Below are 56,019 nucleotides of genomic sequence, written 5' to 3'. Positions count from 1 at the left end.
CGGGAAAGAAGTCACAGGATGGTTCGGGTCGAGCGGAGTCCAGCCCCCGCCCAGCGCTTTGAAAACATTGACGCCGTCGCTCAGCGTCGTGGCGCGCAGGGCCGAGAGCGAGGTGCGCGCATTGCGCCATGTGCGCTCGGCGGTCAGCAATGCGGTCAGATCGACCACGCCCGCACGATAGCCGGCATTCTGGCCGTCAAAGGCATGATGCGCGCGCGCCTCCGCCTCGATCAGCAGGCCAAGGCGGGCGCGGTCGGCGCCATAAGTGGCCAATTGGTTCTGGGCCTCGCCAAAGCCGGATTGGACGGCCTTTTCATAGGCGATGGCGGCCTGTTCGGCCCGCGCGCGCTGCGCCCGCCTTTCGCCCAGCAGCCGCGCGCGGTCAAACACCGGCATGGCCACCCCGGCGGCCAGAGACCACAGCGAGGTGGTATAGCCCGCAGGTCCGGCAATCGCGCTGATGCTGGTGGTGCCTTGCAGCGTGAATTTGGGCAGGAGTGCAAGCGAATCAAGCCGCAGCGTGCCCATCGCCGAACGCAGCCGCGCCTCGGCCTGCATCACATCGGGGCGGCGCATCAGCAGCGTGGCGGGCGTAGCCTCGGGCACTTCGGGCGGGGCGCCCAGCGCGCCATCGACCGCCAACGTTTCGGGAGCCGCCCCTGCACGCCCGATCAGGACGAGCAAGGTCTGACGCGAGACGGAAAGCTGCGCCTCAAGCTGAGCCACATTGGCCTGCGCGGTCGCGCGGTCGGCCAGCAGGCTGTCGGCATCAACCTGCGATCCGATACCCGCCTTGGCCTTGCGCTGGCCGATATCGGCCAGTTCGCGCGCCACACGCAGATTGTCGCGCGCCTCGGCCAGTTGCAGCGAGAGGCCCCGCGCCTGAAACAGGTTGGTGGCCACCTGCGCGGTCAGGCTTTGCAGCGCCGCGTGATAGGTAAAGGTGGCAGCGGTCAGATCGGCATCGGCGGCCTGACGCGCGGCATCGCGGCGACCGAACAGGTCCACCTCCCACGAGGGCGAAAAACTGCCCGCGCTGGTGGTGGTGGCGCCGGTAGGGGTCATCACAAAGGCCCCGCTGCTCAGTCCGCTGATCGTGGTCTGGCCGCGCGTGATCGAGCCCGAGGCATTGCCCTGAACATCATAGGCCAGCAAAGCCTTGGACCGGGTCGCCCTCGCCTCGTCCAGCACCGCCAGCGCCGAGCGCGCGTCGGGCGCATGGGCCAGCGCCTCATCCTCCAGCGCGGCAAGCTGATCGTCGGAAAACAGCAGCCACCAGCGGTCGAGCCCCTCTGCGCTCGTCGCATGAGCCTCTGGGGCGGCGGCGAATCGCTGGGGCAGCGTCAGGTTGGGCCGGGACACCGAAGTCGCGCTGCAACCGGCCAGCAGGGCCAGCACAGGCAGCGTCATCGGCAGCGTCAGGAAGGATGGAATACGTCGCATCATGGCGCCGCTTATGCCAGCGCACGCGCGCCTTGCGGGTCAGGACTTCGCAAGTGAAGTGTAAGGTTTGTGTAAATCGGGCGGGACAAGCGCGATGCAAACCGTCAAAAGCAAAGCCGCATGGAAACACCCGCCTTCAACATCCTGCTGGTCGATGATGACGCCGCCCTCACCCAGATGCTGGCCGAGTATCTGGAGGGCGAAGGCTTTGCCTGCCGCGCGGTGCATAATGTGGCGGGCGGGCGCGAGGCGGCGCTCTCGGGCCATTATGACGCGGTGATCCTGGACGTGATGCTGCCGGGCGGCAATGGCATCGACCTGTTGCGCCATATTCGGGGCACCAGCGATGTGCCCGTCATCATGCTGACCGCGAAAAGCAACGATACCGAGCGGGTGATCGGGCTGGAGCTGGGCGCGGATGATTATGTGGCCAAGCCCTATTTCCCGCCCGAACTGGTGGCGCGGCTGCGCGCGGTGCTGCGCCGCCCCGCGCGGCGGGCGGCCAATGGCGACCATCTGCGGCTGGGTGCGCTAACGCTGGATGCAGCGCGGCGCTGGGCCGGGTGGGAAGGCATGGCGCTGGAATTGACGGCGACCGAGTTCAACCTGCTCGAAATCCTGATCCGCGCGGGCGAGCGGGTTTCGACCAAGGACGAACTCTCGCTGCGCCTGCTCGGGCGGCGGCGGGAAAGTTATGACCGCTCGATCGACGTGCATATTTCCAACCTGCGGCAAAAGCTGGAGCGGGCCAGCGGCGATGTCTTACGCATCGCCACCTTGCGCGGGATCGGCTGGCGGCTGGAGCAGGCGGCATGAAGGGGCGGCTGTTCTGGAAGATCTTCACCGCCTTTTGCCTCGTCTTCTTTGCGCAACTGGCAGGTTTGTGGACGCTGCTGCTCGTTCTGGAGCGCAACCATCCCTATTGGGCGGATAATCTGGAACGCTATGCCGCGCCCCGGCTGGAGCAAATGGCCGCCGCGATCATCGCACATCAGGGACCGCAGGCGATCCCGGCGGGCCTGCTGAGCGGACCGGCGACCTCGCTGGTGATTACGCCGGTTGGGGCGCCCTCTCCGCCCGGCGTGCGCGCCATCACCAGCCAGGCGACCGCGCCCGATGGCCAACGCTGGCGTATTTTCTATCGCCTGCCGCAAAGGTTCGACAAGGATCACTTTGTCCCGCCTTTGATTTTTTACATCAGCGGGATTGTCTCGGGCCTGATTTTTGCCGCCACTTTGGGGCTCTATCTCTCGCTGCCGATCCGAGCGCTGCGTGAGGGGCTCGACCGGTTTTCCCGTGGCGATCTGGGGGTGCGTCTGGCCTCGCGGATGGGGCGACGGCGTGATGAGATCGCCGATCTGGCACGCGATTTCGACGGCATGGCCGAAAAGGTCGAGCAACTGGTGCTCTCGCGCAGCCAGTTGATCGACGACATGTCGCATGAATTGCGCTCGCCGCTGGCCCGGCTGCAACTGGCCATCGCGCTGGCGCGGCAAAAGCCGGAAGGGGCAGTGACGGCGCTGGACCGGATCGAGCAGGAAGCGCGGCGGCTCGACGCCATGGCCGGCAGCCTGCTCACCCTCTCGCGGCTGGAAAGCGCGAGCGCCAGCCCGGAGCATTTCGTCCATCTGCGCGCGTTGATCGAGGATATTCTGGCCGATGTCCGCTTTGAAAGCGAGGCCAAGAATGTACGCATCGACCTGTCGCGCCATGCCAGCATGCCCGAAGGTTTCCATGCCGATGTGACGGGGGATGCCGAATTGCTGCGGCGGGCGTTTGAAAATGTCCTGCGCAATGCGCTGCGCTTTTCGCCGGGCGGGTCCGTGATCGGCGTTACCCTGTCGGAGGAACCCGAGCGGATTGTCGTCACCATCGAGGACGAAGGCCCCGGCGTGGCCCCCGACCAGATCGCCCGCCTGTTCGAACCCTTTCACCGGGGCGAGGGCGAGACGGGCGGATTTGGCCTCGGCCTTGCCATCGCGCAGCGGGCGGTGATCGTGCATGAGGGCACGATTGAGGCAGAAAACCGCGCGCAAGGGGGCCTGCGGGTGCGCATCACCCTGCCCGCGCGATGGGAGGAAGCCGCAGCGCTCAGTTAATAGAGGCATGGCGCAATCCCTTATTTGTGCTGTCATGCACCAATGTTACTCTGGCACCACAAGAGGATGGATTGAACGGCGAATCGAATTACCTGCAACCTTGATCCTTTTTTCAGGAGGTCATCATGCGCATGGGTCGAACAGCCTTCTCCATTCTGCTTTCACTTGCATCCGCTCCGGCGGTCGCGGCGGATAAACTGCCAGCCTTGCATGCCGATGCGGCGCGCGTCTCCGTCTCGGGCCTGTCCTCGGGCGCATTTATGGCGGTGCAATATGACGTCGCCTTTTCCTCCAGCGTGATCGGCGTCGGCGTGGTTGCAGGGGGCCCGTATAATTGCGCCTGGGTCAACCTTGGCGGCATCATCACTTGTATGCAGGGATCGCCCAGCGGCATTGCCTCCTATGGCGCGGCCAGCAGTTTTGCCGCGCTGGGCACGGTCGATCCGGTATCCAATATCGCCAAGCAGAAAGTCTATCTGTTCAGCGGCACCAGGGACATCGTGGTCAAGCAAAGCGCAATGAACGCGGTGCGCGACTTTTATGTGGCCGCGCGCGTGCCCGCAGCCAACCTGCGCTATGTCCATGATACGCCTGCGGGCCATGCGTTCCTGTCGGGCAATTTCGGCAGCCTATGCGGGGCCAATGCCGCACCCTATGTCAATGAATGCAAGGTGGGCGCGAAAATTTATGACCAGCCCGGCGCGATCCTCTCGCATATCTATGGCGCCTTGCGCCCCAAATCGGCCACGCTTTCGGCCCAACCTATCCCCTTTGACCAGAGCGAGTTCACCGGCGCCGTCGGCAGCGGCATGGCGTCCACCGGCTATGTCTATGTGCCCGCCCCCTGCCGCGATGGTGGAGCCCCCTGCGCGGTGCATGTCGTGTTTCACGGCTGTCTGCAAAGCGCCGATCTGGTGGGCGATGCGGTCTATAACCGGCTGGGCTATAACGCCTGGGCCGACGCCAATCGCATCATCACGCTCTATCCCCAGGTCAACAAGAGCACTTTTCCATCCAATCCGCAGGGCTGCTGGGACTGGTGGGGCTATAGCGGGTTGAATTTTCAGACGCAGAGCGGGGCGCAATTGTCGGTCATCCGCGCCATGGTTCAGCGCTTGACCAGTTAAACATAACCCTTTGAAATTGGCGCGCCCGACAGGGTTCGAACCTGTGACCCCAAGCTTAGAAGGCTCGTGCTCTATCCAGCTGAGCTACGGGCGCGCATGTCATCAACGGGTGGATCGCCGCCCGACGCCCCCCCCATAGCGACAATGGTCGCATTGCGCAAAGGTGGATCGCAGCCTTATGCTCCACCTTGTACCTTTACTATAAAAAACATATAAAATCAAAGGTGTATAAAGATCATAAAATCACCTTATGTGACAATCCCTGTCACGGGATCGGAACAGAATTGTCAAAATCCGTCCCTAGCCCCCCGCTCGAGTTCTGACCAAACAACGGGGCATATCCATGACGTCTGTATTCACCGCGCGCCGCGCCATGCGGAGCGCGCGCTTTGCCTTGCTCTGCTCGGCCTTCTTCATCCCGATGGCCACGCAGGCCGCCGAAGCCAATCCCGCACCCGATGCCGCCGCCGATGATGGCCAGTCCATCGTGGTGCAGGGCGCGCGCCCGATTGCCGAATCCGAAGCCGCCGCGCTCAAGGTTCAGCAATTGTCCGATTCGCTGGTGACCGTGGCGGCCTCGGACGCGGTGGGCCGTCTGCCCGATCAGAACATCGCGCAGGCCGCAGGCCGCCTGCCGGGCGTGGCGGTGGAGCGCGATCAGGGGCAGGCGCGCTACATCAGCTTGCGCGGCGGGCCCAAGAACTGGACCACGCTTTCCTTCGACGGCATCAATGTGGTCAGCCCCGAAGGGCGCGACAGCCGGTTTGACTCGGTGCCCTCGGCGATTGCGGGCAAAATCATCATCAATAAGGCCGTGACCCCCGAAATGCCGGGCGAAACCGTGTCGGGCAACGTCAATGTCGTCACGCGCTCGGCCTTCGATTTCGACGGCCTGCACGCCAATGGCAAACTGGGCTATGGCCAGCAGGAATATGGCGGCCGGCCGGAATATGAAGGCTCGCTGGTCCTGTCCGACCGGTTCAAGGTGGGCGAAGGCGAATTGGGCGTGCTGCTTTCGGGCAGCTATTACCAGCGCGACATGGTGACCGACAATTTCGAAAATGACTGGGAAAACGTCACGCAGGACGCCCGCCCCGGCAATGCCAACCGCATCTGGGTGGCCGAAAGCGAAAACAAGCTCTATCGCCTGACGCGCAAGAACTGGTCGGTTTCGGGGCGGTTTGATTACAAACCCAACGAGCGCAATACGATCTCTTTCCGCAGCATCTACACCATTTTCAGCGATGACGAAGCGCGCGACAATTACCGCTTCGACATGGATGACAAGCAGTCCTCGCTGAGCAACGCCACGGCGGCCTGCGACACGTCGGTCAAGACCTCCTACGCCACCTCGGCCTATGCCGACATCTGCTCGGGCAACACGCCCACGCGCGGCACGATCTATGGCATCGACATCCGCCAGCGTTCGACCCTGCGCGCCTATCGCCAGTCGATCTTCACCAACACGCTGGAAGGCAGCCACGAATTCGACGGTGGCTGGAAACTGAACTGGGCGGGCAATTATACGGAGAGCAAGGACGACCGCTCGGTCGTGGGCGAAGCGACATGGGACAGCCCCAGCACGCTGACCGCGCGCCCGACGGTGACCTATGACTACACCAATCCCAATATCTCGACGCTGAACCTTTACACCACCAACAGCTCGGGCGGCCTGCTCTCGGCGGGCACGCGCGTGACCGATATCGACACGTTCACCAAGCCCGCCTCATCCTTCACCCTGCTCGACGCCGTCGACATGACGCGCGCCTATACCGGCCGCGCGGTGCTGTCCAAACAGACCGAGTTTCTGGGCGGCAACCTGACGCTGAAAGCCGGGTTCCAGTATGACCAGCGCACCAAGACCGCCAATGAAATGCAGATCTCGGTTTCCGGCACCTCGAATCTCGCCGCGCTGGGCCTTGCCAATTACAGCAGCTTCCTGAGCGACCAGCCTTTCATGGGCAAGATCGCGATGGGCTATACGTTCCATTATTTCGACACGGCCAAGATGCGCGAAGCATCAAACAAGGCGCGCCAGCTTTATGCCCGCACACCCGTGACCGACAACAATTACCGCGTGCGCGAGCAGGTCTACGCCGGGTTCCTGATGGGTACCCTGCGCTACGACTGGGGCAGCATCCTTGCCGGTGTCCGCCTTGAAAACATCGTCAACAGCGGCCACGCGGTGGGCACGATCACCAGCGGCACAGGTGTGACCAGCACCCGCGATCTCGACGCCAAATCCAGCCACCTGCTGGCCTTCCCCAGCCTGCATGTGAATTACAACGTCGATCAGACCAAAAAACTGCGCCTTTCCTTCACCACCGGGGCCGCGCGCGCCGATTATGACCAGATGCGCCCCAACGTGGTCATCAACGACAGCGACCGCCGCATCTCGGGCGGCAATCCCGCCATCAAGCCCGAGCGGGCCTATGGCGTGGACGCCTATTTCGAATGGTATATGCGCCCCAGCGGCTTCCTGATGGCGGGCCTGTATTACAAGAAGGTCGAGAACGTCCTCTACACCTCGGTGCGCACCTATGGTTCGGATTCGCTCAACAGCGGCGGGGTGGACCGTTCGGACTACACCTTCTCGGGCATCAACAATGCGGGCACGGGCCATCTGATGGGTCTGGAAGTCGCGTTTCAGCAGAGCCTTGAGCCATGGACGCAAAAGGCGGGCCTGCCCGACTGGATGGGCGGCTTTGGCATCAACGCCAATATGATGCTGAACGACAGTTCGGTGACCAAGGCGGCCTATGGCGCCTATGCCGCGCGCAAGGTGCGCCTGCCCAACACCTCGGACATGGTCTATAACCTTGGCGGCTATTACGAAAAATATGGCCTGACGCTGCGCCTGCAATATCAGTATCGCTCGAAATGGCTCGACGCCATCGGCGATGATCTCTCGGCGGGCGGCGACAGCTACTGGGCGGCGGACGATGAAATGGACTTCTCGGCGCGCTATCAGATCAACAAGCGTCTCTCGATCTATTTCGACGCCTCGAACCTGCTCAACCAGCCGGGTCGCCGTTTTGTCGATCCCAGCGGCCTGATCAACGCCAGCGGCGGTTCGGCCACCTTCAGCCAGAATTACACCACCGAATGGGAACGTTTCGGCCGCCGGTTCACCGGGGGCGTGCGCTTCAACTTCTGATGACGGGTCAGGGTTGATGAACCAAAGGGCGCTCCATGCGGGGCGCCCTTTTTCTTGCGCAAATGCAATATTGCAGGTTAGCTTGGCGCCATGAGCCAATCCCCCCTCTTCCGCATCGAAGGCAGCGCAGGCGCGCGCCGCCATTTCCGCTATTTCGACTATGTGATGGCGGCCTTCGTCACCATCCTGCTGCTCTCGAACCTGATCGGGGCGGGCAAGCGCGCGGTGGTGGACCTGCCCTTCATCGGCCCATGGCCGTTCGGCGCGGGCGTGATGTTCTTTCCCATCAGCTATATCATCGGCGACGTGCTGACCGAGGTCTACGGCTATGCCAACGCACGCCGCTGCATCTGGGTCGGCTTCTGGGCGCTGCTGTTCATGGTGTTCATGAGCCTGGTCGTCGTCGCCCTGCCGCCGGACGCAGGATGGACCGGACAGGCCGCCTATGAAAGCGTCTTCGGACAAACCCCGCGCATCGTCTTTGCTTCGGTCGCGGCCTTCTGGGCGGGGGAGTTCGTCAATTCCTTCGTGCTGGCCAAGATGAAAATCATGACCAACGGCTCGAAATTGTGGACCCGCACCATCGGCTCCACCATCTTTGGTCAGGCGGTGGACAGCGCCCTGTTCTACCCCCTCGCCTTCTACGCCGCCGATGGCTGGACCGGGGCGCAGGTCATGCAGGTGGCATGGACCCAATGGGCCATCAAGGTCGGCTGGGAAGTGATCCTGACGCCGGCTACCTACTGGGTGGTGGGCTTTTTGAAAAAGCGCGAAGGCGTGGAGGTGTTCGATACCGATACGTCATTCTCGCCTTTTGCAAAGGCGGCGGAGGTTTAAGGGTTCGGCCTCCGGCGGGCAAAGGGACTTGTCCCTTTGCAATCCCATTACTGGAGTGCGCCAGATTTGCGATCAAGCGCTATTCCGCGAAGCGGTTTAAAAGCCTGCGGCGCTGCGAAGTTGCGCCGGGGGTGAAATAACGCACAACGCAGACAGTATCGGGATTGCAAAGGGCCCCCGCCCTTTGCCCGCCGGAGGCAAACCTTCCCCCCTCATCAATCCGCAATCAACGCAATCGCCAGATAGACAAGGAACAGCGACCCGAACCCAAGGATCGCCCCCAACGCGAAGGCAACACGCACCAGCGTCACATCCAGGCCGAAATAGGCCGAAATCCCCGAACAGACGCCGAAGATCTTCTTGTTGCGGCGGTCGAGCATGAAACCGTTGGTGGGGCGGATGGGATCGTAATTGGTCATGGGTTTTCTCCTTGCGGGCGAGGCTGGTCGGTTGCCCCCGCCTATGCCGGATGAGTTGCATGGCCCGTGCCAATTGCCGAAAACGCCGGAAATCAGCCCTTCGCCCAAAACCTCGCATGGTGCAAAATCCCAAGCTTTCGCATTTTTCGCCAAGGCTGGCATGGGTCGCGCAATCCGGCTACAGCGCGGCCCATGGCGCTTGATCGCATCCGTCTGGGCTGGTTCCGCAACCACCGCGCCACCGCGCTGGAGGGGACGGGCAAGTTCAACCTTTTGGTGGGCGAGAATGGCGCGGGCAAAACCAATATACTTGAGGCCATCTCGCTTTTCGCGCCCGGTCGCGGCCTGCGCCGGGCCGCCCTGCCCGATATGGCGGGGCAGGCGGGCGATGGCGCCTTTGCGGTGTCTGCGGACCTGCTGCGCGATGGCGCAGGCGTGCGATTGGGCACCGGCACCGCGCCCGACAAGCCGGGCCGCCGCATTGTCCGCGTCAATGGCGCGGATGCCAGCGCGCTTTCGCTGTCCGAATGGCTGGGCCTGTTCTGGCTGACCCCGGCGATGGACCGGTTGTTTATGGATTCGCCGGGCGGGCGGCGGCGGTTTATCGATCGTCTGGCGCTGGCGCTGGACCCGGCCCATGCCGCCCACGCCGCCCGCACCGAGGCCGCGATCCGCGAGCGCAACCGTCTGCTTTCAGCCCCGCAGGAGCCTGATGCCCGCTGGCTCGACGCCATCGAAGTACAGATTGCCGAGGCGGGCGGAGCGCTGGCGTTCGGGCGGGCGCGACTGATCGAGGCGTTGAACGCCAAGCTCGAAACGCTGCCCCCCTCTCCCTTTGCGCGCCCCGCGCTGACCTATCAGGCGGGCGGGCCGATTGACGCGAGCGGGTTGGCGCAGGCACTGCGCGACCAACGCCGTCGCGACCGCGCGGCCCAGCGCACGCTGACCGGGCCGCATCGCGATGACCTTGGCGTGACCATGGCAGCCAAGAATCAGGCCGCCGCCGAATGTTCAACCGGCGAGCAAAAGGCGATGCTGATCGCCATCACGCTGGCCCATGCCGAGATGGGGGGCACGGATCGCCCGCGCCTGCTTCTGCTCGATGAGGTCGCGGCCCATCTCGACCCGATCCGGCGGGGCGCGCTGTTCGAAAGGCTGGAGGCGGGCGCGGCCCAGGTTTGGATGACCGGCACGGAACTCGCGCCCTTTGAAGCGCTGAACGGCAAGGCGGCCTGCTGGTGGGTGGCCGAGGGCAGTGTTTCAAAAGAATAGGGCGGGAAGCGCAATCGCCCCCGCCCCAAAACCTTAGGCAAACATCGGCCCTTAGGCGAACATTGCCATACCGCCATTCACATGCAGCGTCTGGCCCGTCACATAGCCCGCTTCCTTGGACGCGAGGAAGGCGACCGCCGCACCAATGTCCTCGCCCTCGCCCATGCGCCCCATCGGGATGCGGCTGTTGAGCGCGTCCTTCTGCGCATCGGGCAGCACGTCGGTCATCGCTGTGCGGATGAAGCCAGGGGCCACGCAATTGACCGTCACATTGCGGCTCGCCAGTTCCTGCGCCAGCGATTTGGACGCGCCGACAAGGCCTGCCTTGGCGGCGGCATAGTTGATCTGACCCGGATTGCCCGTCGCGCCCACCACCGAGGTGATGTTGATGATGCGGCCAAAGCGGGCCTTCATCATCGGCTTGGTGGCAGCGCGCATGAGGCGGAACGCGCCTTCAAGGTTGATGCGGATGACCGCATCCCATTCATCATCCTTCATCCGCATGGCCAGATTGTCGCGCGTGATCCCGGCGTTGTTGACCAGAATGTCGAGCTTGCCCAGACCGGCGACAGCGGCGGGGATCAGCCCTTCCACGCTGTCCTTGTCCGACAGATCGGCCACCACACAGATGTGATCGCCGCCAAGCTCGGCCGCAAAGGCTTCCAGCTTGGCCTGATTGCTGCCCGACAACGCCAGACGCGCGCCCTGCCCGGCCAAAGCCTTCGCCACCGAAGAACCGATGCCCCCGCTCGCGCCCGTCACCAGCGCGGTCATACCCGTCAGATCAAACATGGCTCAAATCTCCTTCAGCAGCGCTTCGATGTCGCCCATCGTCACCACGCTGGTAATCTTCACATCCTTGATAGTGCGCCCGATCATCGGGCCAAGCACCTTGCCGCCCAGTTCGACGAATTCACTCACGCCCGCCGCCTGCATGGCGATCACGCTTTCGCGCCAGCGCACCCGGCCGCAGACCTGCTCGACCAGCAGCTTTTGCACCAAGGTCGGATCGGTCACTACATCGGCGGTTACATTGGCGAAGAGCGCAACCGAGAGCGCGCCCGGCGCGGTCTTGGCCAGCGCCTCGGCCATGGCATCGGCAGCAGGCTGCATCAACGGGCAGTGGAAAGGCGCCGACACCGGCAGCGCCACGCCGCGCTTGATGCCATGCTCTTTCACCAGCGCAATGGCGCGCTCAATCGCGCCCTTGTGGCCCGACAGCACGACCTGACCCGGATCATTGTCATTGGCCACGGTGCAGACTTCGCCCTCGGCAGCAGCAGCAGCCAGAGCCGAGGCCTTTTCAATATCCGCGCCCAGCAAAGCCGCCATCGCGCCGACGCCCACCGGCACGGCGGCCTGCATCGATTGCCCGCGCAGCTTCAGCAAGCGCGCAGTATCGGCCAGCGAAAAGGCCCCGGCGGCGCAAAGCGCCGTATATTCGCCAAGCGAATGGCCCGCCACGAAATCGGCTTTGTCAGCCAGACGGATGCCGCCCTCGGCCTCAAGCACGCGCAAGGTGGCAATCGCATTGGCCATGATTGCAGGCTGCGCGTTCTCGGTCAGCGTCAGCGCATCCTCAGGCCCTTCGGCCATGATCGCGGACAGCTTCTGGCCCAGCGCGTCATCGACCTCTTCGAACACTTCGCGGGCAACGGGGCTGGCCGCTGCCAGTTCGACGCCCATACCAACCTTCTGGCTGCCCTGACCCGGAAAAACGAAAGCCCGCATTGCGCGATAATCCCTGATAAATGCAAAGTGGGCGCGGGTTATTGCGGATGGGCGCCAGAAGCAAGACCAAACGGAACGATGCAATTATCGACATCATGGCCGATATCCGCTGCGCCCAGAAAAGGAATGGCATGGCGCGCGCACCAGTCGGCCACGATGTCCTGCGCCTCGGCGCCAAAGGGCCGGTCATTGTCGGGCACATCCGACACCCGCCCCAGCCGGACGCCCGCCACCCCGCCCAGATGGGCCGTCACATGAAACATCAGCCGGTCAATGGCATAGAGATATTCGCTGACCTCCTCGATCATCACCACATGGCCCGCCAACCCCGGCATGATCGGCGTTCCCGCCAGCATCGCCAGCGTGGTCAAGTTGAACGCCACTACAGGATGCTTCTCCCCGGCCAGCGAGGGCTCAAGCCCCTGCTTCTCCCCGGCGAAAAAGCTCAGCGCGCGGCGCAGCGCGGCCTCTCCGCCCATGCGGCGACCATCGGCCACCATCGGCCCATGGCACGCCACTCCCACGCGAGCGCGATAGAGCGCGCCCAGCAGATAGCCCATGTCCGAATAGCCCATATAGCGCTTATGCGCCGCAGGGGCGCTCAATTGCGCCACCGCGCTTTGGGCAATGCGGTTGCTGCCATAGCCGCCGCGCGCGAACCAGACCGCATCAAACCCCGGATCATTCGCGCAATCGAGGAAAGCGGCAAGGCGCGTCGCATCGTCCCCTGCGAAATGGCCCGCCGAGGCGAAACATTGCGGGTGGACATGCACGCTCACACCATAATCGCCCGCGATGGCTTTGACGAGGGCGGCATCCTCGGGCGTGATCGGGCAAGCGGGGGCGCAAATGGCAATTCGGGTCATAGGTCGAGGGCATATACGGTTGCTTCTGTTCGCGCCACATCCTAACCCGCGCGGATGGACAAAGACGCGCTCAATTCGACCCCGTGGTTTTTCTGTGGCATTGGCGGATCGGGCATGTTGCCGCTGGCGCTGATCCTGCGCGGCATGGGGGCACAAGTGGCCGGATCGGACCGCAGCCGCGATTCCGGCCGCACGCCGGAAAAATTCGCATGGCTGGAAAGTCTTGGGTTTGAACTCTTTCCGCAGGATGGCAGCGGAATGCGCGATGGGGCGCAGATCCTTGTGGCCAGCGCGGCGGTGGAAGACAGCGTGCCCGAGGTCTTGCGCGCGCGCGAATTGGGCTGCGCGCGGATGAGCCGGGCCGAGCTGCTGTCCACCCTGTTCAACGCGGCGCCCGCGCGCATCGCCGTCGGCGGCACCAGCGGCAAATCGACCGTGACGGGCATGGCGGGCTGGATCATGACGCAGGCGGGGCGCGACCCCACGATCATGAACGGCGCGGTGATGAAGAATTTCGTCGCCCCCGATGCGCCCTTTGCCAGCGCGCGGGTGGGCGCGGGCGGCGTCTTCGTGTCCGAGGTGGATGAGAGCGATGGTTCGATTGCGCTCTACAATCCCACCGTGGCGGTGCTCAACAATGTCAGCCTCGATCACAAAAGTCTGGAAGAATTGCGCGAGTTGTTTGGCGATTTTCTCCGCCGCGCCGATGTGGCCGCCGTCAATATCGACGATGCGGAGAGCGCCGCGCTGGTCGGGCGGGCGCGGCGAGTGGTGACATTCGGGCTGAACAGCGAGCAGGCTGATATTGGCGTTGTCGCAGGCTCGATTGTGGAAACGCCCACGACGATTGGCGCCACGCTGATCGACCGGCGCGATGGGGCGACCTATGCCTTGGCGCTGTGCGTGCCGGGGCGGCATAATTTGGCCAATGCGCTGGCGGCGCTGGCGGCGACCGATGCGGCAGGCGTGGCGCTGACGCAGGGTGTGGCGGCCATCGAGAGTTTCACCGGCCTTGCACGTCGCTTTGACATTGTCGGCACCAGCGGCAGCGGGATCACCGTGATCGACGATTTCGGCCATAATCCGGACAAGGTGAGCGCCACGCTGCACACGCTCAAAGCCCATCCGGGGCGCATTCTGGCGTTTTTCCAGCCGCATGGCTATGGCCCGCTGCGCCAGATGGGGCATGAACTGGCGCAGACCTTCGCGCGCCTGCTGACGAGTGAGGATCAGGTGATCCTGTGTGATCCGGTCTATTTCGGCGGGACGGTGGACCGCACGCAAGGATCACAGCGGATCGTCGATCTGATCGGGGATCGGGCGCGCTATATTCCCGCGCGCGATGATGTGGCGGCCTATCTGGCGCAGGAGGCCCGCCCCGGCGACCGCATCGTGGTGATGGGTGCGCGCGACGATACGCTGACGCTCTTTGCCAAAAACCTGCTGGAACAGATTGGATAAGACGCAAAAAAGGGGCGCGGGGGGAGAAAACCCGCGCCCCTTCTCGCATCAGACAGGCTTCAGATGACGCGCACCTGCACCAGCGTCTGATTGACCAGTTGATAGGCGATTTCACCAAAGGTGACAGGACCGGCGACACCGCCCACAGTCTTGCCTTCCAGACCGCCGAACAGATAGTTCAGAATGCAATTGCACGACCACATCGCACCGTCATGTTCATGGGCGGCAAATTGTTCGGCAAAGGCCGTCGGGTAATCGGCCACCGGGGCGGCAAAGGCATAGTCGATGCCGGGGAACACCGGGGCATAGAGATCCACCGAGGTTTCGCCCACCGCGCGCAGCGAAGCGTTGATCCGCGCGCCCGAATAATCGCCCACCAGCGGCAATTGCCCGCCTTCGACCCCGCGTTCGCGGATATAATCAGCAAACAGGCGCTTTTGCCCGTTTACGATCACATCGCGTGGCGAGAAGCTGGCTTCTTCAAAGCGCAGCGTGTCCACGCCATCGGCAGAAAAAATGTTCACGATCTCGACGATCGGCATCATGCCTTCAGGCAGATGGATTTGCAGCACGGCCGCGCCATCGCTCTGAGCGCCGCTGCCCGAACCGTCATAGACATAGGCCCCGGCCCCTTCCTCGCCCAGATCAAAGCCCGCGATCCAGCCCACCGTGGGCTTGAGGAAAGCCAGCGGATATTGACCGGCTTCCTTGGCAAAGTGCTGATGGGCCTGCGACTGAAACGGCAGGATGGCCAGCGCAAAGCCATGCTCGGGCGCTTCCTCGGTAATGTCCTGAAGGGCATCGGCGCCGTAATGATGCGAAGTGACCGCGCCCAGACCCGAAAAATCGCTTACGAAAACACGAGTGGCGTCAATCATTTCGCCGCCCTCGGCGGTCAGGAAATAGGGTGTGGTGCCCCCGATCCAGTTGCCTGCGGGCAATTGATCGAGCGCTTCCTTGCGCCCGGCGATGGCCAGCGGCGCCCCGGCGCGGATGAGAGCAATGGCATCGTCCAGCGCGACCAGCGCATTGATGCGCCCGGCCATCGCGCCAGCGAAGTCAGATGGAGCTAAGCTGTGCGATTTCATTGGCCAGTCCTCTTTCCCATTTTACAAAGAAATCATAAACTTCATCAGCCTTCTGCGCAGGCGTGAGCTTGCTCATCTCCAGTCGCTGGCTAAGCATTTGGGCACCCAGATTGGTGGTGCGCAGTTTCTTTAATCCGCCATTGGCCAATTTTTGCCAGCATGGCGCCGATTTGGATGGCAGGGCCATTAGGTTCCCCTTCGCAAGTCTGCACTCTTTGTCGCTGTGCTTGATTAACCCCTGGCTTTTTACATTCGGCTGAAAACGAACTCGGTATTCCATCGTATCTCGACGAGGACGAAAATTCGCCGTTCTGGGCAATAACCCGTAAAACACGCCCCAAAGATATTAAACGCCCTTATTGTAAAGGATTTCCGACCCCGAACACCTTCTCGTTTAAAACGCTCTCCGCTTGGAAAACCATTCGTTTAAAACGATTGACTGCAAGGAAAAGACATGAACGCTTCCCGGTCAAACAATCAGAAGAGCGGAACGGAAACACTCGAATTACGGGTACAGTTTTTTGAAGTTCAGCACGAAGATTATGGTGCCTTTTCGCGTATCGCCAAATCGCTGCGGAAATTCGCTCCTGCGGCTCTGGACCGCTTCTATGGCCGCGTGGCCCGAACCCCCGCCATCGCCAGCTTCTTTCCCACCAGCGCCTCGGCGCGGGGCGCGCGCGACAAGCAATTTGCTCATTGGGTCGATCTGTTCGAAAAGAACAGCGACGGGCTGTCCCAGTCCTATTTCCAGCGCGCCAGCCATATTGGCGATGTCCACGCCCGCATCGGGCTGGAGCCGACATGGTACACCGGCGCCTATGCCACCATCCTTCAGGATGTGATCAAAGGCATGGTTGGCCAATCGCTGGCCGGGCGACTGGGCGGACGGGCGATGGCGCAGGATATTGCCACGCTGGTGAAACTGGCGATCATGGACATGGACATCGCGCTGGGCGCCTATTTCCGCGCCGAGGAAGCCAAGCGCCAGAGCGTGGTCGACAGCCTGTCCCACGCGCTGGAAGCCATGGCCAATGGCGATATGACTCATTCGCTGACCGAGCTGCCGCCCGGATATGCCAAATTACAGGCCGATTTCGAGGCCATGCGCCGCGCGGTCAATTCCGCGCTCAATGGCGTCACGGCGGCGGTCGAAACAATCAGCGCCGGTTCGGCCGAAATCCGCAGCGCATCCGACAATCTTTCCACCCGCACCGAACATCAGGCCGCCACGCTGGAGGAAACCACCGCCGCGATGAACAGCCTGACCCATGGCATCAGCGATGCCGCGCAGGGCGCAAGCCGGGTCGAGGCCAGCGTGTCCGAAGCGCAGGACGAGGCGCAAAAGGGCAGCGAAGTGGTGCGCGAGGCGGTGGAAGCGATGGCCAGCATCGAAAGTTCGGCCCGAGAGATCACCCAGATCATTAACGTCATCGACGGCATCGCGTTTCAAACCAACCTGCTTGCCCTGAACGCAGGCGTCGAGGCCGCGCGCGCAGGCGATGCCGGCAAGGGCTTTGCCGTGGTCGCCAACGAAGTGCGCGCACTGGCCCAGCGCAGCGCCGAAGCGGCCAAGGACATTCGCGGCCTGATCGGCACCAGCGTCGACCAGGTGACGCGCGGCGTCTCGCTGGTCGATCAATCAGGACAGGCCTTTACGCGCATCACCGGCAAAGTGGCCGACATCGCCAGCCTTGCCATCACCATCGCCAGCCTGAGCCGCGAACAGGCGGGCAATCTGGTGCAGATCAACGAATCGGTGGGCGACATCGACCGCAACACCCAGGCCAACGCCGCCATTGCCGAAGAGGCCACTGCCGCCGCGCGCAGCCTCGCCTCGCAGGCGCAGGAACTGGCGCAACTGGTCGCACGTTTCCGCATCGAACGGACGACGGGCGGCAGCCTCACTTCGATGGCCGACCTGTCCCCCGCCCCGATGCCCCTGCCCCGCGCCAAATCGCCACCCAAACTGGTCCCGGTGCCGCGCAGCGAAGGCGCCCTTGCCGTCAAACCCACGCCCGAACCCGCCGCCGAGGCCGACGACTGGGCCGAGTTTTAAGCTCCGCCCCAAACGGGCAAAAAATCATTTCGCGGATCTTAATTTCCCTCTCCAAATCCCGTTTCTATCTGTGCCGAGAGGAAATGCCGGAGCCACGCCATGCTGCTCAATACGATCGACGATACCGTAGTTTACGTCCCCCGCGCCGAACGTATCAGCTTTGACCTGATGGTCCGCTATCGCAGCATCGAGGATCGCGGGCCGACCCTGCTCAGGAACCTGACCTGCGGCGGGGCGCGGGTCGAGGGCATCGCGGGGCTGCGCTGCGGCGACAAGGTGACGCTGTGCCTGCCCTCGCTGGCGCCCAAGGAGGCGACCGTGGTATGGCTGATGGAGCTGAGCGCGGGGCTGGAATTCGACCGGCCGCTCCATCCCGATATTTTCGAGGAACTGGTGCTGCGTCACGCCAGCCAGCGCGAAAGGTCGGAGACCGACCGCCTGACGCAGATCAACAATCGCTATGACCGCGAGGAAGGCGAAGAACTGCCGAATTGATCGAAGGGGGCGCCAGGCCCCCTTTTTCATGTCCGGCGAAACAATGCGGGCAGGCCATGCAGCGCCCCCGCCACGATCATCCCGACCACCAGCCCGGCAATCCCGGCAACCCCCGCCCCGGCAATCCAGCCCGGCGCCGCGCCCGCAGCCGCCTCGACGAAATGCGCAGCGCCATGCTGCCAATGGGCGGGCGCGGCAAGGCCCAGTTGCTCGGCCCCATGCAGCAGAATGCCCCCGCCCACCCAGAGCATCGCCGCCGTGCCGACATTGGCCAGCAGCGTCAGCAAGGGCGGCGTGCCCTGCACCAGAGCGCGCCCGATGGCCCGGCGCAGGCCCGACCCGCCCCGCGCCAGATGAAGGCCGATATCATCCGCCTTCACGATCAGCCCGACGACGCCGTAAACCAGCACCGTGATGCCCACGCCCACGATGCCCAGAATGACCGCCCGTTCAACCAGCGGCTTATCCGCCACCTCGGCCAGAGCGATGGCCATGATTTCGGCCGAGAGGATCAGATCGGTGCGCACCGCGCCCTTGACGCGTGCCGCCTCAAAGGCCGCGCCATCCGTCACCGGCCCCTCCGGCGTCTCGCCATGCGCCTCGCCGCCCAGCTTCTCCAGCAGCTTTTCCGCGCCCTCATAGCACAGGAACAACCCGCCCAGCATCAGCAGCGGCGTGATCGCCCAGGGCAGCAGTGCCGAAAGCGCCAGCGCCAGCGGCAAAAGGATCACCAGTTTGTTGAACAGGCTGCCCCGCGCGATGCGGGCGATGACGGGCAATTCGCGGTCGGGAGTGAAGGATGAAACATAGGCGGGCGTCACCGCCGCATCGTCGATCACCACGCCTGCCGCCTTGCTGCCCGCCTGCGCCACGCCTGCGGCCATATCGTCCAGCGAGGCCGCCGCCGCCTTCGCAATCATCGCCACATCATCGAGCAGCGCGATCAATCCCACCGACATGTCTTAGCAGCCCCCTGCGGACAGGCGGCCCGACCATGCCGCCAGAATCAGAAAAACCCGGTCAGATTGAACGACACATAGCGCGTATCGCCGCGCCGTCCATTGGGCGCGTTTTCCATAAACGACCCACGCGCCAGATAGACGCCATCAAATTCAAAACGAAGCCTTTTCGGCTTTATCCAATAGCGCAGCCGCGTATCGAACTGATGGCCCGCAAAATTGCCCGAACGGCCCGTGACGTCGCGCACGCTGGTGGTCGAGAAACTGTCGTGGCTGTCGGCCAGCCACAGGCCGCGCCAGCCGACAAAGGCGTCCACGCGCGCGCTCGGTGTGACCTCGATACGCAGGCCCGGCGAGGCAATATTGGCCCGGCCAATGGCATTATACAGACCGCTGGGCGCCAGATCGCCGCGGCGGAACCCGAACAGAGTGTCGAAATGGCCATAGGTGCCTGAGGTGCCGTCCCCGCTGGCCCGGTCGAATTCGAACAGCACATGCGGCTTCCATTTGCCCGCCCAGCTATAGCCCAGATGGGCGCGCAGGAAAGTCGCGCTGGCGGTCAGCGTGGCGGCATTGGCGGCGGTGCTGGCGCTGACATGGCCCCATTGATAGATGCCTTCCACGCCACCATCGACATGGCCGGGGCGCGGATCGAAACTGGCGCGCAGGCCCAGATTGTTGAGCAAGCGGTCGCGCGTGGGGTGGCCGGGCGCATCGCGCTCGCCAAAATGGATAAAGCTGATTTCAGACAGGAACGGGCTGCCCTTGGCCTGATGCGCCAGCAAGCCGCCCGACAGCGCGATGTTCACATTTTCCGAATCCAGCGCAAAGCGATTGTCGCGCAAGGAAACGCCATCATCGGGCAGGCGCAGATGCGGCATCAGATAGATCAGCGTGGACGTATAGCCGCCCGGCATTGCCGTGATGGCAATCGCGCCCGTATAGGAATTGGTGGAATTGCGATAATCGTCCGAGGCGATCAGGCGGCCCGAACCGATGCGCGCCATCATGCGCCCGGCCTGAATCGTGGTCTTGGTCCCCTTGCCCAATGTCGAGCCCAGATTGGCCATGATATAGGCCTGCGCGGGCTCCATCACATTGACATCATTGGTGGATAAAGGCGTGCCGGGATTGGCGTTCCATTCGCGGCTGTCATAGATTTCACCGACGAGCTGGATCGGCCCATGTTTCCATTCAGCGCGCAAGGTGGTGCGCAGGCCCGGCAACTGGTCGCTGGCATTGACGCCCGCGCGGGCCTGGCCCTCGATGGCTTCATAACGCGCGCGGATGCTGCCGGAAATCTGCACGCCATCCTCAGCCCGCGCCTCCGCCGACCAGCACAACAGGCCCAATGCGGCCAGAACCGTGTATTTCATTCCCCGAAATCCCCCCAATGGGCGCGTTCTCTAGGGAGGTGATGCTACAATCCAAAGCCCTAAAATGCCGGAGGCAGGCTTCTGCGTAGTTTTATCGGGAGCACTGTTTCAGAATTCGACATCCAGATCCTCGAACTCCTCGGCCTCTGCCAAGGCGGCCTCGCGCCATACGATCATCGGGCCCCATGCTGCGATGGTCTGGCAATAGGCGGCGCTCGGCGCGCTCAGGCCCACCGCATAGGAAAGGAAGCGCGTGGTGACGGGGGCATACATCGCGTCTGCAATCGTGGGCGCGGCGCCGAACAGGAACGGGCCGCCATATTTGCTCAAACATTCCTGCCAGATCACCTCGATCCGCTCGATATCGGGGCGCGCGCCGGAAAAGACCGGGAATTTATTATGGCGCACCTTCAGGTTCATCGGCAGGGCCGAGCGCAGATTGGTAAAGCCGGAATGGATCTCGCCGCTGATGGACCGGCAATGCGCGCGCGCGATCCGGTCGGCGGGCAGCATCTGGGCATCGGGGTAAAGCTCGTTGAGATATTCGGCAATCGCCAGCGTATCCCACACGCTGGCCCCTTCATGCGTCAGGCGCGGCACCAGCACCGATGGGCTGAGCAGCAGCAATTCGGCGCGGTCGGCCGCATCATTCTCCACCCGCTGTTCATCGACCTCCAGCCCCGCCAGTTGGGTCAGCAGCCAGCCGCGCAGCGACCATGCCGAATAGGTTTTGCTGGAAATGGTGAGCGTTGCCTTGGCCATGACTTGCGTCCTCTTCTACACCTGTTTCGCTTTTGCAGCATAAACTCTTGCCAAGCGCAATGACGCAGCGCAGCATCACCCTATTATTTCACTCCGGCATGCAGACGAATCATGCACCGGGCGGAAAGATTGGCGGACCGAATCCATGCTTTATCAGGCCTATCAGACCTATTGCGACATGATGGAGCCATCGCGGCGGATGGCGGCGCTGGCGCTGGAGGCGCGCGACCGGCTCTGGCCATGGGCCGATGTCTGGGGCTGGCCGCGCCGGATGCATGCGCTTTGCGCGACTCACAAGCTTTCGGCCATAACCCACAGCCGCCCTGCCTTTGGCATTACACAGGTGCGCGTGGGCAATGCCAATGTGGCCGTGCGCGAAGAGGTGGCCCTCGAGCGCCCCTTTGGCAATCTGATCCATTTCGCCAAGGACGAGGTGATGACGCCCCAGCCCAAGATGCTGGTGGTGGCGCCCCTATCCGGCCATTACGCCACGCTGCTCGCCCATACGGTCGAGGTCTTGCTGCGCGATCACGATGTCTATCTGACCGACTGGAAGAATGCGCGCGATGTGCCTCTGGCCGAGGGGCGTTTCGGGCTGGAGGATTACACCGATTATCTGATCCATTTCCTGCGCGAACTGGGCCCGCGCAGCCATATGCTGGCCGTGTGCCAGCCCTGCGTTTCGGCGCTGGCCACGGTGGCGGTGATGAGCGCCGAGCGCGATCCGTGCACCCCGCGCAGCCTGACGCTGATGAGCGGACCGGTCGATGTGCGCGAGGCGCCAACGGTGGTCAATGAACTGGCCAATGCCAATACGCTGGACTGGTTCGAGGCCAATCTGATCTCGCGCGTGCCTTCGCGGCATAAGGGCGCGGGGCGGAGGGTCTATCCCGGCTTCCTCCAACTGACCGCCTTTATGTCGATGAACCTTGGCCGCCATTTCGGACAATTTCGCAAGCTCTATCAGGCTCTTGTCGACGAGCGCGAGGCCGAAGCCAAGAAGATCGCCCACTTTTACGAAGAATATATGGCGGTGCTGGACCTGTCGGCGGAATTCTATCTCGAAACCATCGATCAGGTGTTTCAGCAGGCCACGCTGGCGCGGGGAGAAATGATGCACCGGGGCCGCCGCATTGACTGCGCGGCGATCCGACAGACCGCGCTGCTGACCGTCGAGGGCGAGCGCGACGATATTTGCGGCGTGGGCCAGACAGCGGCGGCGCATCAGATGTGCTCTTCGCTGCGCCCCCATCTGCGGCGACATCATTTGCAGCCGGGCGTGGGCCATTACGGCGTGTTTGCCGGTTCGAAATGGGAAAAGCAGGTCTATCCGCAAGTGCGCAATCTAGTGCTGGCGATGAGTTAACCTATCCGCGCTGCGACCATCGGCGCGCTGTTGCCGTGGCGTGGGATCGGGTAAGAGGCACCCATGCTGAAACTGGACAAGGATGGCGCCATCGCGCGCCTGCTGATCGACCGCCCCGAACGCCATAATGCAATGAACCTTGCCATGTGGCAGGCGCTGCCGGATTTGCTGGCGCAGGCGGTGGGCGATGATGATGTGCGCGCGATTGTCCTGACCTCGGCCACGCCGGGCCTGTTCTGCGCGGGGGCCGATATTGGCGAGATGCTGGCTGCGCGCGAGGATCTGGCGCTGCGCGCCGCCACGCAGGGCGCGATAAACGCGGCGCAATCGGCGCTGGCGCAATGCCCCAAGCCGTTGGTCGCGATGATCGATGGCGATGCGATCGGCGGGGGATGCGGGCTGATTTTGGCCTGCCACATACGGGTGGCGACGGCGCGCGCGCGTTTCGGCATTACGCCCGCGCGGCTGGGGCTGGCCTATCCGCTGCATGATACGGGGCTGCTGGTTGATCTGGTCGGGCCGGGTCAGGCGCGGCGCCTGATGCTGACCGGCCAGTTGATCGGGGCCGACGAAGCGCTGCGCATCGGATTGATCGAGGAGATGGCCGAAAGCGCGCATGGGCCATTGCGCGCCATTACCGCCAATTCCGCCTTCACCCATAGCGCAACATTGCATACCATCGCGCGGGTGATCGCCGGGCAAAGGCAGGAGGACGAAGCCTCGCTGGCCCTGTTCGCATCAGCCTTCGACGGGGCGGATTTCGCCGCCCGCGCCGAGGGATTTTTCAAGCGCAAGGGTTAAGGGGCCGAGGGCGCGGATTTTTCATAGCGCGGCCAATGCGTGGTGATTTCCCCCACCACCTTTGACCCGGCCGCATAAAGCGCCTCCAGCGCGGCGGTCATGCCGGAATAGCCGCCATTCTCGCGCGCCATATTTTCCGCAGCGCCCATGCCCGACGGCGGCATGGTGAAATTCGACCCCGCGCGCAGCACCATCATCCGATTGCGATCTGCCCGGCCCACCTTGGTCAGATATTCAAGGCTCTGGATAATCCCCGTCTCCTCCATCGCCGAGGTGACGAAAGTGCCCTTGCCATTGGTCCAGTATTTGACCCAGTCGCGGCCCCACTGGGTCATCTTCTCGCCATGCCAATAGGTCATCGCGGCCAGTTGATCGCCCATCATCACATGGGGCGGCATTTGGGCGGCCGGGAACTCCTTATACAGCTCGCGCTGGGCGGTAATCGAGGCATCGTCGGGCAGTTTGATGTCCTTGGTCAGCCCGTAAGCCCACTGGGCAAGCCCGGCGTTGAGCGCAAACATCTCGCCATTGGACGCCACCGGCGCAGGCCCCGCCAGCGGGTCGCCCTCCACTTTCGTCGAGCCATGGATCGGGAAATAACCATATTTCCAGCCCTTGGGGATTTCACGCGCGTCAATTTCATGCGCCATATCGCCATCGACCAGATAGCGCGCCCAGGCCGCGCTGCCCGCCGAGCCGGCAGCCGGATCAATCCCCGCAATCCCCGCCACCAACCAATAGGCATGGGACAGATCGAGCCGCTGATCCAGCCCCAGCGCCAGCGCGGCGGTGGCCGACTTGATATTGCCCATGCCGGTCACTATGCCCAGAACCTGCGTTTCCGGGTTGTAGTAAAGGTCGTGATAGCCCTGCGGGAAAGGGATCCGCTGCGTCAGCTTGGCCCGTTCTTTCCAGAGCTGGAACTCACCGGGCCGGTCGCCCTCATCCTTGCCGATTTCAAACAGCGTGACCACCACCACCCGTACCGGCAGATGCGCGGCGCAAGGCGCGGCAGGCGCGCATTTGGCAATTCCCGCCAAAGCAGCGCGCGGAGACACGGGAGCCGCCGCCACCGGCCCCGCCAGAGCAGCCGTCAGCGCCAAAAACAAAGCCTTGTAACGGGCCATTACCATATAATCACTTTCCCAAACGGACGGGGCGCCTGAACGCCCCGCCCCATTCATCAGAACTTGTAAACGACCGAACCCTGCACGCTGCGGGGCTTTTCCGGCAGGACGATGGTCGAGCCGAACAATTCGGTGAAATTGGCGCGGAAATAGGTGGCATCCGTCGCATTTTTCACCACCACGCGGAACAGCCATGGCCCGGTCTTGTAGCTGGCCGAGAGGTCGACCAGCGTATAGGCGGGCAGGCGCACCGCCTGCGACTGGCCCGAATAAACCGAATCCACCGCCGTCGCGCTGGCGGCAAAGGCAAGGCCATTGTCAAAGGCATAGGTGGCCGTGGCCGAGAAGGTGTTGGTGGGAATGCCCGCGCGGCGCGACTTTTCCATCGTGTTGGTCAAAACCAGACCGCCCGGCTGACCGCCAAGGAACAGATAGGGATTGGTCACGCCCTTCAGATCCTCGATGCCAAGGAAGCTGAACGTGCTGCCCGCGTTATAGAAGGACAGGTTATACACTTTGGTCTTGGTGTAATTGGCCGAGAGCAGCAGGTGCCGGTCCACCGACCAGCGCACTTCGGCCTCGATGCCACGCGTTTCGACCGATTGATTGACGGTCGAGGACTGGATCGAGAAATCGGTGCGCTTTTGATTATAGGTATCGACCGCGGCATAGAGGCGCCCGCCCAGCCACGAACCCTTGATGCCCAGTTCCCACATCTTGGACGCGGTGGTCCATGCATTGCCGCTGACATTGGCGGCATAGACCTCGGCCCCCTGCCCCGCGATCACCGTCGATTGCTTGGCGATCGTGCCATAGGGCACCAGACCAAGGGGCGCGCGATAATTGGCGCTGGCCGACCAGCTCCACACCCCGTTGGTGGCCTTGGCGCTCAGCGCTGCGGGGTTGGTGATCTTGGTTTGCAGCTTGGAATTGTCGCTGCCGGTCTGGACATGGATGCTGTCATACCGCGCGCCCAAGGTAATATCGAGACCGAACTTGAAATCCAGATCGGTCAGCGCGGCAAAGGCGGCGTCGGTATAATAGCCGCGGAGATAATTGGTGTAATCGCAATTGCACTGGGTCGAAAGAAGGCGGGTGGAATAGGCGTTATAGCCCTGCGTCAGATCGACCCGATGAAAATATTCATAAGTGAAATCATCACCATGCAGAAAGTCGGTATAGCGGATCGAGGGGCTGAGCTGAAGCTGGAACTTGCCCAGATCGTTCTCGACCTTCTTGGTCGCGACGATCTTGTCCTCGATCACATAGGAATTATGGAATTGCGAGAAGCCATAGGCATTCTCGTTGAGATTGTCGTAACCATCATAGAAAAGCTGGTTCTTGATCTCCAGCGTGTCCGAAGCGTCCCAGATCAGATCGGCATAGAGCGTGGTGGCCTTGTTCCACAGCTTGTCATTCGGGCCGGTCAGCACATCCTTGCGCGACAATTTGGCCGTGCCGGTGTTGGTGACGGCCATATAGGGGTTGGTATAGCAGCCATTGGTGATCGAGGAGGCAAACACATTGCCGCCACAGGCAAAGCCGCCAAATTGCGACAGGCCGCCGGGCGAAAGCGCCTCGATCTCACGGGCCGAAATCTTGCCGTCGCCATTGGTGTCCATCGAAAGCGTGGGCTGGCCGGTCAGATAGGTGCCGGTGTTGACCAGATCCTGCGTAAGGCGGTTCCAGCCGCCATTCTGCTGGCCTTTGTAATTGTGATACATGCCGCCAAATTCGAGCCGCAGGTTTGAGGTCAGATCGACATCGAAGCTGGCCTGAAGGATGGTCTGCTTGGTGCCCATGTTGCGGTAATAGGAGCCGCTGTCCTCGACCTCGCCATAGAGGCTGTAGCCGAATTCTTTCGAACCGATCTTGCCCGGCCCGCGGATCGAGGCGGACAGGACATTCTTGCTCCAACTGCCGCCGGTATAGTTCACCTCACCCTCGGCATGGTCAAGAAACTTGCCCTTGCCCGCACGCGCCGATTTGGGCACGAAGTTCATATAGCCGCCGGTCTTGGACGGGCCATAGATGGGCGATGAAGGCCCGCGCACGATGTCGATCCGGTCCGAGGCGCCCAGCGGGGTAGGATAATTGCCCGGATTGTCCAGACGGCGCACGCCGCGAAAATAGACTTCGCCCGGCGTGCCGCGAATATCGAGCGCGCCGCCTACGCCAAAGAACGAATTGGTGAACACGCCCGGCGATTGCGCCATCAGGTCATAGATCTCGGTCGCGCCGAAACGCTCCATCTGCTCCTTGGAAATGGTCGAGGCCGAGCGGGGCGTTTCCACCAGATTCTTGTTGAAGCCAAAGATCGTGCCGACATCCTTCAAAGGCAACGCGCCCAGCGAGCCCTGCACGACAATTTCCTTCTTTTCCGCTGCCGGTTCATCATCGGCCAGAGCAGGCGTTGAAAGCACCGATCCCGTCAACAGCACCGCCGCCAGAGCCACGCGCCGCAGCCGTAATTTCTCCTGATATTTCATTATACATGCCCCCATGTTTGATGGCCGGCCGCGCCCCTGCGCTGCCCGCCCCGTGATTGTTCCCTGTCCTCTTGCCCATGCCTGTGCGGCTTATTTTTTGCTGATAGGCTTCATGGCGCCCCGGCCATCCGATCCTGCTCGAACGCGTCCCATTCCCGGTCCAACGCGGCCAGCGCGGCCGCCTTTTCATCGGGCGGCATGAAGGAATAGGTCAGGCTGGCGCGCGAAGCCTGTTTGAGGTCGCGATAGGTCAGCCCCTGTTCGCGCACGGCGCGGACATATTCACCCGTCATGTCGCCGCGCAAAACGCCCGCATCATCGGTGCTCAGCACGAAAGGCACACCATGGCGGCGATAAAGCCCCAGCGGATGCGCTTCGCCTTTTACACCAAGGATCACATCATTGCTGGTCAGATTGATTTCCACTGCAATGCCTTCGCGGGCCATGCGCGCCATGGTGGCGGCGGCATTTTCCTCTCCGGCAATATCGACGCCGTGGCCGATGCGCTGGGCGCCCGCCGCAATGGCCTGCGCGATATGGTCGGTGCGATTGAGGGGCGGCACCTGCGTCGCGCCCAACTCGCCCGCGTGCAGCGTGCGATGAACGCGCGGATAGCGCGCCGCCAGAAAGCGGATCATCGCCATATGCAGCGGGTAATCACGCAGCGCCAGCGGATGATCCTCGGGCATGACGATGTTGATGCCGACATAGCGCGGATCATGGTCGGCCATCATGAAGGCGGCCACCAGCGAACGAAACACCATGCGCGGCGGCAGCGCCCGCAAGGCCTGAAACAGATAATGCACCCGCACCCGGCACCCGGCCTCGGCCTGCGGAGTCGCACATTGCAGGGCCTTGGCGGCGGCGGCCTCGTCGGCGCTCAATTCCGTGCTGGCCTGCGCCAGCAAAGGCTCGATCAAGGCGCGGTCGGCCTCAAAGGTGGCGGCAATATCGCCCTCGCCCATCGGCGCATCGCCCGCCGCCATGATCGCTTGCGAAAAGGCATTGGTATTGTGGTCCAGTTCCAGATAGCCCACCCGGTCGAGCGCGGCATGGCGGCGCACCGAGGCCAGCATCGGCGCGGTCGAGATAGCGGCAATCGGGGCGAAACGGGCAAAGGTCTGAAAGAATTGCGCATGGCCCGAACGCTCATTGCGCCCCACGCCCGCCTGCCAGCCGCGCGTCGAAAAACTGTCGACCAGCCGCGCATAGGCAGGCGATTCCTGCCCGTCGCGGCGCTCGATCCGGCGTTCGCTCGCGCAACCGCCCGGTGGCGGCGGCTCGACGCTCAAGCCATCGGCAGTGGCGCAAAAGCCCGCCTGCGCCGCCCAGAGCAGATAATCCTCCGCCCAGATCGCCCCCGACAGATGGTTATGTAGATCGCCGCCCTTGGGCATGGCGCGCAAAAACAGGCGTAATTCGGTCGGGCTTTGCGCCGCGCGCGCCATGATCCGCGCCACCGCCGCCTCGCGCCCCGGAGAGGAATTAGCGCGGGCGGCGGTGGTTCCGGCCAGAACCGCGTGAGGGAGGAGCGCAGCCCCGGCCAGCATGCAAAGACCCAAAGACCGGCGCATACGCAAGGTCGAGGCGCCCAACCGCCGCCTGCCACCGGAAATGTTCAAGATTGGTCCCCGTCAAAGGGTCCCCTGACCCCTTCGGCGGTGAATTTAGGGCTTGACCTGCAACAATCAAACGCAATGATCTAGACACAGCGTTGCAAAAATGAGCGCACCCCTCTGGAGCCAGCCTATGCCCGCCTTCTCTCGTTTCCTGCGCTATTTCATGGTGGTGGGCCGGACCGGCTCGATCCGCAAGGCGGCCGATGAATTGCACGTATCGGCCTCGGCCATCGACCGGCAAATCCTGAACGCCGAGGCTGAGATCGGCATGCCCCTGTTCGAACGCCTGCCATCGGGCCTGCGTCTGACGGCGGCGGGCGAGATCATGATGGCGGCGGGCGGCAACTGGCAGAAATCGCTGGCCGATGCGCGAGCGCGGATCGAGGATCTGCGCGGATTGAAACGCGGCCATGTCGAGATCGCCGTCATCCATGCGCTGACCAAGGGCTATATTCCACAGGTGCTTTGCGCGCTGCATCGGCGCTATCCGGGCATCACGGTGGCGCTGCGCATCCTGGATAGTGCGGCGATGCGCGATGCAGTGGCCGATGGCGATGTCGATTTCGGCATCGGTTTCGAACCGCAATCGATCCGCGATCTGACCGTGCGCGCCTTTGCCGAAGTGCCGCTGGGCTTTATCACCCTGCCGGGACACCCCGTTTCGCAATTGCCCCGCGCGCGTTTTTCGATGGCCGCCGATCTGCCCGTCATCCTGCCCGCGCGGCCTCTGGCGGTCCACGATCAGGTGGCCGTGCTGCAAGGCGCGGCGCAGGTGCCGCTTACCCGCATCTTCACCTCGGACAATATCCAGATGATCGCCAGCCTGGTGCAGGAAGGCGTCGGCGTTGGCGTGCTGTCATGGGTCGATGTGGCCAGCGAGGTGCGCGCCGGATCGCTGTGCTTCACCCCTCTGGCCGATCCTATCCTGAAGCCGCTGGTGCTGGCCATGACCACGGCCACCTCGCGCACGCTGTCCTATGCCGCCGATCTCGTGCTGGGCGAAATCCAGCAGGGATTTTCCGCGCTGGCCTATCAGCCATAGCGCATAGATCTAACCGGCACAGGCCGCGGCCAGCAGTTTCATCCGCATCTGGCCCAGATTGGGCAGATTGGCCTGCGCCAGCAGCGCGCTGTCGGCCGCGCCCACGATCCGGTCCTTGCCATAGCAATTGCTCAGATCGACCGTTTCCTGCGCCACCGCCCGGCCCAGTTTGAGCGAATGGAAACAGCGCACTGTGGGGCTGGCCGGATCGTCGGGATTCTGGTCCACCACCATGGCCAGCCGGTGCGAGGCCAGCAGCACGATCGAGCCCACCGGATAGACCCCCACCGCGACAATGAATTCGCGCAAGATGTCGGGATCAAAGGCCCCCGCATCACCCTGCATCTTTTCAATCACATAGGCCGGGTCCGATACGCTCTCGCCGTCAAACGGATTGGCCAGATCATCATAGGCATCGCAAATCGCCGCCATCCGGCCCAGCAGGCTGATCCCCTCGCCCGGCGCGCCTTCTGGATAGCCCGCGCCGTCCATCCGCTCGTGATGCTCATAGCAGGCGCGCACCACCGCCTCGTCGAACCCGCCCGTCGCCACGAAATCGCGTCCGAACAGCACATGCTCGCGCACCGCCCGCTCGGGCAAATCCCGCCAATCGCCCTGCCATCCATCAGGCACGGGCAGCAGCGCAATGCCGCTGTCCATCAGCAGGCCGACAAGGCCCGCATCATGCATTTGTTCGTGCGACAGCTTCATCTGCCGCCCCAGCGAGATCATCAGCGCCGTCGTCGCCAGCGCATGGCGAAACAGATATTCCATATCACGCTTGCACCGCATCAGCCCGTTAAAGGCATAGGGGTAACGCTGGACCGAGGCGAACACCGCTTCGACCACCGGAGCCACCACCTCGGGCTGGATCGCCTTGCCCAGCCGCGCCTCGATAAAGGCGCGCGAGATGACCTTGGCGCCCATGTCGGCCACCTGTTCGGCGCGGCCAAATTCGCGGGCCATGCTGCGCGAGGTCAGCGCGTTGGGCTGGCGCTGGGCGGCCTTCTGTTCCTCCAGCAGCATCTGACGCCGCCGCCGGGGCGTGAGGGGCGCCATAAACGCCACCGGTTCGCCATCCTCCACATCGCATCCGCGCTCCGTATCGATGATCACCGCGGCCACATCGCTGGCGCGCAGCCGGGCGAGTCGGTCCTCATCGGTCAGCAAAAAGCGCCCGCGCCAGAAGGGATGGCTGAACCAGTTGCCCTCCAGCTTGTGAATGAACATACCAAGTTGCGCTTTATGGGGATCGATCCGTTTGAGCATAGGGCCTGCATGGACTTTTTGTCTGAGTTTCGACGCGAGACCCTGCAACTGGCGGCAAATTTCTAAAATCCAAAGGGTCGGGATCTAGGCAAAATCCCTTGGGCGGCCCCGCAGAAAAAGAGCGTAAATCGGGCGGAATCGTTGCGGTTTTCGCCCAGAGCGCGGGCGGCGCTGGTTATCGCCGGTTTAAATTTCGCGCGGGCCTGATCGAGGGAAAAGGCAATGAATTTTTATTCATTTTTCCTATTGCAACGCATTCGCATTTGCTCAATAGGCTCTTGCAACTTAATCGCAATAAGGAAAACCCATGACCTCCGGCAGCAAACCTCTTCTGCTCGGCGCCGCATCGCTGATCGCACCGGCCATCGCCAATCCCGCGCTGGCCGCCGAAAAGACCCCCCAGCAGGCCGATCTGGGCAGCTTTGCCGTCACCGACACCGCCGTCACGGGCGGCACCTATAAGACCGAGCGCCAGTCCTCGCCCAAAGCAACCGCCGATCTGGTCGACACCCCCCGCTCGATCACGGTGGTGACGCGTCAGGTGCTGGAAGACACCTCCTCGACCACGCTGGCCGAGGCGCTGCGCACGGTGCCGGGCATCACGCTGGGCGCGGGCGAAGGCGGCAATCCGCTGGGCGACCGTCCTTTCCTGCGCGGCTCGGACAGCCAGAACTCAATCTATCTGGACGGCGTGCGCGATATTGCCGCCACCAGCCGCGAAACATTCGCGGTCGAAGCCATCGAAATCACCAAGGGTTCCGATGGCATCACCAATGGTTCGGGCAATGCCGGCGGTTCGATCAACATCGTGTCCAAGCGCCCGGAAAAGCGTCGCTTCATCAATGCCGACGCCTCCTATGGCACCAAGGATTACAAGCGCTTCACGCTGGACATCAACCAGCCGATCAGCGATTTCGTCGGCGCGCGCGTGGCCGCCATGTATCACGATCAGGGCGTGGCGGGCCGCGACTATGTGTGGCAGCGCCGCTGGGGCATCGCGCCCTCGCTGAAAATCGGCATGACCGGCCCCACCAGCCTGACGCTCGACTTCTATCACATGCAGTCGAGCGAGCTGCCCGATCAGGGCATTCCCTATACGCGCATCGCCTCCTCGCTGCCCGCCGGCTACACCGAAATCGCCCCGCTGGGCACCTCGGCCTTCACCACCGCCGGCGGCGGCACGGTCCAGCGCAGCCGCGGCACGTTCTACGGCCTGACCGACCGCGATTTCCGCACGACCAACACCGACGGCTTTGGCGCGCGGTTTGAAACGCAACTGGCCAAGGATCTGAAGCTGCGCAACACGCTGCGCTATACCAACACCGAGCAGAACTACCTCTGGACCCAGCCCGACGATTCGCGCGGCAACCTCTACACCTACGGCACGATCTCGCGCCGTTCCAACGCGCGCTACAGCACGCAGGACGGCCTGGTCGAACAGCTTGATCTGTCCGGCAAGTTCAACACCGGCGGCATCCAGCACTCGTTTGCCGCAGGCCTTGAATATAACTGGCAAAAGTCGGCCATCGGCAATTACTATGCCGACACCAGCGGCACCGCCATCGCCGCAGCCCAAGCCTGCGCCACCGCCAGCACCGGCAGCAACTATATCTGCACCAGCGCATCCAATCCCAACCCGCTCGATCCCTGGACCGGCAGTGTCGTCAAGGCGGGCACCGCCTCGATGACCTTTGCCGACTGGACGACGCTTTCGGCCTATGCGTTTGACACGATCACGCTGACCGACAAGCTGCTGCTCAACCTTGGCGGGCGCTATGACCGCTATCTGACCCATGCCAGCGCGGCCGTGGCCGCCCCCTTTACCGCCGCCCGCACGTGGCAGCGCCGGGTAGACAACCTGTTCACCTATCAGGCCGGTCTGGTTTACAAGCCCCGCCCGAACGGCAGCTTCTATATCAGCACCTCGACCTCGGCTGTCGCTCCGGGCACATTCCTGGCTCAGGGCACCGAAGACAATACGCTGACCACGGCGAACCTGGACCCCAACAGCCTCAAGGTGCAAAAGACCACCACCTATGAAGCGGGCACCAAGTGGAACCTGTTTGACGAGAACCTCTCGGTCTCGCTGGCGGTGTTCCAGACGCGCACCACCAATCTGCGCGTGACGAGCGACACGGGCGCGGCCACCTTCATCGGCGACAAGCGCGTGCGCGGCATCGAATTGGGCGTCAGCGGCAATGTCACCGACAAGTGGAGCCTGTTCGGCGGCTGGGCGCATATGCCCTCGGTGATGCTCAACAGCGGCTCGACGTTGGTCGGCGGGGTCTATGTCGCATCGGCCACCACCGGCAAGCGCGCGCCCAACACGCCGCTCGACAGCTTCACGCTCAACACCACCTATAAGGTCACGCCCAAGTTCACGATCGGCGGCGGCGCGATCTATATGTCCAAGGTCTATGGCGGCTACAGCTATGGCAGCACGGCCGCCACGGTGCGCGCGGTCTATGTGCCTTCCTACTGGCGCTTTGACGCCAATGCCTCGTATCAGTTGACCGATCATGTCGGCGTCAAGCTCTCGGCGCTCAACCTGACCAACAAACTGTATTACGATCAGGCCTATACCAGTCACTATGCCCATCAGGCGGCTGGCCGCACCCTGCTGGCCAGCCTGAGCCTGAAGTATTGAGCATGAGCCATTCCCCGCTATCGGTGGAAGAGTGGCGGGCGGTGCTGGCGGGGGAACCCGCCGGCGCCGCCGCTGCGCTGTTTGATGCAGCACAGGGCGGCGACCGCCTCGCCGCGCTGCATTACGGCCAGTGTCTGCTGGACGGGCACGGTGTGGACACCGATCCGCAGGGCGCGTTCCGCTGGTTCGTTCAGGCCGCCCAATCGGGTCTGGCCCCGGCGATGAACATGGTGGGCCGCTGTCTCGATCAGGGCTGGGGCGTGGATCAGACCCCCCACCTTGCCGCATCATGGTTTGCCGCCGCGGCCGACAAGGGCGATGTCTGGGGCCTCTACAATTACGCCACCGCGCTCACCCTTGGGCGCGGCGTCGAACAGGATTGCGCACACGCGCTGGAATTGTTCCGCCGCGCGGCCGCCATGGGCCATGCCAAGTCGCAAAACATGATCGGGTCGTTCCACGAGGATGGCTGGGAAGTTCCGGTCAATCTGAACATTGCCGCCTATCACTACGCCCGCGCGGCCGAGGGCGGCGATTTTCGCGGCTGCTTCAACCATGCCCGAATGGAAATAGCGCATGGGCGATTGGAAGTGGCGCAGCGCTGGCTTGCCGAGGCCGCGCGCCTTGGCCATGCCCGGTTCCGCCATCAGATGGCCCAATGGCTGAACGGGCGCGAGGAAGAAAGCCTGCGCCGGTTTGCCGACCAGATTTTATCGACGGACATGACCCCGGCATGAGCAAGAAGAAGAATGGCGCGGCCAAACAATGGTGGCAGCGCCAGTTCCACACATGGCACTGGATCAGCGCGGCGATCTCGCTGATCGGCATGCTGTTTTTCGCCATCACCGGGATCACGCTGAACCATGCGGGCGCCTTTTCCGCCCAACCGGTCGTGGTGGATCGCAATGGACAATTGTCGGCCGGAGCGCTGGTGCTGCTGCGCGCGCATCATGCCACCACCGGCCCCCTGCCCGCGCCCGTGGCCAGCGCGGTCGAGCAGGCCGTCCATATCGATGTTTCGGGCCGCGATGCCGAATGGGCCGAGGATGCGATCACGGTCAACCTGCCCCGTCCGGGCGGCGATGGCTTTGTTTCGATCAACCCGGCCGATGGCGCCATCACGGCGGAAATGACCGACCGTGGCCTGCTCTCGCTGGCCAACGATCTCCACAAGGGGCGCAATGCGGGCGGCCCCTGGGTGTGGTTCCTCGACATTTTCGCGGTGGCCTGCGTGGTCTTCACACTCACCGGCCTGCTGCTGCTGCAACTCCATTCCAAGCGTCGCCGTTCGACATGGCCGCTGGTGGGGCTGGGGCTGATTGCACCGCTGCTGCTTATCCATTTCCTTGTTCCTTAAAGGAAGATTTGATGAAACCCTCCTCCCTGCTTGCCCCCGTCCTGGCCTTGGCACCGGGCGTAGCAATGGCCGGTTCGATCTCGATCGACCTGCCGCGCCTGAACGTTGCCGAATATCATCGCCCCTATGTCGCCATCTGGGTCGAGGGCGCAGGCATCCAGCCGCGCACCGTCGCCATCTGGTATGACGCCGACCATCGCGGCGATCCGGGCACGAAATGGCTTTCCGACCTGCGCGGATGGTGGCGCGTGGCCGGGCGCAACATCGGCACGCCGCCCGCGGGCATTTCGGGCGCCACCCGCGCGCCGGGCCATCACACCATCCCCCTGCCCGCCGATCTCAAGCCCGGCGCCTATACGCTCAAGGTTGAAGCTGCGCGCGAGACCGGCGGCCGCGAACTGGTCAGCGTGCCCTTCACCATGGCCAAGACCGGCGGCAAGTCGGCTGGAACCGGCGAAATCGGCGCAGTCGCCGTCACCCTCCCCTGATCCCCCACCCTGCCCCCAAAACATCAAGGAGCCTCCCCATGGCCAAAAAGATGATTTTCAAGTCGCTTGCCCTGCTGGCGGGCGCTTCTGCCCTTGCGCTGCCGATGACGGCTTCGGCGCATCGCCAGTGGCTGCTGCCGGTCGCCACCAATTATTCGGACGAAGATCCCTGGGCCAGTATCGATGCCGCCGTGTCGAACGACCTGTTCTTCCCCGACCATTTCCCGATGCAACTGGCTCAGGTCAAGGTGACCGCGCCAGACGGCACGCCGGGCAAGATCGAGCATGGCGTCACCGCCCGCTATCGCAGCACTTTCGACGTTCACCTGACCCAACCGGGCACGTGGAAGATCGGCACCGAGGGCTTTAACGTGATGGGCAGCTTCAAGGTCGATGGCGTGGAAAAGCGCGTTGGCCGCCGCCCCGGTCCGCCCGCGGGCGCGATGGGTCCGGGGGGTCCCGGCGGTGAAGGCCGTGGCCCGAGTGGTCCGGCCGGTGAAGGACGCGGCCCCGGTGGTCCCGGTGAGGGTCGCGGGCCCGGTGGTCCGGGCGGCGCTCCGTTGGAAACCGTGGCGCTCGATGCCATTCCGGCCAATGCCACCGATCTGAAACTGACCGAAGCGATCAGCCGCAACGAGGTCTTCGTCACGCGCGGCGCGCCCACCACCACCCTGTTCAAGCCCACCGGCAAGGGGCTGGAATTCGATCCCGTCACCCATCCCGACGATCTGGTGTCGAACGAACCGGGCAAGTTCCGCTTCCTGATCGACGGCAAGCCCGCCAAGGGCCTCAAGCTGACGGTCATTCCGGGCGGCAAGCGCTATCGCGACGCCGAGGGCGGCTATGATGTCACCACCGATGCCAATGGCGTGGCCACGGTCAAGTGGACCGGCGCGGGCATGTATTGGATGACCGTGAGCGCCACCGACAACCACCCCGCCACCCCGCGCGCCACCGAGCGTCGGATGACCTATACCGCCACCGTCGAGGTGATGGCGCCCTGATGATGACGGGGGCGGGGATGGCGCAGGTGCGTGTCGCCCTGCCCTCGGTCATTGACGGCGATGCCCTGCGCGGACTGGACCCGAAGGCGCCCGTGGTGGCGCTTTCGGGTCAGACCATGGGCACGGTCTGGCGGGTTAGCGCGGTCTGGGCCGGCGATGATCTGCGCGGGACGATTGCCGCGCGGCTCGATGATCTGGTGCGCCAGATGAGCCATTGGCAGTCCGACAGTGAGCTTTGCCTTTTCAACAATTTACAAGGCGGCGAATGGGCCTCGCTCTCGCCCGATTTCGCCCATGTAATCGAGGCCTCGCTCGATCTGGCGCAGGCCAGCGGGGGCGCGTTCAGCCCGGCCATGGGGCGGCTGGTTGATCGCTGGGGCTTTGGTCCGTCCGGGCCTGTGGCCTTGCCGCCCGGTGATGATGAAGTGGCTGCGCTGCGCGCCCTTTGCGATGTTTCACGTCTGGCATGGGATGGTGCGGCAGGACGATTGCGCCAACCGGGCGAAGTGTCGCTTGATCTGTCGGGCATTGCCAAGGGCTACGGCGTCGATGCACTTGCCGCGATGCTGCGGGCGATGGGCGTGCGCCATGGGCTGGTCGAGGTAGGCGGCGAATTGTTCGGCTGGGGCGTGCAGAGCGATGGCCAGCCATGGTGGGTGGATCTGGAAAATCCGCTGGGCATGGCCCCAAATCCGACGAGCCTGGCTCCCTTGCGAATCGCACTGCATGGTCTGGCGGTGGCGACGTCGGGCACCTATGTTCGCGGCGGGCATAATCTTGATCCGGCCACCGGGCGTCCGGCGCATAATGGCGTGCTGGCGTGCAGCGTGATCCACCCCCAAGCGATGATCGCTGATGGCTGGGCCAGCGCGATGAGCGTGTTGGGGCCGGATCAGGGGCGGGAAATGGCGGATCGGCGGGGGCTGGCGGCGCGCTGGGTGATGGAAGACGGGGCCGAGGTGTTGAGCGCAGCGCTAAACGATATGATTGCGAATTAGATGCAATAAGCCTTGCCGGAGCAGCCTCCTTTTGCTAATCGTTAGCAATAGCGAGCATTAACGACCCTGCGAGGCATTCCATGTACGCCTTCCGAGTGACTGACGAAGCCGAGTTTTCCGTCCATTATGATGCGCGACTCAGCTTTGCTCCTGCGGCGGCGGTCAGCCTTGCTCCCAACACCCCCTTCATTCCCGGCGCCCGCTATGCCCAGCAATCGCAACGCCCGCGCGGAGGCGCGATGCTGGCTTCCGCGCTGGCGGTCGGCGCTTTGTTTTCCGCGATGGTGTGGATGAATGTCGCCCCCCATGCCAAGCGCGAACATCATGTCGTGACGATGGACCTGACCGCCCCGCCGCCGCCCTCGACGCCCGAGAGCAAGCCGGTGGCCAAGACGGTCGACATGCCGCAATTGCCGCAAGCCGTGGCCCAACCGCAGCCTGAAGCCCCCACCCCGCCGCTGGCCGTGGCGATTGCCGTGGGTCAGGAAGCGGCCGCGCAGCCCCCCGCGCCGCCTGCTCCTCCGGCCCCCGCCCCGGTGGCCGCCGCGCCCAAGGCGCCTGCGGGTCCGGCTGAGGTCGGTGATCTGGGCGCACGAATCCTCTCCTTCACCCCGCCGTCCTATCCGCTGGAGTCGCGGCGGAATATGGAGGAAGGCACGGTGACGCTGGGCCTGCTGGTCGGCACGGACGGGCGCGTGGCGGAAATCTCGGTCACGAACAGCAGCGGCTTCCCCCGCCTCGACAAGGCCGCGCTGGAGGCCGTGCGCAAATGGCGCTGGACCCCGATGATGCGCGGCGGCGAGGCGGTAATGCTGCGCGGTTTCCTGAAGATTCCTTTCGGGCTTAAGAAGTAAGAAATTCGACCATCTGCTGGCTCAGTTCCTTCTGGGTCACGCTGCTCATATGCGTGCCGGGGATTTCGGCATAGCGCGCATCGGGCAAGGTCTGGGCCAGACGCGGGGCGCTGCCGTTGTCCTGATCGATGGCGCCGCAGACCACCAGCGTCGGCATGGTGATCCCGGCCAGATCCGAAGGCGGCGTATCATCCACCGATTGCAGCAGCAATTGCGCGGCGCGCAGGTCGACCTTTTGCGCCTTCATGAATTGCTGGGCCACATAGGCCGGATCGCCATGCTTGATGGTGCCGTAACGCGCGATGGCGTCGAGGAAAAAGGCGCTGCGCCGCGCCCATCCTGCCAGCCCTTCCAGCCCCATGCCCGCAAGGATCAACCGGCGCGGCTCAAGGCCGGCCAGCACCGCGCGGGTGGCCGTGCGCGAACCGAGCGAGAAACCGCCCAGATCGAAGCCGCCCGGCTCCAGCCCCAATTCGCGCACCAGCATCAAGGCATCGGTGACCAGCACGTCCTCAGGATAGGCGGTGGCGTCATGGGGCGCCTCGCTCATGCCGTGGGCGCGCAGATCGGGCATGATGACCTCAAACCCGGCCTGCGCCAGACGCTCGGCATGGCCATATTTGACCCAGTTGATCGCCGCCGATGAAAACAGTCCGTGGAACAGCAGCAAAGGCCGCCCCGCACCCACACGGTGGAGCGCCAGCCGCGTTCCCGCCCAACCGCGAAAATAGCTGGTGGTGACTGTTTCGGGCATGACGACATCCTCTTCGGGCGAATGGGCAAGGAGATCGCGATAAGCGCGGAAAAGCCAAAGGGGCAAGCGGCTTGTGCCAGCCGATGCCTGAAAATATTCGTGGATCAAGGAAAGGCGCTCCAAAGGCGCGAAAGGAAACAGGGCGGGTAAAGCGCCCGCCCTGCATGATCTGTTGTCTGTTTCAGCAGCCCGTCAGCGAGGCACCGGGCACATAACGCGGGCCGAACATGGGCGAACAGACGCGTGCCGCGCTGGCGCGCTTCAGCCGGGCCGGGTCGATCTGGCCGCTCTTGGCAGTATCGGCGCGGTCAAAGGCGGTTTCCATGTAGGCGACGAAAGCTTCGCGGGTGACCTTGCCATCGGCATCGCGCGGCACATGGGGCAGGATTTCGGCCAGCGCAGCGTCACCGGCAGCAGCGGCATTGGCCTGCGTAGCGCCGGCAAGGGCCAGAACCACGGCGGCGAGGCCAAAACGGATATTCATAACTCCTCCTATGCGAAAGTCCCCACCCCCGCGCCGCGCGGCCTAGCTTTTCGGACAGGCGTCCGGTATGCGCAATTCTGCTCATGCTTTTATCGGGCAATTTCGGGCATTTCGTACAAAGCTGGAGCTGACTGCGCGAGCGGCTCGCCTCGTCGCGTGGAACCATCGCCTCGCCGGACTCTTCCTTGAACATGTACCATGTTCGAGAGGAGTAGACCCATGAAGACCCTTCACAGCACGCTGCTCGCCGCCACCATGTTGGCCGTGGCATGGAGCAGCCCCACCATGGCCGAGGGCAAGGCCGACCGCGCGAAAAAGGCCATCGCCGTGGCCGAAGCCAAGATCGGTGCGGCCGATACCGCCGGGGCCGACACGCTGCTGGCGGTGGATCAGGCCAAGGCCAAGCAGGCATTGGCCGATGCGCGCGAGGATCTGTCGGCAGGCCGCAAGGAAGAGGCCATCGAAACCGCCAATCATGCCGCAATGATCGCCGATGCCAACCTTGGTCAAGCCCAGCGCATGAAGGCCGAGCGCACCGCAGCCCGTGTCGAGGCGGCCAAGACCGATGCCGCCATTGCCCAGCAGCAGGCCAGCGAGGCATCTCAGCAGGCCGCAGCTCAACAGGTTGCGGCGGCCAATGAGCGCGCCGCCAGTGCCGAGCAAACCGCGCAGGCGGCCCAGCAGGATGCCGCAGCGGCCCGTGCCAGCGCTCAGGCCGCCATGGAGCAAAAGTCCGCAGTGGAAACCACAGTGACCACGCAGAATACGGGCCGGGTGGCCGCCAAGAAGGTGGTCAAGACGCGCGTGGCGAAAAAACCCGCCCACAGCGCCCATGTCGCCGGGCCTGTCGCCACCACGACCACCACAGTGACGCAACGGGTGAACTAAACTCGCAAATACAAAAGGGTGGGACAGGTTTTGCCTGCCCCACCCTTTTGCTTTGCCATCACTGGCGCGCCGATCAGCCCTTCTTGAGGTGGCGGCGGCCCAGCAGTTCGGCAATCTGCACCGCGTTCAGAGCCGCGCCCTTGCGCAGGTTGTCCGAAACGCACCACAGCGACAGGCCATTGTCGACCGTCGAGTCTTCACGCACGCGGCTGATGAAGGTGGCGAAATCGCCCACGCATTCGACCGGGGTGATATAACCACCGTTCTCGCGCTTATCGACCAGCATCACGCCAGGGGCTTCGCGCAGGATGTCCTGAGCTTCGGCCGCCGAGATTTCTTCCTCGAACTCGATGTTCAGAGCTTCAGAGTGGCCGATGAACACCGGCACGCGCACGCAGGTTGCCGTCAGCTTGATCTTGGGATCAAGGATCTTCTTGGTTTCGGCCACCATCTTCCATTCTTCCTTGGTGTAACCATCATCAAGGAAAACGTCGATATGCGGGATCACGTTGAAAGCGATCTGCTTGGTGAACTTCTTGGCCTCGACCGGATCGCCGACAAAGATCGCGCGGCTCTGTTCGAACAGCTCGTCCATGCCTTCCTTGCCCGCGCCCGACACCGACTGATAGGTGGCGACCACGACGCGCTTGATCTTCGCCTTGTCGTGCAGCGGCTTCAAGGCCACAACCATCTGCGCGGTCGAGCAGTTGGGGTTGGCGATGATGTTGCGCTTGGTATAGCCGTCGATGGCGTCCGGGTTAACCTCGGGCACGATCAGCGGAACGTCCGGGTCCATGCGATAGAGCGACGAGTTGTCGATCACCACGCAGCCCTGCGACGCGGCCTTGGGGGCATAGATCTTGGTCGGCGCCGAACCTGCGGCAAACAGGGCGATGTCCCAGCCGGTGAAGTCGAAATGTTCAATGTTCTGAACCTTCAGCTTCTTGCCGGTTTCGCCGAAATCGATCTCGGTGCCCTGCGAACGGGACGAAGCCACCGCCGCCAGCTCGTCGATGGGGAATTCACGCTCGGCAAGGATGTTGAGCATTTCGCGGCCCACATTGCCCGTGGCGCCAACGACGACAACCCGATAACCCATGTTACTCACTCCTGCGGCCCATAAAGGGACCTGTTTCACGCGGCCTGAGACGCAAAGCCGCATTACAACAACTGGCTAGAGAATTACGGCGGCGTCACTCCATGCCGTGCCAGGAAAGCGAAAATCGTGTTCCACAAATGAACGCTGACCTTGGGCCCGCCCACGCGGTGGGTATGGCCGGGATACAGCATCATTTCAAAAGGCGTTGCCTCGTTCTGCATCTTGGCGATCAGCGCCGAGGAATTTTCAAACACCACATTGTCATCCGAAAGCCCATGGATCAGCAAAAGCGGATCGCGGATCGCATCGGATTTATCGATGGCGTTCGAAGCCTTGTAAGCCTCCGGAACCTTGCGTGGGTCGCCCATATAGCGCTCGGTATAATGGGTGTCATAAAGCTCCCACTTGGTCACCGGCGCGCCGGAGATCCCGGCCGCAAAGGCGCCGGGATGCGCCTCCAGCATCTTGAGCGTCATATAGCCGCCATAGGACCAGCCATAGGTGGCGATCTTCCCGGCATCCACAAAGGGCAGGCTCTTGAGGTAATCGGCCCCGGCGATCTGGTCGGCCACTTCCACCGTGCCCATCGCCTGCCAGATCTGGCTCTCGTAATCGACGCCCCGGTTGGCGCTGCCCCGGTTGTCGATCTCGAAATAGATATAGCCCTTGGCCACGATCGCCTGCGCCAAAGCGCCCGACCAGCCCTTGTTGACCACCTGCACATGCGGGCCGCCGTAATGTTCAAAGAACACCGGATAGCGCTTGCCCGGCTCCATGACCGGCGTGATCATCTTCCAGTGCAGGTCGCTGCCGTCCTGCGCCTTGATCGTGCCGAAACTGGGCGCGCGGTGGGCGGCAAGGAAGGGCGCGTAGGGATGGCCGGCATCCACGCGGTTTTCCTCAACCCATGCCAGGCGCTTGCCCGTGCCATCGGCCAGATAGGTCTGCGCAGGCTGGTTCTGGGCGCTGCGCGTTACCACAAGGGTCTGGCCGCTGCGGTCCATGGTCGCGCTGTTCATGAAGGCCGGATCGGTCAGGCGCTTCGGCTCGCCGGGATGGGCGTAATCCAGCGCATAAACCTGATGGGCCAGCACATCGTCCTTGGTGGCGGTGAAAAAGACCTTGCCACCCTTTTCATCCACCCCGTCGAGCGAGGTGACCACCCAGCGCCCATGCGTCAATTGCCGCCATTGGCCATTGGCCAGACGATAGAGATGGCCGAAACCATCGCGCTCGCTCCACCAGATCAGGCTGCCGTCGCGCAGGAAGCGGTAATTGTCGGTCAGGTTGATCCAGCTCTTGGGGCGCGCGGTCTCGCTGAACAGGACCTCTGAATGCCCCGTGGCCGGATTGACCCGCAGCATGTCGAGGCGGGTCTGCGCCCGGTCCTCGCGCTGAACATAGAGCGTCTTGCCATCGGGCGCCCAATCGACGCGGGCCAGATAGATATCCGGTTCCGTGCCAAGATCGACCTTGACCGGAGCCCCGCCATCCGGGCTGACGACATAGAGCGAGACTTCGGCATTGGGCGTTCCCGCCGCCGGATAGCGCTGGTCGAAAGTCTTGGTGCCGGTTGCGCCAATGGCCGCGCGGGTGACGATGCCGACATGGGCTTCGTCGAAACGCTGCACCGCCACATGCTTGTCATCGCCAGACCACCATGCGCCGGTCAGGCGGGCCATTTCCTCTTGGGCGACAAATTCCGCCTCGCCCCAATGGACGGTCTGGCTGGCTTCCACCGGCGTGATCGCGCGCGGGGCGCCGCCACCCACCGGCACCACCCACAGGCGGCGCTCGCGGACAAAGGAAACGAAGCCGCCCTTGGGGCTGAGACGCGGGTTGAGCGCATCGGCCCCCGCCCCTTCAACCTTGCGCACCGAGCCATCAAGCCCGGCCAGCAGCAATTCGCCATCAAGCGGCACCAGCACACTCTTGCCATCGGCCGCCCAGCTATAGGTGACGATGCCCTTGAGATCGCCGATGCGCTGGCGCTCGCGCTGCATCTTTTCCGCCTCGGACAAGGCGCGGCCCGAGGACAGCTTTTCCGAATCGACCAGCATCTGCCATTGCCCGCTCTGGCGGTCATAGCCCCACAGGTCATAGCGCTCGCGGTCATCGGCGCGGTTGCGCAAGAGCGTCAGGTATCGGCCATCAGGCGACAGCTTGACCCCGCGCGGCGCAGGCCCGTTGAGCGAAGGGCTGGCAAACACCCGCTCGAAAGACAGCGTGGCCAAAGCAGGCGCGCTCACGGCACTGTTCATAGCCGCCCCCTGCGCAAAGGCGAAGGGCGCAGGCGCGAACACGGCTGCGGCAAGCAGGAGAGCGGGAAAGCGCATGGCAAGGAAGGATACCTGTCAGAGCAAGGATGAATGGCGCGCAAGCAAAAGGGCGCCCCGGCTGTCTTGGCCGAGGCGCCCTTGTCACGGTGTTCCGCTGGTTGGCTGGGGAACTTTTGTTCCGGCTCAGCCTTCCGCGCGGGTGTCGCGGCGCTCGGCGATACGTGCGCGTTTGCCGGTGCGGCCGCGCAGATAGTACAGCTTCGCACGACGCACGACACCACGGCGAACCACGGTAATCGATTCGATGTTGGGCGAGTAGAGCGGGAATACACGCTCCACGCCTTCGCCGAACGACATCTTGCGCACGGTGAAGTTCGAGTTGATGCCGCGGTTCGAGCGAGCGATCACCACGCCTTCATAGGCCTGAACGCGGGTGCGTTCGCCTTCGATAACCTTCACGCCCACGCGCAGCGTGTCGCCAGCGCGGAATTCCGGAATTTCCTTGCCCGTAGCCGAAAGCGCCTTGGCGATTTCTTCGGCTTCGATCTGCTGAATCAGGTTCATTGACCCAAATCCTTCGTTTTGCGCCGCGCGCCAGAGGCAGACTGACCCGAAGCACCACCGTAGCGCTCCCAAAGGTCGGGCCTGCGTGACCGAGTATCCTCGCGCGCCTGTTGTTTCCGCCAGGCGTCGATTTTTCCATGATCCCCCGATCGCAGCACTTCAGGGATCAATCGTCCTTCCCAATCATTGGGTCGGGTATAGTGCGGATATTCGAGCAATCCGTTTTCGAACGACTCATCATCCCCACTAGAGGCCGCGCCCATTACGCCGGGAAGCAGCCGAATGCAAGCGTCCAGAAGCATAATTGCCGCCGGTTCGCCGCCCGAGAGGATAATATCGCCGATCGAGACCTCCTCGACATCGCGCCCGGCGAAAATCCGCTCGTCAAACCCTTCAAAACGGCCGCAAAGCACGATCACCCCCGGCCCGGTCGCCAGTTCGCGCACGCGCTCCTGCGTCAAAGGCTTGCCGCGCGGGGTCATGGCGATCACCGGGCGGCCCATCGGGCCTGCGCCGCGCGCATGGTCAATCGCACGGGCCAGCACATCGACTTTCAGCACCATCCCGGCCCCGCCGCCCGCGGGCGTGTCGTCCACGGTGCGGTGCTTGTCCTGCGCAAAATCGCGGATCTGAACGGCGTCAATGTCCCACTTGCCCTCTTCGCGTGCGCGGCCGGCAAGGCTGACCCCCAGCGGGCCGGGGAACATATCAGGATAAAGCGTCAGGACAGTGGCGGAAAAGGTCATCGCGCCCCCATGCCCCCTGCGCGGCCCGACCGCAAGGGGGCATCCGGGCTAACCCCGCCCCATCCGCAACCGATGCAGCGCCTCATAAGGCGTGCCGGCCAGAACCTCGGTGCCGAACAGAGCGACAGCCATTTGCGCCTCCTCCATCTGGCGCCCTCGGCGCAGATTGCGCGCATCGCGCCGCGCCCGCGCCAGAACCCGGCTCCCGCCCCGCGTCCGCCGGTCAATGGTGGCGCAACGCATTATCCCCCCCACCAATGCCGCCAGCAGCAGCCAGCCCAGATACGGCACCGGCTGACGATGCAGCAAAGCGATCTCCCAGCGCACAGCGCCAAAGATCAGCACCAGCACATAAGGCAGGCAGGCCCAGCCCCGGATACGCCACCAATCCGCCCGATCCACCCACAGCCCCCGCGCAATCAACCGCAGTTCAACCCAATGGATCGCGCCCCACAGGCTGGCCATCAGCATGGCCCAGTCGGTGCCCGGCGGCAGGCCCAGCACCGTCACCTCGGCGCGGCTGAGGCCCGCCGTGGGACGCAGGGGTTCGAAATGGCTTTCGTCGCGCAAGGCCAGATGGCCCGCCTGCATCAAAGTGACCACCAGAGTTTCAGCATAGCGCGTGGCCCCGCCCGAAAGGCAGGCAAGTTCAAAAGGTTGATGCAGAACCACCGTCCGGCCATCGGGGCGCAGCCAATGCGGCAGCACCCACGCTATGCCCGCCGCCGCCAGCAGCAAAACCGCATAGACCGCGAGAAACTGTTCCCCGCTTAATTGCAACGGGTCCAGCCCCGCCATGATCCTCTCCTCATCTGCCATCCGGCGACGAAGACCCCGCGCGTCTTTAACCTTCAAGCGGGCGAGGTACAATCACGGCTTTGCAAAAACGGACAAAAATCAGACGAAGTGTTAACCACCGCGGTACGCCCGGTCCTTATTCAAAGGTTCTTGTCAGACGAGTGATGCTGACCGGCAACCCTTTGCGCCGCATCATCCACCAGGCAACACCCGCGCCCGCCTGCCAAAGGCCCATCGCCGAGCCAAGCGTCGGCCCCAAAAAAAGCCAGTTCGCCATTTCGGCAGGATCAAACCAGCCATGCGCCACGAAAGCGATCAGAACGAAAAGGACTATGAAGAGCGCAGGCAGCGCCACAAGATTGGCAATCAGGGTTCGCGACCAGCGCAAACGACGGCGCGCGATGCGAAGAGCCCATAATCCCTGCACCCAAAAGACCAAAAAGACGATGGCAAGGATGAACGCTCCGACGAGCATGTCCTAGCCCTGCGCGTAAGCATCCTCGATCAGCACCCGCGTCTCGTCCCATTCGGGCACGGCCTCGGCGCGCATGGGCACCATGAAGCGGTGGCTCTTGCCATCTTCGCCCGCGGGCGCTTCGATTTCCAGAATGTCGCCCGCGCCGAAATTATCGACCGCGACAACCGTACCCAGCGTCGCACCCGTGGTGGAATGGGCCGCCAGACCAAGCAAGTCGGCGTGATAATACTCACCCGGTGCCAGAGGTGGCATGGCCGAGCGGGGGACCGTCAACGCCGTCCCGCGCAATTTTTCCGCCGCCGTTCGATCAGAGACTTCGGCAAAGCGGGCAAAAGCGCCCCCCTTGCCGTCATCCTTGATCGATTTCAGCGTCAGCGCGCCATTGTTGAAGGTGCGGTAGCTTTTCAGGGCCGCCACACCTTCACCAAACAGCTTGAGACGAACCTCGCCCGTGATGCCATGCGCCGCCGCAACAGCGGCCATTGTCACGGGCCGGCTCATTATTCAGCAGCAGCCGCTTCAGCAGCTTCAGCGGCCTTCTTGGCCTTGTCTTCGGCGCGTTCCTTGGCCTTCTTGCCGGGGACGCCAGCGTTGGGGTTGTAGGTCGCCTTGCGTTCCTTGACGCCGGCCTTGTCCAGCAGACGGGCAACGCGGTCGGTCGGCTGCGCGCCAACGCCCAGCCAGTACTTCACGCGGTCTTCGACCAGACGCACGCGGTTTTCATCGTCCTTGGCCAGCAGCGGGTTGTAGGTGCCAACCTGCTCCAGGAACTTGCCGTCGCGCGGGGCGGTCGAGTTGGCGATAACGATCTTGTAGTAAGGGCGCTTCTTAGAACCGCCACGCGACAGACGCAGAGAAACCGACATTTTCGTACCTTTCCAATAAATTCGTATTATTTCTTGAGAAATTTTGTGAGATCCGGGCCACCAGCACCAAGACCAGGCAACCCGCCGGCGCCGGGGCCGCCAAGGCCACCCATGCCGCCCGGAAGGCCACCGCCGCCCATCCCGCCAAGAGCGCCGCCAAGGCCACCCTTGCCGAACAAAGCGGCAAGGCCCTTGAGCCCGCCCATCTTCTTGATCTGCTTCATCGCTTTTTCCATCTCCTGATGCATTTTCAGGAGCTTGTTGACTTCCTGCACCTGCGTGCCGGAGCCATTGGCGATGCGGATTTTGCGCTTGGCGTTCAGCAATTCGGGGCGCGCGCGCTCCTTGGGGGTCATCGAACCGATGATCGCATCCATGCGCAGCAGCGTGCGGTCATTCATCCCGCTGTTGGCCATCGCGGCCTGCGCCTTCTTCATGCCGGGCAGCATGCCCGCCAGCGTGCCAAGGCCGCCCATCTTCTGCATCTGGCGCAACTGGCTGCGCAGGTCGTTCATATCGAACTGACCCTTGGCCATGCGCTCGGCCAGCTTTTCGGCGTCCTCGGCATCAACCGCCTGCGCGGCCTTTTCCACCAGACTGACGATATCGCCCATGCCCAGAATACGGCCCGCCACGCGGCCCGGATTGAACACTTCAATCTGGTCGAGCTTTTCGCCCATACCGGCAAATTTGATCGGCTTGCCCGTGACCGCGCGCATCGAGAGCGCCGCACCGCCGCGCGCATCGCCATCCATACGGGTGAGGATCACACCCGTCAGATCGACTTCGCCCGCAAAGCTTTGCGCAACGTTCACCGCGTCCTGACCGGTCAACGAATCGACGACCAGCAGCGTTTCCTTCGGGGTCGAGATGGCGGCAACCGCCTTCATCTCTTCCATCAGCGCCGCATCGACGTGCAGACGGCCCGCCGTGTCCAGCAGCAGCACGTCGACAGCCTGAAGCTTGGCCGAATTGATCGCGCGTTCGGCAATCGCCGTCGGCATCTGGCCCGAAATGATCGGCAGCGTAGAAACGCCCACCTGCGTGCCCAGAACGGCCAGCTGTTCCTGCGCGGCGGGGCGGTTGACGTCGAGCGACGCCATCAACACCTTCTTGCCGTGCTTTTCCTTCAGCAGCTTGCCAAGCTTGGCCGTGCTGGTGGTCTTGCCCGACCCTTGCAGGCCGACCATCATGATAACCACCGGCGGCGCGGCATTCAGATCGAGACCGGGGACATCCTGCCCGCCCAGCATCTCAACCAGCGCATCATTAACGATCTTAACGACCTGCTGACCCGGCGTGACCGACTTGAGCACATTTTGCCCAACGGCCTTCTCGGTCACTTCGTCAATAAAGCGGCGCACCACCGGCAGGGCCACGTCGGCTTCGAGCAGAGCAATGCGCACTTCGCGCATTGCATCGCGCACATCCTGTTCCTTGAGCGCACCGCGCCCCTTCAGCCGATCAAAGACCGAGCCAAGGCGATCAGACAGAGCGTCGAACATCAGCCAACCCCAACAGCGGCGCAAAATTACGCCAAAAACGCCGATGGGCCAAACCTGGCCGATCAGCGCACATTCCCATCAAGCGAAAAACGCCGGCGGACGTAAATTCGTCGGCCAGCGTAACGCTCAATGAAGCGATACTTTCCCTTTGGTGGAGCCTAGCGGGATCGAACCGCTGACCTCCTGCATGCCATGCAGGCGCTCTCCCAGCTGAGCTAAGGCCCCTAACCAATGGGCATATGTTTGAATGGTGGAGCCTAGCGGGATCGAACCGCTGACCTCCTGCATGCCATGCAGGCGCTCTCCCAGCTGAGCTAAGGCCCCATTCATTCAATAAGCTAGGCATCCCTGGGTGGTTTGCTTCGCTTCCGCCTCGTCGGCGGGCCGCCCCACTAGGACGACCCCGGAACCTTGGCAAGAACTTTTTTCAAGAAATTTCATTTTTCTGAAAAATGCCTCGCCTCGGTTCCCGACAAAGCCTTACACCTCGTCGGGCTCTTCATCATGGCCCGACACGCCCAGGTCGTCATCGCCGCCCAGGTCGACATCATTGTCCGGCGAATCGCCGTCATCATCGATGTCCAGATCCTCATCGGCCAGATCGCCGTCGGCCACCTCATCGGCGTCCTTCTTCTGGATTTCCTCAAAGGGAATCGGCTGCTTGCTCTTGAGAACTGGTTCAGGAACCCAGGCATAGCCGCATTCGATGCAAGTGACGGGATCGTCCTTGCCCAGATCGTAAAAGCGGGTGCCGCACTTCGGGCAGCCATGCTTGGCGCCCCATTCTGGCTTGACCATGCTATTCCTCATGTCTGCCCCAGCCAAAGCGGCGGGCGGTATCCATTGCTATGCGTAACTGGCGCGTGGGGCCATTTGACTGGCCCTGCCGACCATCAACCGGCAAACGCCATGCTCTGGCGCCTTGCCATAGAGCCCCCGCGCTGTCAAAAGCCGCGCGCTTCTGACGGGTGCCTGCCCGTGACGCAAGCCTTTTTCGCATCCACAGTCCCCATAGTGCAAGGAATCCTGTCCGTGAGCGCCTCTGCCACCCCCCGCCCCCGCCGTTTCCTTCCCACTGGCGCTCTCAACGGCACGATCCGCGTCCCCGGCGACAAGTCGATCAGCCACCGCTCGATCATGCTGGGCGCGCTGGCCCTTGGCGAAACGCGGGTCACGGGCCTGCTGGAGGGCGAGGATGTGATGTCCACCGCCGCGGCCATGCGCGCGATGGGCGCGAAAATCGAGAAAACCGAAGATGGCGAATGGATCATCAATGGCGTTGGCGTGGGCGGACTGCTGCAACCGGAAACCGCGCTCGACATGGGCAATTCGGGCACCTCGACTCGCCTGCTGATGGGCCTTGTCGCCAGCCATGGCATCACCGCCACCTTCATCGGCGACGCTTCGCTCTCCAAGCGCCCCATGGGCCGCGTGATCGATCCGCTCTCCACCATGGGTGCTGATTTCACGTCCACAGAAGGCCGCCTGCCGCTGACCATGCGCGGCGCTTCGCCCGCCGTGCCGATCACCTATCGTCTGCCGATGGCCTCGGCTCAGGTCAAATCGGCGGTGCTGCTGGCGGGGCTGAACACGCCGGGCATCACCACCGTGATCGAGCCCGTGCCCACCCGCGACCATTCCGAGCGGATGTTGCGCGGGTTTGGCGCGAATCTGACCGTCGAGGTCGATGAGGAAGGCACCCGCACCATCCAGATTCACGGCCCCGCCGAATTAAAGGGCCAGACCATCGTGGTTCCGGGCGACCCCTCCTCGGCCGCCTTCTTCATCGTCGCGGCGCTGACCGTTCCGGGCAGCGATGTGCTGATCGAAAACGTCGGCCTCAACCCCACCCGCGCCGGGATCGTCACCGTGCTGCGCCAGATGGGCGGCAGCATTGAGGAGGTAAACCCCCGCGAAGTGGGCGGCGAGCCGGTGGCCGATCTGCGCGTGCGCCATTCGGTGTTGCAGGGCATCGAGGTCGATCCCGAAATCGTGCCCAGCATGGTCGATGAATTCCCCGTCCTCTTCGTTGCCGCCGCGCAGGCCAAGGGCCGCACCGTCACCACCGGACTTGAGGAATTGCGCGTCAAGGAAAGCGACCGCATCACCGTGATGCGCGTGGCGCTCGAACTGGCGGGCGCGAATATGACCGAAACCGAGGATGGCCTTATCATCGAAGGCACCGGCGGCGCGCCCCTCCCCGGAACATCGGGCGCGGCCCATGTGGTCACCCATCTCGATCACCGCATCGCCATGAGCATGGCCATCGCGGGGCTCAACAGCATGAACGGCGTGGCCATCGACGACACCAGTCCGATCGCCACCAGCTTCCCCAATTTCGAGGCGCTGCTCGCCAGCCTGGTTGCCAGATGAGCCTGATCACCGGGATTCCCGAAGAGCTTGCCACCGCCTGCGGTTTTGCGGGCATGTCGCTCTGCGTCTTTGCCTATGGCTACACCACGGCCTTTACCGGCAAGCCGCGCGAGCCTAACCCCTTTGTTCAGCACGGCGCCAATCTGGCCGGTGCGCTGCTGCTGGTGATCTCGCTGCTGGTCGATACCAATGCGGCCTCGCTGGCGATGGAGAGCCTGTGGGCGGCCATCGCCTTTGTCGGCCTGATCCGCGCGATGATGGGGAAAAACGCATGATTATCGCCGTCGATGGCCCCACCGCCTCGGGCAAAGGCACCATCGCCAAAGCGCTGGCCGCGCATTACGGCCTGCCGCATCTGGATACCGGGCTGCTCTATCGTGCGGTGGGGCGGCAAGTGGCGTTGAATGGCGGCGATCCTGATGATGCGGGCGATGCGCTGGCGGCCTGCGGCTTTGCCGACAGTTTGCTGGATGATCCCGAATTGCGGTCCGAAGCCTCGGGCGGGCTGGCCAGTCGGGTGTCGGTGCATCCCGCCGTGCGTCAGGCGCTCTATGAACGTCAGCGCGCCTTTGCCACGCAAAGCGGCGGGGCGGTGCTGGACGGGCGCGACATCGGCACAGTGATCGCACCTGAGGCGACCGCCAAGCTGTTCGTCATCGCCAGCGTGGCCGCGCGGGCCGAGCGCCGTCATGCCGAAATGCTGGTGCAGGGCCGCGATGTTGCCCTTGCCGAGATCGAGGCGGATCTTGCGCTGCGCGACGAACGCGACCGCAACCGCAGCGCCGCGCCTTTGCGCGCGGCCGAGGATGCGATCACGCTCGACACATCCGATCTGGGGCGCGATGCGGCGATTGCCGCCGCCATCGCGCTGGTCGAACAGATGCGCTGCCTTAGTGGCGAAGCGTCTTAGTGGCGGAACTGGGCCTGCGTGACCTGAGCCTCCTTGGCCACGGTCTTTTTCTTGGCCGCGGTCTTGGCATGATGGCGCTTCTTGTTCTTCGCTTCCAGCTTGTGGAGGCGGGCCTTGAGGACGGCCACCTGTTCGCGGGCGGCGCGGGCATCGGCGGCGGCGGCGGCGGCAAGTGAATTGGCCGAATTGGCCGAATTGCCTGCGTTTTGCGCGGCCATATTGGCCGCATCGGCCGCACCCTGGGCCCGGCCCGATGCCGCAAGGGCATTATCGGCGGTCCCCTGCGCGCGCGATGCCGCGCCATTGCCTTCCTGAGCGCTGGCATAGGCTTCGTCCGCGCGCGCCTGCGCCCGCTTGACCGAGCCGGTCGTGGCGCAACCCGAAAGCGCGAGAGACGCCGCCACCAGACCCGTCCCCATCAGGCCCAAAGAAATACGCATGGCTTCTCCTCCTTCACAATGTTTCCATCCAGTGGAATTCTGAACAAGCCGGGGCCGTCCTGTGCCGAAAATGAACGAAATGACAAACCCGGATGGTCTGCCCCCGGCGCAAGACGAACCGTGTTGACCCGTTGTCCGGCGCCCACCGCATAGATACCGTACAGGGAGGTATTTCCCTTGCCTTTCGCCCACGTTTGGCCTAGTCGCCGCCAGTCTGCCCGTGGCCTTGGCTGTGGGCGGGTGCTGTGGATGGCATCCGGCCTCCATGGCGGTTCGGCCCTTTTTGGCCCGGCCATCGCATGGTGCGGTGCCGGAGGAAAGACCGGCGGACGGAGGCCCTGTTTTCATGGGGAAACTCCCAACCGCCTGGCCGGAAGAACGTTAGATTTGAAGGACTCTTTTATGAGCACCCCGACCCGCGACGATTTCGCGGCTCTCCTTGACGAATCGCTTGGCGGCGCCGCCAACGGTGGCTTTGAAGGCCGCGTGGTCAAGGGCACCATCACCGCCATCGAAAACGACAAGGCCGTCATCGACGTAGGCCTCAAGAGCGAAGGCCGCGTTCCGCTGCGCGAATTCGCCATGGCCGGTCAGCCCCACGGTCTGTCGGTTGGCGACGAAGTCGAAGTGTTTGTCGACCGCGTCGAAAACGCCGACGGCGAAGCGATGCTCTCGCGTGACCGCGCTCGCCGCGAAGCCGCCTGGGACAAGCTTGAAAACGAATTTGGCGAAGGCAAGCGCGTTGAAGGCGTCATCTTCGGCCGCGTCAAGGGCGGCTTCACCGTCGATCTCGACGGCGCCGTGGCCTTCCTGCCCGGCTCGCAGGTCGACATCCGCCCCGTGCGCGACGTCACCCCGCTGCTCGACGTTCCCCAGCCGTTCCAGATCCTCAAGATGGACCGTCGCCGTGGCAACATCGTCGTGTCGCGCCGCGCCGTTCTGGAAGAAACCCGCGCCGAACAGCGCAGCGGCCTGATCCAGAACCTGTCGGAAGGCCAGATCATCGACGGCGTCGTCAAGAACATCACCGATTACGGTGCGTTCGTTGACCTGGGCGGCATCGACGGCCTGCTGCACGTCACCGACATGAGCTACAAGCGCGTGAACCACCCGAGCGAAGTGATCGCCATCGGCGACACCGTGCGCGTGCAGATCGTCCGCATCAACCAGGACACGCAGCGCATCAGCCTCGGCATGAAGCAGCTGGAATCGGATCCGTGGGATGGCGTTGCCGCCAAGTACCCGGTTGGCGCCAAGCTGCGCGGCACCGTGACCAACATCACCGAATATGGTGCGTTCGTCGAACTGGAAGCCGGCATCGAAGGCCTGGTCCACGTTTCGGAAATGTCCTGGACCAAGAAGAACGTCCACCCCGGCAAGATCGTTTCGACCTCGCAGGAAGTCGACGTGCTGGTGCTGGAAGTCGATTCGGACAAGCGCCGCATCTCGCTCGGCCTCAAGCAGGCCCAGCAGAACCCGTGGGAAGCTTTCGCCGAACGTCACCCGGTTGGTTCGAGCGTCGAGGGCGAAGTCAAGAACGCCACCGAATTCGGCCTCTTCATCGGTCTGGACGGCGAAGTCGACGGCATGGTTCACATGTCGGACATCGCTTGGGGCATCTCGGGCGAAGACGCGCTGGCGCTGCACCGCAAGGGCGAAAGCGTCAAGGCGATCGTGCTTGACGTGGACATCGAGAAGGAGCGTATCTCGCTCGGCATCAAGCAGCTCGAAAAGGGCGCCCCGGCTGCCGGCGGCGTTTCGACCGCTGCTGGTTCGAACCTGAAGCGCAACGAAGTTGTCACCGTGACCGTGCTCGAAGTGCGTGACGGCGGCCTCGAAGTGCAGGCTGGCGACGATGGCGCCACCGGCTTCATCAAGCGTTCGGATCTGGGTCGCGACCGCGACGAACAGCGCCCCGACCGCTTCCAGGTCGGTCAGAAGATCGACGCCATGGTCACCGGTTTCGACCGTTCGAAGAAGCCCAGCTTCTCGATCAAGGCGCGTCAACTGCACGAAGAAAAGGAAGCCGTCGAACAGTACGGTTCGTCGGATGCCGGCGCTTCGCTGGGCGACATCCTGGGCGCCGCTCTGAAGGCCAAGCAGTAAGCTTGAACCTTCGGGCAGTTGCCTGAAACAAAGACCCGCTCGGAGCGATCCGGGCGGGTCTTTTGCTGTTTGGGTGAGAAGAAGAGTTGAATGCGAGGGTCTAGACCCTCGCGCTCCCATTACTGTCTTCGTTGCGCCAAGGGTTCACCATTGCGCCCGGCCTGCCGCGCCGCAGCCTTTAAAAGCGGCTTCGCCGCATGGCACCACCCCACCAACGAAACACCCCCAGTATCGGGATTGCAAAGGGCTTTCGCCCTTTGCCCGCCGGAGGCATAAGCCTTCTCGAATCTCCGTAACAGGACCCCGCGACAATGCTCCTCAAGATCCACCAGTTCCCCTGCCTTTCCGACAATTACGGCTTCCTGCTGCATGATCCCGCCTCGGGCGAAACGGCCTGCATCGACACCCCGGACGCGGAGGAATACCTGCATCAGGCCGAGGCGAAGGGCTGGAGGATCACCCAGATCTGGAACACACATTGGCACAAGGACCATGCGGGCGGGAATGGCGCGATCAAGGCGGCGACAGGTTGCGTGATCACCGCGCCTGCGGGCGATGCGGGCAAGATCGAGGGCGTGGACAGGACGGTGGATCAGGGCGATTCGGTATCGCTGGGGGCTTACCGCGCGCAGGTCATCAATGTGGGCGGGCATACGCTGGGTCATGTGGCCTATCACCTGCCCGAGGCTTCGCTGGCCTTTGTCGGCGATGCGCTGTTTGCTCTGGGCTGCGGACGGATGTTTGAAGGCACCGCGCCGCAATTCTGGGCCAGCCTTGAGCGCATCAAGGCCCTTCCGCCCATAACCACGCTCTATTGCGCGCATGAATATACGGCGAGCAATGCGCGATTCGCGCTGCATGCCGATCCTGACAATGAAGCTTTGTCCGCCTATTCCGAGGAAATCGCCGTCCGGCGCGCGCGAGGCGAAGCGACCGTTCCCTTCTCTCTGGAGCGCGAACTGACCACCAATCCGTTCCTGCGCGCCGACAGCGCCGATATTCAGGCCCGCTGGGGTGCCGATCCGGTCAGCGCCTTTGCCGCCTTGCGTGAGGCCAAAAACAGCTTTTAAGCCGGGCGGCGCTATAGTTTGAACTGCACCATCGCATGAACGACGGACGTCTTGTTCACCCCCGTCACATGCGGCACGAAGCCCACGCGCAGCGGCCCTAATTTGACGCCCGCCATCGCATAGGGTTCGATCAGATGGTTCGGATAGCCGGTAACACCGCCGATTTCGAAGAACAGCGGCAAGTGATCCGTTTCCGCGCGCCACCCGATCTGAAATGAAGGTCGGCGATAGGAATTATAATAGCCGCCCACGACAAAGCCGCATTCGCTTTGGGCGTAAAGACCATAATTTTGATCGTTATAGCCCGGCTTTTCATGAATGGAGAGCAGGTGAAGGCCAATGGCCGCCAAATTCAGACAATTCATCGCCAATTCGTCTCTTTCACCACAAGATCCCGCCCGAAGAGCACAGGCTTTTTGCCCAAGGGATCTTTGCATTTTGCAACGAATG

At 63.3% G+C, this 56,019-nt stretch carries 53 protein-coding genes, 3 tRNA genes and 1 pseudogene (1 of these 57 only partly in view); 26 read left to right on the top strand and 31 right to left on the bottom strand.

Going from position 1 to position 56,019, the window contains the following annotated elements; genetic code table 11:
- Positions 1-1,446, bottom strand: the 5' portion of a protein-coding gene (locus FHW96_RS13930; protein WP_172341180.1) for an efflux transporter outer membrane subunit. 15 nt of this gene lie to the left of the window's left edge; 1,446 of the gene's 1,461 nt are visible here — the first part of the coding sequence; it begins with the start codon at positions 1,444-1,446; the stop codon falls past the left edge of the window.
- 117 nt (positions 1,447-1,563) lie between these two features.
- On the opposite strand from FHW96_RS13930, the gene FHW96_RS13925 reads away from it, so the two are divergent.
- From FHW96_RS13925 to FHW96_RS13915, 3 genes are all read left to right on the top strand, one after another.
- A complete protein-coding gene (locus tag FHW96_RS13925; RefSeq protein ID WP_172341179.1) occupies positions 1,564-2,259 on the top strand; it encodes a response regulator transcription factor in 696 nt (231 codons plus the stop codon).
- Positions 2,256-3,542 carry an ATP-binding protein gene (locus tag FHW96_RS13920; RefSeq protein ID WP_172341178.1) on the top strand — a complete coding sequence of 429 codons (1,287 nt, stop codon included), beginning with the start codon at positions 2,256-2,258 and terminating at the stop codon, positions 3,540-3,542. Before FHW96_RS13925 ends, FHW96_RS13920 begins: the two co-directional genes overlap by 4 nt.
- Before the next feature lie 125 nt (positions 3,543-3,667).
- Complete coding sequence (locus tag FHW96_RS13915; RefSeq protein ID WP_172341177.1) at positions 3,668-4,669, top strand: PHB depolymerase family esterase; 1,002 nt, start codon at positions 3,668-3,670, stop codon at positions 4,667-4,669.
- Between the two features lie 17 nt (positions 4,670-4,686).
- Here the strand turns inward: FHW96_RS13915 and FHW96_RS13910 are convergent.
- Positions 4,687-4,763: transfer RNA gene (locus FHW96_RS13910), tRNA-Arg, on the bottom strand.
- 249 nt (positions 4,764-5,012) lie between these two features.
- Here FHW96_RS13910 and FHW96_RS13905 point away from each other — a divergent pair.
- Both FHW96_RS13905 and FHW96_RS13900 read left to right on the top strand, forming a co-directional pair.
- Positions 5,013-7,826 carry a TonB-dependent receptor gene (locus tag FHW96_RS13905; protein ID WP_253950955.1) on the top strand — a complete coding sequence of 938 codons (2,814 nt, stop codon included), beginning with the start codon at positions 5,013-5,015 and terminating at the stop codon, positions 7,824-7,826.
- Positions 7,827-7,916: 90 nt separating this feature from the next.
- Positions 7,917-8,663, top strand: coding sequence for a queuosine precursor transporter (locus FHW96_RS13900; RefSeq protein ID WP_172341176.1), 747 nt, complete (start codon positions 7,917-7,919; stop codon positions 8,661-8,663).
- A 215-nt stretch (positions 8,664-8,878) separates the two neighbouring features.
- Here the strand turns inward: FHW96_RS13900 and FHW96_RS13895 are convergent, their stop codons facing one another.
- On the bottom strand, positions 8,879-9,082 hold the full coding sequence (locus FHW96_RS13895) for a PspC domain-containing protein (RefSeq protein ID WP_172341175.1): 204 nt from the start codon (positions 9,080-9,082) through the stop codon (positions 8,879-8,881).
- Between the two features lie 192 nt (positions 9,083-9,274).
- Between FHW96_RS13895 and recF the strand changes: the two genes are divergently transcribed.
- Positions 9,275-10,354: a DNA replication/repair protein RecF gene (gene recF / locus FHW96_RS13890; protein WP_172341174.1), complete on the top strand. Its 1,080-nt coding sequence runs from the start codon at positions 9,275-9,277 to the stop codon at positions 10,352-10,354.
- Positions 10,355-10,405: 51 nt separating this feature from the next.
- On the opposite strand, the gene fabG is transcribed toward recF, so the two are convergent.
- The 3 genes from fabG to FHW96_RS13875 are packed head-to-tail and all read right to left on the bottom strand — an operon-like array spanning position 10,406 to position 12,951.
- A complete protein-coding gene (fabG, locus tag FHW96_RS13885) occupies positions 10,406-11,146 on the bottom strand; it encodes a 3-oxoacyl-[acyl-carrier-protein] reductase (RefSeq protein WP_172341173.1) in 741 nt (246 codons plus the stop codon).
- 3 nt (positions 11,147-11,149) lie between these two features.
- Positions 11,150-12,085, bottom strand: a complete 936-nt coding sequence (fabD, locus tag FHW96_RS13880) for an ACP S-malonyltransferase (RefSeq protein WP_172341172.1) — start codon at positions 12,083-12,085, stop codon at positions 11,150-11,152.
- Between the two features lie 38 nt (positions 12,086-12,123).
- Entirely contained in the window at positions 12,124-12,951 is an 828-nt protein-coding gene (locus FHW96_RS13875; protein WP_172341171.1) for an LD-carboxypeptidase, read from the bottom strand.
- A 54-nt stretch (positions 12,952-13,005) separates the two neighbouring features.
- Between FHW96_RS13875 and FHW96_RS13870 the strand changes: the two genes are divergently transcribed.
- Positions 13,006-14,412 (top strand): glutamate ligase domain-containing protein, encoded by a 1,407-nt coding sequence (locus FHW96_RS13870; protein WP_172341170.1) that lies wholly within the window; start codon positions 13,006-13,008, stop codon positions 14,410-14,412.
- A 59-nt stretch (positions 14,413-14,471) separates the two neighbouring features.
- On the opposite strand, the gene FHW96_RS13865 is transcribed toward FHW96_RS13870, so the two are convergent.
- Together FHW96_RS13865 and FHW96_RS13860 are read right to left on the bottom strand one after the other, a co-directional pair.
- Positions 14,472-15,500 (bottom strand): hypothetical protein, encoded by a 1,029-nt coding sequence (locus tag FHW96_RS13865; protein ID WP_172341169.1) that lies wholly within the window; start codon positions 15,498-15,500, stop codon positions 14,472-14,474.
- Complete coding sequence (locus tag FHW96_RS13860) at positions 15,472-15,687, bottom strand: hypothetical protein (protein ID WP_168603636.1); 216 nt, start codon at positions 15,685-15,687, stop codon at positions 15,472-15,474. Before FHW96_RS13860 ends, FHW96_RS13865 begins: the two co-directional genes overlap by 29 nt.
- 267 nt (positions 15,688-15,954) lie before the next feature.
- Between FHW96_RS13860 and FHW96_RS13855 the strand changes: the two genes are divergently transcribed.
- Together FHW96_RS13855 and FHW96_RS13850 are read left to right on the top strand one after the other, a co-directional pair.
- Positions 15,955-17,556, top strand: a complete 1,602-nt coding sequence (locus FHW96_RS13855; protein WP_172341168.1) for a globin-coupled sensor protein — start codon at positions 15,955-15,957, stop codon at positions 17,554-17,556.
- A 99-nt stretch (positions 17,557-17,655) separates the two neighbouring features.
- Complete coding sequence (locus FHW96_RS13850; RefSeq protein WP_172341167.1) at positions 17,656-18,051, top strand: hypothetical protein; 396 nt, start codon at positions 17,656-17,658, stop codon at positions 18,049-18,051.
- 26 nt (positions 18,052-18,077) lie between these two features.
- Here FHW96_RS13850 and FHW96_RS13845 read toward each other — a convergent pair whose 3' ends face one another.
- The 3 genes from FHW96_RS13845 to FHW96_RS13835 form a co-directional block, all read right to left on the bottom strand.
- On the bottom strand, positions 18,078-19,010 hold the full coding sequence (locus FHW96_RS13845; RefSeq protein ID WP_172341166.1) for a DUF808 domain-containing protein: 933 nt from the start codon (positions 19,008-19,010) through the stop codon (positions 18,078-18,080).
- A gap of 47 nt (positions 19,011-19,057) precedes the next feature.
- Positions 19,058-20,386, bottom strand: a complete 1,329-nt coding sequence (locus FHW96_RS13840; RefSeq protein WP_216650896.1) for an alginate export family protein — start codon at positions 20,384-20,386, stop codon at positions 19,058-19,060.
- Between the two features lie 108 nt (positions 20,387-20,494).
- Positions 20,495-21,148, bottom strand: coding sequence for a glutathione S-transferase (locus tag FHW96_RS13835; RefSeq protein WP_172341165.1), 654 nt, complete (start codon positions 21,146-21,148; stop codon positions 20,495-20,497).
- Between the two features lie 145 nt (positions 21,149-21,293).
- On the opposite strand from FHW96_RS13835, the gene FHW96_RS13830 reads away from it, so the two are divergent.
- On the top strand, positions 21,294-22,514 hold the full coding sequence (locus tag FHW96_RS13830) for a polyhydroxyalkanoate depolymerase (protein ID WP_172341164.1): 1,221 nt from the start codon (positions 21,294-21,296) through the stop codon (positions 22,512-22,514).
- 63 nt (positions 22,515-22,577) lie between these two features.
- Complete coding sequence (locus tag FHW96_RS13825; RefSeq protein WP_172341163.1) at positions 22,578-23,315, top strand: enoyl-CoA hydratase/isomerase family protein; 738 nt, start codon at positions 22,578-22,580, stop codon at positions 23,313-23,315.
- On the opposite strand, the gene FHW96_RS13820 is transcribed toward FHW96_RS13825, so the two are convergent.
- From FHW96_RS13820 to FHW96_RS13810, 3 genes are all read right to left on the bottom strand, one after another.
- Complete coding sequence (locus FHW96_RS13820; protein ID WP_172341162.1) at positions 23,312-24,448, bottom strand: purine nucleoside permease; 1,137 nt, start codon at positions 24,446-24,448, stop codon at positions 23,312-23,314. The two genes, FHW96_RS13825 and FHW96_RS13820, sit on opposite strands and share 4 nt — an antisense overlap.
- Positions 24,449-24,498: 50 nt before the next feature.
- Positions 24,499-26,931, bottom strand: a complete 2,433-nt coding sequence (locus FHW96_RS13815) for a TonB-dependent siderophore receptor (protein WP_253950954.1) — start codon at positions 26,929-26,931, stop codon at positions 24,499-24,501.
- A 110-nt stretch (positions 26,932-27,041) separates the two neighbouring features.
- Positions 27,042-28,481 carry an adenosine deaminase gene (locus FHW96_RS13810; protein ID WP_172341160.1) on the bottom strand — a complete coding sequence of 480 codons (1,440 nt, stop codon included), beginning with the start codon at positions 28,479-28,481 and terminating at the stop codon, positions 27,042-27,044.
- Positions 28,482-28,653: 172 nt separating this feature from the next.
- On the opposite strand from FHW96_RS13810, the gene FHW96_RS13805 reads away from it, so the two are divergent.
- Complete coding sequence (locus tag FHW96_RS13805) at positions 28,654-29,592, top strand: LysR family transcriptional regulator (RefSeq protein WP_371815717.1); 939 nt, start codon at positions 28,654-28,656, stop codon at positions 29,590-29,592.
- A gap of 9 nt (positions 29,593-29,601) precedes the next feature.
- Here the strand turns inward: FHW96_RS13805 and FHW96_RS13800 are convergent, their stop codons facing one another.
- Positions 29,602-30,861 carry an HD-GYP domain-containing protein gene (locus FHW96_RS13800; RefSeq protein ID WP_256432858.1) on the bottom strand — a complete coding sequence of 420 codons (1,260 nt, stop codon included), beginning with the start codon at positions 30,859-30,861 and terminating at the stop codon, positions 29,602-29,604.
- Positions 30,862-30,959: 98 nt separating this feature from the next.
- Here FHW96_RS13800 and FHW96_RS13795 point away from each other — a divergent pair, with 98 nt between their 5' ends.
- The 8 genes from FHW96_RS13795 (at position 30,960) to FHW96_RS26750 (ending at position 38,209) form a co-directional block, all read left to right on the top strand.
- The gene (locus tag FHW96_RS13795) at positions 30,960-31,172 is read left to right on the top strand and encodes a hypothetical protein (RefSeq protein ID WP_172341158.1); all 213 of its coding nucleotides are present in this window, start codon (positions 30,960-30,962) and stop codon (positions 31,170-31,172) included.
- Positions 31,169-33,508, top strand: a complete 2,340-nt coding sequence (locus tag FHW96_RS13790) for a TonB-dependent siderophore receptor (RefSeq protein ID WP_172341157.1) — start codon at positions 31,169-31,171, stop codon at positions 33,506-33,508. Before FHW96_RS13795 ends, FHW96_RS13790 begins: the two co-directional genes overlap by 4 nt.
- Positions 33,509-33,510: 2 nt before the next feature.
- Positions 33,511-34,245, top strand: a complete 735-nt coding sequence (locus FHW96_RS13785) for a tetratricopeptide repeat protein (protein WP_172341156.1) — start codon at positions 33,511-33,513, stop codon at positions 34,243-34,245.
- Positions 34,242-34,865, top strand: a complete 624-nt coding sequence (locus tag FHW96_RS13780; protein ID WP_172341155.1) for a PepSY-associated TM helix domain-containing protein — start codon at positions 34,242-34,244, stop codon at positions 34,863-34,865. The genes FHW96_RS13785 and FHW96_RS13780 overlap by 4 nt, the downstream gene beginning before the upstream one ends.
- A gap of 11 nt (positions 34,866-34,876) precedes the next feature.
- Entirely contained in the window at positions 34,877-35,353 is a 477-nt protein-coding gene (locus FHW96_RS13775; protein ID WP_172341154.1) for a DUF2271 domain-containing protein, read from the top strand.
- 38 nt (positions 35,354-35,391) lie between these two features.
- A complete protein-coding gene (locus tag FHW96_RS13770; RefSeq protein ID WP_253950953.1) occupies positions 35,392-36,357 on the top strand; it encodes a DUF4198 domain-containing protein in 966 nt (321 codons plus the stop codon).
- Positions 36,357-37,355 (top strand): FAD:protein FMN transferase, encoded by a 999-nt coding sequence (locus tag FHW96_RS13765; protein ID WP_253950952.1) that lies wholly within the window; start codon positions 36,357-36,359, stop codon positions 37,353-37,355. Before FHW96_RS13770 ends, FHW96_RS13765 begins: the two co-directional genes overlap by 1 nt.
- A gap of 95 nt (positions 37,356-37,450) precedes the next feature.
- Complete coding sequence (locus FHW96_RS26750; protein ID WP_172341153.1) at positions 37,451-38,209, top strand: energy transducer TonB; 759 nt, start codon at positions 37,451-37,453, stop codon at positions 38,207-38,209.
- Here the strand turns inward: FHW96_RS26750 and FHW96_RS13755 are convergent.
- On the bottom strand, positions 38,199-38,963 hold the full coding sequence (locus FHW96_RS13755) for an alpha/beta fold hydrolase (RefSeq protein ID WP_172341152.1): 765 nt from the start codon (positions 38,961-38,963) through the stop codon (positions 38,199-38,201). The genes FHW96_RS26750 and FHW96_RS13755 overlap by 11 nt on opposite strands.
- 181 nt (positions 38,964-39,144) lie before the next feature.
- A complete protein-coding gene (locus FHW96_RS13750; RefSeq protein ID WP_172341151.1) occupies positions 39,145-39,447 on the bottom strand; it encodes a hypothetical protein in 303 nt (100 codons plus the stop codon).
- Positions 39,448-39,666: 219 nt separating this feature from the next.
- Here FHW96_RS13750 and FHW96_RS13745 point away from each other — a divergent pair, with 219 nt between their 5' ends.
- Positions 39,667-40,335 (top strand): hypothetical protein, encoded by a 669-nt coding sequence (locus FHW96_RS13745; RefSeq protein WP_172341150.1) that lies wholly within the window; start codon positions 39,667-39,669, stop codon positions 40,333-40,335.
- 73 nt (positions 40,336-40,408) lie between these two features.
- Here FHW96_RS13745 and FHW96_RS13740 read toward each other — a convergent pair whose 3' ends face one another.
- The 12 genes and pseudogenes from FHW96_RS13740 to FHW96_RS13685 form a co-directional block, all read right to left on the bottom strand.
- Positions 40,409-41,434: an aspartate-semialdehyde dehydrogenase gene (locus tag FHW96_RS13740; protein ID WP_172341149.1), complete on the bottom strand. Its 1,026-nt coding sequence runs from the start codon at positions 41,432-41,434 to the stop codon at positions 40,409-40,411.
- An 83-nt stretch (positions 41,435-41,517) separates the two neighbouring features.
- Complete coding sequence (locus FHW96_RS13735; protein WP_172341148.1) at positions 41,518-43,770, bottom strand: DPP IV N-terminal domain-containing protein; 2,253 nt, start codon at positions 43,768-43,770, stop codon at positions 41,518-41,520.
- Positions 43,771-43,896: 126 nt separating this feature from the next.
- Complete coding sequence (gene rplS, locus FHW96_RS13730) at positions 43,897-44,277, bottom strand: 50S ribosomal protein L19 (protein ID WP_172341147.1); 381 nt, start codon at positions 44,275-44,277, stop codon at positions 43,897-43,899.
- A complete protein-coding gene (trmD, locus tag FHW96_RS13725) occupies positions 44,274-45,023 on the bottom strand; it encodes a tRNA (guanosine(37)-N1)-methyltransferase TrmD (protein ID WP_172341146.1) in 750 nt (249 codons plus the stop codon). The genes rplS and trmD overlap by 4 nt, the downstream gene beginning before the upstream one ends.
- A gap of 48 nt (positions 45,024-45,071) precedes the next feature.
- Positions 45,072-45,842, bottom strand: coding sequence for a TIGR04222 domain-containing membrane protein (locus tag FHW96_RS13720; protein ID WP_172341145.1), 771 nt, complete (start codon positions 45,840-45,842; stop codon positions 45,072-45,074).
- Between the two features lie 115 nt (positions 45,843-45,957).
- Complete coding sequence (locus FHW96_RS13715; protein ID WP_172341144.1) at positions 45,958-46,296, bottom strand: hypothetical protein; 339 nt, start codon at positions 46,294-46,296, stop codon at positions 45,958-45,960.
- A gap of 3 nt (positions 46,297-46,299) precedes the next feature.
- Positions 46,300-46,782, bottom strand: coding sequence for a ribosome maturation factor RimM (rimM, locus tag FHW96_RS13710; protein ID WP_371815721.1), 483 nt, complete (start codon positions 46,780-46,782; stop codon positions 46,300-46,302).
- A gap of 23 nt (positions 46,783-46,805) precedes the next feature.
- Positions 46,806-47,165 (bottom strand): annotated as a pseudogene (gene rpsP, locus FHW96_RS13705) (30S ribosomal protein S16); the annotation flags it as partial.
- A 26-nt stretch (positions 47,166-47,191) separates the two neighbouring features.
- Positions 47,192-48,670, bottom strand: a complete 1,479-nt coding sequence (ffh, locus tag FHW96_RS13700; protein ID WP_172341141.1) for a signal recognition particle protein — start codon at positions 48,668-48,670, stop codon at positions 47,192-47,194.
- Between the two features lie 149 nt (positions 48,671-48,819).
- A tRNA-Ala gene (locus FHW96_RS13695) sits at positions 48,820-48,895 on the bottom strand.
- Between the two features lie 23 nt (positions 48,896-48,918).
- Positions 48,919-48,994: transfer RNA gene (locus FHW96_RS13690), tRNA-Ala, on the bottom strand.
- 156 nt (positions 48,995-49,150) lie between these two features.
- On the bottom strand, positions 49,151-49,468 hold the full coding sequence (locus tag FHW96_RS13685; protein WP_168603665.1) for an FYDLN acid domain-containing protein: 318 nt from the start codon (positions 49,466-49,468) through the stop codon (positions 49,151-49,153).
- A gap of 111 nt (positions 49,469-49,579) precedes the next feature.
- Here FHW96_RS13685 and aroA point away from each other — a divergent pair, with 111 nt between their 5' ends.
- The 3 genes from aroA to FHW96_RS13670 are packed head-to-tail and all read left to right on the top strand — an operon-like array spanning position 49,580 to position 51,953.
- Positions 49,580-51,043 (top strand): 3-phosphoshikimate 1-carboxyvinyltransferase, encoded by a 1,464-nt coding sequence (aroA, locus tag FHW96_RS13680; RefSeq protein WP_172341140.1) that lies wholly within the window; start codon positions 49,580-49,582, stop codon positions 51,041-51,043.
- On the top strand, positions 51,040-51,318 hold the full coding sequence (locus tag FHW96_RS13675) for a permease (protein WP_172341139.1): 279 nt from the start codon (positions 51,040-51,042) through the stop codon (positions 51,316-51,318). Before aroA ends, FHW96_RS13675 begins: the two co-directional genes overlap by 4 nt.
- Positions 51,315-51,953, top strand: a complete 639-nt coding sequence (locus FHW96_RS13670; RefSeq protein ID WP_172341138.1) for a d(CMP) kinase — start codon at positions 51,315-51,317, stop codon at positions 51,951-51,953. Before FHW96_RS13675 ends, FHW96_RS13670 begins: the two co-directional genes overlap by 4 nt.
- Here the strand turns inward: FHW96_RS13670 and FHW96_RS26595 are convergent.
- On the bottom strand, positions 51,950-52,393 hold the full coding sequence (locus FHW96_RS26595; RefSeq protein WP_172341137.1) for a hypothetical protein: 444 nt from the start codon (positions 52,391-52,393) through the stop codon (positions 51,950-51,952). The genes FHW96_RS13670 and FHW96_RS26595 overlap by 4 nt on opposite strands.
- A 402-nt stretch (positions 52,394-52,795) precedes the next feature.
- Between FHW96_RS26595 and rpsA the strand changes: the two genes are divergently transcribed.
- Positions 52,796-54,499 carry a 30S ribosomal protein S1 gene (gene rpsA / locus FHW96_RS13660; RefSeq protein WP_172341136.1) on the top strand — a complete coding sequence of 568 codons (1,704 nt, stop codon included), beginning with the start codon at positions 52,796-52,798 and terminating at the stop codon, positions 54,497-54,499.
- Positions 54,500-54,810: 311 nt separating this feature from the next.
- A complete protein-coding gene (gene gloB / locus FHW96_RS13655) occupies positions 54,811-55,569 on the top strand; it encodes a hydroxyacylglutathione hydrolase (RefSeq protein ID WP_172341135.1) in 759 nt (252 codons plus the stop codon).
- A gap of 11 nt (positions 55,570-55,580) precedes the next feature.
- Here gloB and FHW96_RS13650 read toward each other — a convergent pair whose 3' ends face one another.
- Positions 55,581-55,934, bottom strand: a complete 354-nt coding sequence (locus tag FHW96_RS13650) for a hypothetical protein (protein ID WP_172341134.1) — start codon at positions 55,932-55,934, stop codon at positions 55,581-55,583.
- Between the last annotated feature and the right edge of the window lie 85 nt (positions 55,935-56,019).

The organism is Novosphingobium sp. SG751A (assembly GCF_013149295.1).
Taxonomy (GTDB): Bacteria; Pseudomonadota; Alphaproteobacteria; order Sphingomonadales; family Sphingomonadaceae; genus Novosphingobium.
The sequence above is the reverse complement of the archived record's forward strand: the minus strand, read 5'-3'. Positions and strand labels throughout refer to the sequence as shown.

Coding starts and splice junctions, on each gene's coding strand:
- FHW96_RS13900 (WP_172341176.1), top strand. CDS start 7,917: ATGAGCCAATCCCCCCTCTTCCGCATCGAAGGCAGCGCAGGCGCGCGC.
- FHW96_RS13820 (WP_172341162.1), bottom strand. CDS start 24,448: ATGGTAATGGCCCGTTACAAGGCTTTGTTTTTGGCGCTGACGGCTGCT.
- FHW96_RS13800 (WP_256432858.1), bottom strand. CDS start 30,861: ATGCTCAAACGGATCGATCCCCATAAAGCGCAACTTGGTATGTTCATT.
- FHW96_RS13815 (WP_253950954.1), bottom strand. CDS start 26,931: ATGAAATATCAGGAGAAATTACGGCTGCGGCGCGTGGCTCTGGCGGCG.
- FHW96_RS26595 (WP_172341137.1), bottom strand. CDS start 52,393: ATGCGTATTTCTTTGGGCCTGATGGGGACGGGTCTGGTGGCGGCGTCT.
- fabG (WP_172341173.1), bottom strand. CDS start 11,146: ATGTTTGATCTGACGGGTATGACCGCGCTGGTGACGGGCGCGAGCGGG.
- FHW96_RS13905 (WP_253950955.1), top strand. CDS start 5,013: ATGACGTCTGTATTCACCGCGCGCCGCGCCATGCGGAGCGCGCGCTTT.
- FHW96_RS13855 (WP_172341168.1), top strand. CDS start 15,955: ATGAACGCTTCCCGGTCAAACAATCAGAAGAGCGGAACGGAAACACTC.
- FHW96_RS13755 (WP_172341152.1), bottom strand. CDS start 38,963: ATGCCCGAAACAGTCACCACCAGCTATTTTCGCGGTTGGGCGGGAACG.
- FHW96_RS13915 (WP_172341177.1), top strand. CDS start 3,668: ATGCGCATGGGTCGAACAGCCTTCTCCATTCTGCTTTCACTTGCATCC.
- FHW96_RS13720 (WP_172341145.1), bottom strand. CDS start 45,842: ATGGCAGATGAGGAGAGGATCATGGCGGGGCTGGACCCGTTGCAATTA.
- gloB (WP_172341135.1), top strand. CDS start 54,811: ATGCTCCTCAAGATCCACCAGTTCCCCTGCCTTTCCGACAATTACGGC.
- FHW96_RS13845 (WP_172341166.1), bottom strand. CDS start 19,010: ATGTCGGTGGGATTGATCGCGCTGCTCGATGATGTGGCGATGATTGCG.
- fabD (WP_172341172.1), bottom strand. CDS start 12,085: ATGCGGGCTTTCGTTTTTCCGGGTCAGGGCAGCCAGAAGGTTGGTATG.
- FHW96_RS13775 (WP_172341154.1), top strand. CDS start 34,877: ATGAAACCCTCCTCCCTGCTTGCCCCCGTCCTGGCCTTGGCACCGGGC.
- FHW96_RS13790 (WP_172341157.1), top strand. CDS start 31,169: ATGACCTCCGGCAGCAAACCTCTTCTGCTCGGCGCCGCATCGCTGATC.
- FHW96_RS13870 (WP_172341170.1), top strand. CDS start 13,006: ATGGACAAAGACGCGCTCAATTCGACCCCGTGGTTTTTCTGTGGCATT.
- FHW96_RS13740 (WP_172341149.1), bottom strand. CDS start 41,434: ATGGGTTATCGGGTTGTCGTCGTTGGCGCCACGGGCAATGTGGGCCGC.
- FHW96_RS13670 (WP_172341138.1), top strand. CDS start 51,315: ATGATTATCGCCGTCGATGGCCCCACCGCCTCGGGCAAAGGCACCATC.
- FHW96_RS13920 (WP_172341178.1), top strand. CDS start 2,256: ATGAAGGGGCGGCTGTTCTGGAAGATCTTCACCGCCTTTTGCCTCGTC.
- rimM (WP_371815721.1), bottom strand. CDS start 46,782: ATGGCCGCTGTTGCGGCGGCGCATGGCATCACGGGCGAGGTTCGTCTC.
- FHW96_RS13805 (WP_371815717.1), top strand. CDS start 28,654: ATGAGCGCACCCCTCTGGAGCCAGCCTATGCCCGCCTTCTCTCGTTTC.
- FHW96_RS13745 (WP_172341150.1), top strand. CDS start 39,667: ATGAAGACCCTTCACAGCACGCTGCTCGCCGCCACCATGTTGGCCGTG.
- FHW96_RS13675 (WP_172341139.1), top strand. CDS start 51,040: ATGAGCCTGATCACCGGGATTCCCGAAGAGCTTGCCACCGCCTGCGGT.
- FHW96_RS13865 (WP_172341169.1), bottom strand. CDS start 15,500: ATGAAATCGCACAGCTTAGCTCCATCTGACTTCGCTGGCGCGATGGCC.
- FHW96_RS13830 (WP_172341164.1), top strand. CDS start 21,294: ATGCTTTATCAGGCCTATCAGACCTATTGCGACATGATGGAGCCATCG.
- FHW96_RS13895 (WP_172341175.1), bottom strand. CDS start 9,082: ATGACCAATTACGATCCCATCCGCCCCACCAACGGTTTCATGCTCGAC.
- FHW96_RS13685 (WP_168603665.1), bottom strand. CDS start 49,468: ATGGTCAAGCCAGAATGGGGCGCCAAGCATGGCTGCCCGAAGTGCGGC.
- FHW96_RS13785 (WP_172341156.1), top strand. CDS start 33,511: ATGAGCCATTCCCCGCTATCGGTGGAAGAGTGGCGGGCGGTGCTGGCG.
- ffh (WP_172341141.1), bottom strand. CDS start 48,670: ATGTTCGACGCTCTGTCTGATCGCCTTGGCTCGGTCTTTGATCGGCTG.
- FHW96_RS13860 (WP_168603636.1), bottom strand. CDS start 15,687: ATGGCCCTGCCATCCAAATCGGCGCCATGCTGGCAAAAATTGGCCAAT.
- FHW96_RS13925 (WP_172341179.1), top strand. CDS start 1,564: ATGGAAACACCCGCCTTCAACATCCTGCTGGTCGATGATGACGCCGCC.
- recF (WP_172341174.1), top strand. CDS start 9,275: ATGGCGCTTGATCGCATCCGTCTGGGCTGGTTCCGCAACCACCGCGCC.
- FHW96_RS13770 (WP_253950953.1), top strand. CDS start 35,392: ATGGCCAAAAAGATGATTTTCAAGTCGCTTGCCCTGCTGGCGGGCGCT.
- FHW96_RS13735 (WP_172341148.1), bottom strand. CDS start 43,770: ATGCGCTTTCCCGCTCTCCTGCTTGCCGCAGCCGTGTTCGCGCCTGCG.
- FHW96_RS13840 (WP_216650896.1), bottom strand. CDS start 20,386: ATGAAATACACGGTTCTGGCCGCATTGGGCCTGTTGTGCTGGTCGGCG.
- FHW96_RS13765 (WP_253950952.1), top strand. CDS start 36,357: ATGATGACGGGGGCGGGGATGGCGCAGGTGCGTGTCGCCCTGCCCTCG.
- FHW96_RS13835 (WP_172341165.1), bottom strand. CDS start 21,148: ATGGCCAAGGCAACGCTCACCATTTCCAGCAAAACCTATTCGGCATGG.
- FHW96_RS13750 (WP_172341151.1), bottom strand. CDS start 39,447: ATGAATATCCGTTTTGGCCTCGCCGCCGTGGTTCTGGCCCTTGCCGGC.
- FHW96_RS13810 (WP_172341160.1), bottom strand. CDS start 28,481: ATGCTGGCCGGGGCTGCGCTCCTCCCTCACGCGGTTCTGGCCGGAACC.
- FHW96_RS13875 (WP_172341171.1), bottom strand. CDS start 12,951: ATGACCCGAATTGCCATTTGCGCCCCCGCTTGCCCGATCACGCCCGAG.
- FHW96_RS13780 (WP_172341155.1), top strand. CDS start 34,242: ATGAGCAAGAAGAAGAATGGCGCGGCCAAACAATGGTGGCAGCGCCAG.
- FHW96_RS13850 (WP_172341167.1), top strand. CDS start 17,656: ATGCTGCTCAATACGATCGACGATACCGTAGTTTACGTCCCCCGCGCC.
- FHW96_RS13650 (WP_172341134.1), bottom strand. CDS start 55,934: ATGAATTGTCTGAATTTGGCGGCCATTGGCCTTCACCTGCTCTCCATT.
- aroA (WP_172341140.1), top strand. CDS start 49,580: ATGCTCTGGCGCCTTGCCATAGAGCCCCCGCGCTGTCAAAAGCCGCGC.
- FHW96_RS13825 (WP_172341163.1), top strand. CDS start 22,578: ATGCTGAAACTGGACAAGGATGGCGCCATCGCGCGCCTGCTGATCGAC.
- rpsA (WP_172341136.1), top strand. CDS start 52,796: ATGAGCACCCCGACCCGCGACGATTTCGCGGCTCTCCTTGACGAATCG.
- rplS (WP_172341147.1), bottom strand. CDS start 44,277: ATGAACCTGATTCAGCAGATCGAAGCCGAAGAAATCGCCAAGGCGCTT.
- trmD (WP_172341146.1), bottom strand. CDS start 45,023: ATGACCTTTTCCGCCACTGTCCTGACGCTTTATCCTGATATGTTCCCC.
- FHW96_RS13715 (WP_172341144.1), bottom strand. CDS start 46,296: ATGCTCGTCGGAGCGTTCATCCTTGCCATCGTCTTTTTGGTCTTTTGG.